Source organism: Armatimonadota bacterium, from assembly GCA_031460175.1.
Taxonomy (GTDB): Bacteria; Sysuimicrobiota; Sysuimicrobiia; order Sysuimicrobiales; family Sysuimicrobiaceae; genus Sysuimicrobium; species Sysuimicrobium tengchongense.
Genome location: JAVKGW010000006.1, coordinates 55273 through 110944, shown reverse-complemented (window position 1 = coordinate 110944; position 55672 = coordinate 55273). Strand labels below are relative to the sequence as shown.

58 protein-coding genes, 1 tRNA gene and 1 riboswitch (2 of these 60 running past the window's edge) are annotated in these 55672 nt (G+C 69.3%); of the genes, 23 read left to right on the top strand and 36 right to left on the bottom strand.

The features are described from left to right. The 3 genes in view from QN206_09400 to QN206_09390 are tightly spaced (each overlapping or abutting the next) and all read left to right on the top strand, a layout consistent with a single transcriptional unit that may run on beyond the window. Positions 1 to 496, top strand: the 3' end of a protein-coding gene (locus QN206_09400) for a hypothetical protein (protein MDR7615020.1). Its footprint begins 821 nt before the window's first position; only the last 496 of its 1317 coding nucleotides appear in the window; its start codon lies off the left edge, out of view; its stop codon occupies positions 494 to 496. Further along, positions 471 to 1622, top strand: a complete 1152-nt coding sequence (locus QN206_09395) for a glycosyltransferase family 4 protein (protein ID MDR7615019.1) — start codon at positions 471 to 473, stop codon at positions 1620 to 1622. Before QN206_09400 ends, QN206_09395 begins: the two co-directional genes overlap by 26 nt. Next, positions 1619 to 2782, top strand: a complete 1164-nt coding sequence (locus tag QN206_09390; protein ID MDR7615018.1) for a glycosyltransferase family 4 protein — start codon at positions 1619 to 1621, stop codon at positions 2780 to 2782. The genes QN206_09395 and QN206_09390 overlap by 4 nt, the downstream gene beginning before the upstream one ends. 18 nt (positions 2783 to 2800) lie before the next feature. Here QN206_09390 and QN206_09385 read toward each other — a convergent pair whose 3' ends face one another. The 6 genes from QN206_09385 to QN206_09360 form a co-directional block, all read right to left on the bottom strand. Beyond that, positions 2801 to 3793, bottom strand: a complete 993-nt coding sequence (locus QN206_09385) for a branched-chain amino acid ABC transporter permease (GenBank protein ID MDR7615017.1) — start codon at positions 3791 to 3793, stop codon at positions 2801 to 2803. Positions 3794 to 3795: 2 nt separating this feature from the next. Continuing rightward, positions 3796 to 4704, bottom strand: coding sequence for a branched-chain amino acid ABC transporter permease (locus QN206_09380; GenBank protein ID MDR7615016.1), 909 nt, complete (start codon positions 4702 to 4704; stop codon positions 3796 to 3798). 5 nt (positions 4705 to 4709) lie between these two features. Beyond that, positions 4710 to 5945, bottom strand: a complete 1236-nt coding sequence (locus QN206_09375) for an amino acid ABC transporter substrate-binding protein (GenBank protein MDR7615015.1) — start codon at positions 5943 to 5945, stop codon at positions 4710 to 4712. 51 nt (positions 5946 to 5996) lie between these two features. Beyond that, positions 5997 to 6725, bottom strand: a complete 729-nt coding sequence (locus tag QN206_09370) for an ABC transporter ATP-binding protein (protein MDR7615014.1) — start codon at positions 6723 to 6725, stop codon at positions 5997 to 5999. Beyond that, positions 6722 to 7447, bottom strand: a complete 726-nt coding sequence (locus QN206_09365) for an ABC transporter ATP-binding protein (GenBank protein ID MDR7615013.1) — start codon at positions 7445 to 7447, stop codon at positions 6722 to 6724. Before QN206_09365 ends, QN206_09370 begins: the two co-directional genes overlap by 4 nt. 71 nt (positions 7448 to 7518) lie before the next feature. Beyond that, complete coding sequence (locus QN206_09360) at positions 7519 to 7968, bottom strand: hypothetical protein (GenBank protein MDR7615012.1); 450 nt, start codon at positions 7966 to 7968, stop codon at positions 7519 to 7521. A 115-nt stretch (positions 7969 to 8083) separates the two neighbouring features. On the opposite strand from QN206_09360, the gene QN206_09355 reads away from it, so the two are divergent. From QN206_09355 to QN206_09340, 4 genes are all read left to right on the top strand, one after another. Continuing rightward, positions 8084 to 9091: a GDP-mannose 4,6-dehydratase gene (locus QN206_09355; protein MDR7615011.1), complete on the top strand. Its 1008-nt coding sequence runs from the start codon at positions 8084 to 8086 to the stop codon at positions 9089 to 9091. Continuing rightward, entirely contained in the window at positions 9088 to 9810 is a 723-nt protein-coding gene (locus tag QN206_09350; GenBank protein ID MDR7615010.1) for a WbqC family protein, read from the top strand. Before QN206_09355 ends, QN206_09350 begins: the two co-directional genes overlap by 4 nt. Positions 9811 to 9940: 130 nt before the next feature. Continuing rightward, positions 9941 to 10510, top strand: coding sequence for a hypothetical protein (locus QN206_09345; GenBank protein ID MDR7615009.1), 570 nt, complete (start codon positions 9941 to 9943; stop codon positions 10508 to 10510). Continuing rightward, on the top strand, positions 10511 to 10801 hold the full coding sequence (locus QN206_09340; protein MDR7615008.1) for a transcriptional regulator: 291 nt from the start codon (positions 10511 to 10513) through the stop codon (positions 10799 to 10801). A gap of 78 nt (positions 10802 to 10879) precedes the next feature. Here the strand turns inward: QN206_09340 and QN206_09335 are convergent, their stop codons facing one another. Then, a complete protein-coding gene (locus tag QN206_09335) occupies positions 10880 to 11641 on the bottom strand; it encodes a hypothetical protein (GenBank protein MDR7615007.1) in 762 nt (253 codons plus the stop codon). Positions 11642 to 11962: 321 nt separating this feature from the next. On the opposite strand from QN206_09335, the gene QN206_09330 reads away from it, so the two are divergent. Then, a complete protein-coding gene (locus QN206_09330) occupies positions 11963 to 12310 on the top strand; it encodes a hypothetical protein (GenBank protein MDR7615006.1) in 348 nt (115 codons plus the stop codon). A gap of 41 nt (positions 12311 to 12351) precedes the next feature. Here QN206_09330 and QN206_09325 read toward each other — a convergent pair whose 3' ends face one another. The 6 genes from QN206_09325 to QN206_09300 all read right to left on the bottom strand — a co-directional run bounded on the left by QN206_09325 (position 12352) and on the right by QN206_09300 (position 18541). Then, a complete protein-coding gene (locus QN206_09325) occupies positions 12352 to 14589 on the bottom strand; it encodes a tetratricopeptide repeat protein (GenBank protein MDR7615005.1) in 2238 nt (745 codons plus the stop codon). Between the two features lie 11 nt (positions 14590 to 14600). Further along, positions 14601 to 15215, bottom strand: a complete 615-nt coding sequence (locus tag QN206_09320; GenBank protein MDR7615004.1) for an EpsI family protein — start codon at positions 15213 to 15215, stop codon at positions 14601 to 14603. Further along, positions 15212 to 16024 carry an exosortase/archaeosortase family protein gene (locus tag QN206_09315; protein ID MDR7615003.1) on the bottom strand — a complete coding sequence of 271 codons (813 nt, stop codon included), beginning with the start codon at positions 16022 to 16024 and terminating at the stop codon, positions 15212 to 15214. Before QN206_09315 ends, QN206_09320 begins: the two co-directional genes overlap by 4 nt. Positions 16025 to 16199: 175 nt before the next feature. Continuing rightward, a complete protein-coding gene (locus QN206_09310) occupies positions 16200 to 17048 on the bottom strand; it encodes a hypothetical protein (GenBank protein MDR7615002.1) in 849 nt (282 codons plus the stop codon). A 146-nt stretch (positions 17049 to 17194) separates the two neighbouring features. Further along, entirely contained in the window at positions 17195 to 17380 is a 186-nt protein-coding gene (locus QN206_09305) for a PEP-CTERM sorting domain-containing protein (protein ID MDR7615001.1), read from the bottom strand. A 120-nt stretch (positions 17381 to 17500) separates the two neighbouring features. Then, positions 17501 to 18541 (bottom strand): DUF3782 domain-containing protein, encoded by a 1041-nt coding sequence (locus QN206_09300; protein MDR7615000.1) that lies wholly within the window; start codon positions 18539 to 18541, stop codon positions 17501 to 17503. A gap of 125 nt (positions 18542 to 18666) precedes the next feature. Between QN206_09300 and QN206_09295 the strand changes: the two genes are divergently transcribed. The 4 genes from QN206_09295 (at position 18667) to QN206_09280 (ending at position 22036) form a co-directional block, all read left to right on the top strand. Further along, a complete protein-coding gene (locus tag QN206_09295) occupies positions 18667 to 19374 on the top strand; it encodes a PIG-L deacetylase family protein (GenBank protein MDR7614999.1) in 708 nt (235 codons plus the stop codon). Next, a complete protein-coding gene (locus tag QN206_09290) occupies positions 19353 to 20459 on the top strand; it encodes a DegT/DnrJ/EryC1/StrS family aminotransferase (protein MDR7614998.1) in 1107 nt (368 codons plus the stop codon). The genes QN206_09295 and QN206_09290 overlap by 22 nt, the downstream gene beginning before the upstream one ends. Next, complete coding sequence (locus QN206_09285; GenBank protein MDR7614997.1) at positions 20423 to 21451, top strand: MraY family glycosyltransferase; 1029 nt, start codon at positions 20423 to 20425, stop codon at positions 21449 to 21451. The genes QN206_09290 and QN206_09285 overlap by 37 nt, the downstream gene beginning before the upstream one ends. Positions 21452 to 21517: 66 nt before the next feature. Further along, positions 21518 to 22036, top strand: a complete 519-nt coding sequence (locus QN206_09280; protein ID MDR7614996.1) for a hypothetical protein — start codon at positions 21518 to 21520, stop codon at positions 22034 to 22036. On the opposite strand, the gene QN206_09275 is transcribed toward QN206_09280, so the two are convergent. The 10 genes from QN206_09275 to QN206_09230 all read right to left on the bottom strand — a co-directional run bounded on the left by QN206_09275 (position 22037) and on the right by QN206_09230 (position 32703). Further along, on the bottom strand, positions 22037 to 23176 hold the full coding sequence (locus tag QN206_09275) for a Xaa-Pro peptidase family protein (GenBank protein MDR7614995.1): 1140 nt from the start codon (positions 23174 to 23176) through the stop codon (positions 22037 to 22039). Then, positions 23173 to 24453 (bottom strand): aminotransferase class III-fold pyridoxal phosphate-dependent enzyme, encoded by a 1281-nt coding sequence (locus tag QN206_09270; GenBank protein ID MDR7614994.1) that lies wholly within the window; start codon positions 24451 to 24453, stop codon positions 23173 to 23175. Before QN206_09270 ends, QN206_09275 begins: the two co-directional genes overlap by 4 nt. Continuing rightward, positions 24450 to 24935: an NUDIX domain-containing protein gene (locus tag QN206_09265; protein MDR7614993.1), complete on the bottom strand. Its 486-nt coding sequence runs from the start codon at positions 24933 to 24935 to the stop codon at positions 24450 to 24452. Before QN206_09265 ends, QN206_09270 begins: the two co-directional genes overlap by 4 nt. A 6-nt stretch (positions 24936 to 24941) precedes the next feature. Next, positions 24942 to 25394 (bottom strand): GatB/YqeY domain-containing protein, encoded by a 453-nt coding sequence (locus QN206_09260; GenBank protein ID MDR7614992.1) that lies wholly within the window; start codon positions 25392 to 25394, stop codon positions 24942 to 24944. A gap of 63 nt (positions 25395 to 25457) precedes the next feature. Further along, positions 25458 to 25643: a 30S ribosomal protein S21 gene (rpsU, locus tag QN206_09255; protein MDR7614991.1), complete on the bottom strand. Its 186-nt coding sequence runs from the start codon at positions 25641 to 25643 to the stop codon at positions 25458 to 25460. Positions 25644 to 25742: 99 nt separating this feature from the next. After that, on the bottom strand, positions 25743 to 27170 hold the full coding sequence (locus QN206_09250) for an aminomethyl transferase family protein (GenBank protein ID MDR7614990.1): 1428 nt from the start codon (positions 27168 to 27170) through the stop codon (positions 25743 to 25745). A 77-nt stretch (positions 27171 to 27247) separates the two neighbouring features. After that, positions 27248 to 28846 (bottom strand): CRTAC1 family protein, encoded by a 1599-nt coding sequence (locus QN206_09245; GenBank protein ID MDR7614989.1) that lies wholly within the window; start codon positions 28844 to 28846, stop codon positions 27248 to 27250. 240 nt (positions 28847 to 29086) lie between these two features. Beyond that, positions 29087 to 29165: riboswitch (cyclic di-GMP riboswitch) on the bottom strand. A 62-nt stretch (positions 29166 to 29227) separates the two neighbouring features. Continuing rightward, positions 29228 to 30541 carry an FAD-dependent oxidoreductase gene (locus tag QN206_09240; GenBank protein ID MDR7614988.1) on the bottom strand — a complete coding sequence of 438 codons (1314 nt, stop codon included), beginning with the start codon at positions 30539 to 30541 and terminating at the stop codon, positions 29228 to 29230. A gap of 32 nt (positions 30542 to 30573) precedes the next feature. Further along, entirely contained in the window at positions 30574 to 31620 is a 1047-nt protein-coding gene (locus tag QN206_09235; GenBank protein MDR7614987.1) for an extracellular solute-binding protein, read from the bottom strand. 15 nt (positions 31621 to 31635) lie between these two features. Next, complete coding sequence (locus tag QN206_09230) at positions 31636 to 32703, bottom strand: extracellular solute-binding protein (protein ID MDR7614986.1); 1068 nt, start codon at positions 32701 to 32703, stop codon at positions 31636 to 31638. Positions 32704 to 32967: 264 nt separating this feature from the next. Here QN206_09230 and QN206_09225 point away from each other — a divergent pair, with 264 nt between their 5' ends. Next, positions 32968 to 34119: an MFS transporter gene (locus QN206_09225; protein MDR7614985.1), complete on the top strand. Its 1152-nt coding sequence runs from the start codon at positions 32968 to 32970 to the stop codon at positions 34117 to 34119. A 12-nt stretch (positions 34120 to 34131) separates the two neighbouring features. Here the strand turns inward: QN206_09225 and QN206_09220 are convergent, their stop codons facing one another. Further along, positions 34132 to 34341, bottom strand: a complete 210-nt coding sequence (locus QN206_09220; protein MDR7614984.1) for a CDGSH iron-sulfur domain-containing protein — start codon at positions 34339 to 34341, stop codon at positions 34132 to 34134. A gap of 712 nt (positions 34342 to 35053) precedes the next feature. Next, complete coding sequence (locus QN206_09215) at positions 35054 to 35752, bottom strand: hypothetical protein (protein MDR7614983.1); 699 nt, start codon at positions 35750 to 35752, stop codon at positions 35054 to 35056. Positions 35753 to 35842: 90 nt separating this feature from the next. On the opposite strand from QN206_09215, the gene QN206_09210 reads away from it, so the two are divergent. Genes QN206_09210 through QN206_09185 form a run of 6 tightly spaced genes read left to right on the top strand, consistent with a single transcriptional unit; the run spans position 35843 to position 39342 of the window. Continuing rightward, positions 35843 to 37672: an AAA family ATPase gene (locus QN206_09210; protein ID MDR7614982.1), complete on the top strand. Its 1830-nt coding sequence runs from the start codon at positions 35843 to 35845 to the stop codon at positions 37670 to 37672. After that, positions 37669 to 37962, top strand: a complete 294-nt coding sequence (locus QN206_09205; protein ID MDR7614981.1) for a hypothetical protein — start codon at positions 37669 to 37671, stop codon at positions 37960 to 37962. Before QN206_09210 ends, QN206_09205 begins: the two co-directional genes overlap by 4 nt. Beyond that, entirely contained in the window at positions 37959 to 38351 is a 393-nt protein-coding gene (locus QN206_09200; protein ID MDR7614980.1) for a hypothetical protein, read from the top strand. Before QN206_09205 ends, QN206_09200 begins: the two co-directional genes overlap by 4 nt. A gap of 3 nt (positions 38352 to 38354) precedes the next feature. Beyond that, positions 38355 to 38879, top strand: a complete 525-nt coding sequence (locus tag QN206_09195) for a hypothetical protein (GenBank protein ID MDR7614979.1) — start codon at positions 38355 to 38357, stop codon at positions 38877 to 38879. Further along, positions 38876 to 39058: a hypothetical protein gene (locus QN206_09190; GenBank protein ID MDR7614978.1), complete on the top strand. Its 183-nt coding sequence runs from the start codon at positions 38876 to 38878 to the stop codon at positions 39056 to 39058. The genes QN206_09195 and QN206_09190 overlap by 4 nt, the downstream gene beginning before the upstream one ends. Beyond that, positions 39055 to 39342 carry a hypothetical protein gene (locus QN206_09185; protein MDR7614977.1) on the top strand — a complete coding sequence of 96 codons (288 nt, stop codon included), beginning with the start codon at positions 39055 to 39057 and terminating at the stop codon, positions 39340 to 39342. The genes QN206_09190 and QN206_09185 overlap by 4 nt, the downstream gene beginning before the upstream one ends. Before the next feature lie 31 nt (positions 39343 to 39373). Here the strand turns inward: QN206_09185 and QN206_09180 are convergent, their stop codons facing one another. The 4 genes from QN206_09180 to QN206_09165 all read right to left on the bottom strand — a co-directional run bounded on the left by QN206_09180 (position 39374) and on the right by QN206_09165 (position 41378). Continuing rightward, a complete protein-coding gene (locus QN206_09180) occupies positions 39374 to 39544 on the bottom strand; it encodes a hypothetical protein (GenBank protein ID MDR7614976.1) in 171 nt (56 codons plus the stop codon). Positions 39545 to 39659: 115 nt separating this feature from the next. Then, the gene (locus tag QN206_09175) at positions 39660 to 39869 is read right to left on the bottom strand and encodes a hypothetical protein (GenBank protein ID MDR7614975.1); all 210 of its coding nucleotides are present in this window, start codon (positions 39867 to 39869) and stop codon (positions 39660 to 39662) included. Between the two features lie 503 nt (positions 39870 to 40372). Next, positions 40373 to 41230 (bottom strand): tyrosine-type recombinase/integrase, encoded by an 858-nt coding sequence (locus QN206_09170; GenBank protein MDR7614974.1) that lies wholly within the window; start codon positions 41228 to 41230, stop codon positions 40373 to 40375. A 72-nt stretch (positions 41231 to 41302) separates the two neighbouring features. Next, a tRNA-Arg gene (locus tag QN206_09165) sits at positions 41303 to 41378 on the bottom strand. A gap of 109 nt (positions 41379 to 41487) precedes the next feature. On the opposite strand from QN206_09165, the gene QN206_09160 reads away from it, so the two are divergent. The 3 genes from QN206_09160 to QN206_09150 are packed head-to-tail and all read left to right on the top strand — an operon-like array spanning position 41488 to position 45604. Then, on the top strand, positions 41488 to 43260 hold the full coding sequence (locus QN206_09160; protein MDR7614973.1) for a PAS domain S-box protein: 1773 nt from the start codon (positions 41488 to 41490) through the stop codon (positions 43258 to 43260). Next, positions 43226 to 43666, top strand: coding sequence for a response regulator (locus QN206_09155; protein ID MDR7614972.1), 441 nt, complete (start codon positions 43226 to 43228; stop codon positions 43664 to 43666). Before QN206_09160 ends, QN206_09155 begins: the two co-directional genes overlap by 35 nt. Positions 43667 to 43669: 3 nt before the next feature. Continuing rightward, positions 43670 to 45604 carry an HD domain-containing phosphohydrolase gene (locus QN206_09150; GenBank protein ID MDR7614971.1) on the top strand — a complete coding sequence of 645 codons (1935 nt, stop codon included), beginning with the start codon at positions 43670 to 43672 and terminating at the stop codon, positions 45602 to 45604. Here the strand turns inward: QN206_09150 and QN206_09145 are convergent. The 3 genes from QN206_09145 to metG are packed head-to-tail and all read right to left on the bottom strand — an operon-like array spanning position 45567 to position 49341. Beyond that, a complete protein-coding gene (locus QN206_09145; GenBank protein ID MDR7614970.1) occupies positions 45567 to 46637 on the bottom strand; it encodes a M48 family metalloprotease in 1071 nt (356 codons plus the stop codon). The two genes, QN206_09150 and QN206_09145, sit on opposite strands and share 38 nt — an antisense overlap. Continuing rightward, on the bottom strand, positions 46622 to 47377 hold the full coding sequence (locus QN206_09140; protein ID MDR7614969.1) for a TatD family hydrolase: 756 nt from the start codon (positions 47375 to 47377) through the stop codon (positions 46622 to 46624). The genes QN206_09145 and QN206_09140 overlap by 16 nt, the downstream gene beginning before the upstream one ends. Then, a complete protein-coding gene (metG, locus tag QN206_09135; GenBank protein MDR7614968.1) occupies positions 47374 to 49341 on the bottom strand; it encodes a methionine--tRNA ligase in 1968 nt (655 codons plus the stop codon). Before metG ends, QN206_09140 begins: the two co-directional genes overlap by 4 nt. Before the next feature lie 390 nt (positions 49342 to 49731). Between metG and QN206_09130 the strand changes: the two genes are divergently transcribed. After that, on the top strand, positions 49732 to 50145 hold the full coding sequence (locus QN206_09130; GenBank protein MDR7614967.1) for a hypothetical protein: 414 nt from the start codon (positions 49732 to 49734) through the stop codon (positions 50143 to 50145). 1 nt (position 50146) lies between these two features. Here the strand turns inward: QN206_09130 and QN206_09125 are convergent, their stop codons facing one another. The 4 genes from QN206_09125 to QN206_09110 all read right to left on the bottom strand — a co-directional run. Further along, positions 50147 to 51007 (bottom strand): thiamine pyrophosphate-dependent enzyme, encoded by an 861-nt coding sequence (locus QN206_09125; GenBank protein MDR7614966.1) that lies wholly within the window; start codon positions 51005 to 51007, stop codon positions 50147 to 50149. Further along, a complete protein-coding gene (locus QN206_09120; GenBank protein ID MDR7614965.1) occupies positions 50988 to 52877 on the bottom strand; it encodes a 2-oxoacid:acceptor oxidoreductase subunit alpha in 1890 nt (629 codons plus the stop codon). The genes QN206_09125 and QN206_09120 overlap by 20 nt, the downstream gene beginning before the upstream one ends. Before the next feature lie 148 nt (positions 52878 to 53025). Then, positions 53026 to 54207 carry a 2-oxoglutarate dehydrogenase complex dihydrolipoyllysine-residue succinyltransferase gene (odhB, locus tag QN206_09115; GenBank protein ID MDR7614964.1) on the bottom strand — a complete coding sequence of 394 codons (1182 nt, stop codon included), beginning with the start codon at positions 54205 to 54207 and terminating at the stop codon, positions 53026 to 53028. Between the two features lie 3 nt (positions 54208 to 54210). Further along, positions 54211 to 55672, bottom strand: partial view of a 2-oxoglutarate dehydrogenase E1 component gene (locus tag QN206_09110; GenBank protein ID MDR7614963.1) — the 3' portion only. Its footprint extends 1268 nt past the window's final position; 1462 of the gene's 2730 nt are visible here — the last part of the coding sequence; its start codon lies off the right edge, out of view; the stop codon is at positions 54211 to 54213.

The window sequence follows — 55672 nt, the reverse complement described above, 5'->3', positions numbered from 1 at the left end:
CACCGCGGAGAGCGTGTACCTCGAGACGCTCGGGGATCCGGCGCTTCCCCAGGGCGGCCGCATCCTCGTCACCTCCCTCCACAACCGCGGATTTCCCCTCCTGCGGTACGAGATCGGAGACGTGGGGCACATCGAGGACACCGCCTGCCCCTGCGGCCGGGCCCTTCCGGCCGTACGGGCCTTGGGCCGCGTGCAGGACCTGCTCATAGCCGACGGGGAAGTCCGGTTCGCCCACGAGGTCCTCGACCGGCTCTTCGAGCTCCTGCCGCCCCATCTCGGCGGCCGGGTTCGGATCCGGCAGCGGACGTCGGCTCGGTTGACCGTGGAGGCATCGGGAGGCTCGGGCCTAGACCTCCTCCGGGCGCGGGATCTGCTCAAAGACCTCCTGGGGCCCGGATGGCAGGTGGAGGTGGACCGGGCGAGGATCGACCGGCTGCCCTCCGGGAAGGTCGCGTACTTCGCGCGGGACCATGCGGGGCCTTTTCCTCACCAATGACTTCCCGCCCATGGTGGGCGGGGAGGCGCGGCTGTATGCCCACATCTGCCGGGCCGTGCCGCCCGACCGGGTGATGGTCCTGGCCCCCCATCTCCCGGACGACGTCCTCTTCGACCTCCACGAGCACTACCCCATCGTGCGGGTCCGGGTGCCGACCTCCCCGCATCCCGCGGCCCGGATGGTGCAGATCGGCCGCATGCTCCTCGCCGCCCGCCAGCTCGTGCGCTCCGACGACATCCGGGTGCTCCACATCGGGCACCTGTACCTCGGGATCGTGGGCCTCCTCCTCCGGCGGTGGCACCGCATCCCCTACGTCCTCTACCTGCACGGCGGGGAGATGGCGCCGTACATGCGAAGCCGGGCGGTGCGGAGACTGGCACGGGGGGTGGTGGAGGGGGCGATCCTCGTGGTGGCCAACAGTCGCTTCACCCTGGATCACTACGGGGCCCTGGGAATGCGACCCAGAAGGACGGAGGTCCTCCCGCCCGTTGCCGACACCCGCCGGTTCCGGCCCGACCTGGATCCCCGGAGCGTGCGGGAGCGATACGGACTGCGGGATTGCCGGGTGGTGCTCACCGTAGGAAGGCTCGTGCCACGCAAGGGGCACGATCTCGTCATCCGGGCCCTCGCGGCCCTGGGGGAGGAGTTGGGGCCCGTCCGGTACGTGATCGCGGGCACGGGGCCCGAGGAAGACCGGCTGCGCCGGCTCGCGGAGGAACTGGGGGTCGGAGGCCGGGTCATCTTCGCGGGGTACGTCCCGGAGGAGGACCTGCCCGGGTTATATGCCGCCTGCGAGGTGTTCGTGATGCCGAGCCGGACGCTTAAAGCGAGGGACGGGATCGAGGGGTTCGGGACGGTGTTCTTAGAGGCGGGGGCCTGTGGGAAGCCCGTGATCGGCGGGAAGAGCGGCGGGGTGGCGGAGGCGGTAGAGGACGGGGTCACGGGATGGCTCGTGGACCCCGAAGACCCCGGTGAGCTCGTCCGGGCCCTCGGAAGGCTCCTCCGGGATCCCGAGCTCCGCCGTCGGATGGGGGAGGCGGGAAGGGCCCGGGCGGAGCGGATGGAGGCCGCGTGGGCGGAGGCGGTGCGCCGGGTGTGGAGCGAGGCGCTGGAGGCGGCGCCGTGAGCCGGAGGATCCGGGTGCTGCACGTGATCACGCGCCTCGTGGTGGGCGGGGCCCAGGAGAACACCCTCCTCACCGTCCGCTCCCTCGACCGCAACCGTTACGAGCTCACCCTCGCGAGCGGTCCGAGCCTCGGACCGGAGGGAAGTCTGGAGTCCGAAGTCCCCGAGGACGTGGTGTTCGTGCGGATCCCGGAACTCACGCGGTCACCCCACCCCCTCAAGGACCCCGTGGCCCTAGGGAAGCTCTACCGGCTGATGCGACAGGGCCGATACCACCTCGTGCACACCCACACCACGAAAGCGGGGATCCTGGGCCGGATCGCGGCCCGGTGGGCGGGTGCGCCTGTGGTGGTCCACACGCCCCACGGCCACGCCTTCCACGGGTACCTGGGACCCCTGGGGTCGAAGGCCCTGCGGAGGGTGGAGGCGGCCCTGGCTCGGTGGACGGACGCCATCGTCTGCCTCACGGAGGCGGAGCGGGCAGACCACTTGCGGCTCGGAGTGGGTCGTCCGGAGCAGTTGGAGGTGATCCACAGTGGGGTAGATCTCTCCCGGTTCTGCCCCCCCGCGGTCAACCCGGGAGCAAAGCGACAGGAGTTGGGGCTTCCGGACCGGGCCCGGATCATCGGGTGCGTGGCGCGCCTCGTGCCCGTAAAGGGGGTGCAGGTGCTCCTGGAGGCCGTCCCCCGCATCCGGGAGCGCGTGCCCGAGGCGGTGGTGGTGTTCGTGGGCGACGGGGAGCTGCGGCCGCAGCTGGAGCGGCGGGCCCGGGAGCTCGGGGTGGACGGCGCCGTCCGGTTTTTGGGGCTGCGGCGGGACGTGGCGGAGATCGTGCCGCTCTTCGAGGTGGCGGTCCAGCCCTCCCTCAACGAGGGGATGGGGAAGGCCGCGGTGGAGGCCATGGCGGCGGGGAAGCCCGTGGTCGCGAGCGCGGTGAGCGGGCTTGTGGACGTGGTGCGGCCGGACCGCAACGGCGTGCTGGTCCCTCCCGGAGACCCCGAGGCCCTGGCCCGGGCCGTCACGGACCTGTTCCTGCACCCGGAGCGGATGCGGGAGTTTGGCAGAGCCGCCAGGCAGGACGCGGAAGTTTACGGGGTGGAGGCCATGGTGGACCGGCTCGAAGCCCTGTACGAACGGCTCCTGCGGGCGAAAGGCTTCTGAGCGAGGTTCCCGTGCCTGCTACGGATCCGACTCCGCGCCCCACCCGGGTTGGAGTTCGGTCCGCCTCTCCTTTCCCAGTAGGAGCCTCCGGCTCCTCCAGCGCCGGACCTGCTCTTCCACCTCCACGAGCCCCCGAGGCCAGAACCGGACCAGGGCGATCAGCAACAGACCCAGCAGGATGAGGTACAGGTAGCGGAACCGGATGGACAGGAACTCGCTGACCAGACCCAGGGCCAGGGCTCCCAGCGGCGGTCCCCACCACCGCGTCACCCCTCCCAGCAGGGCCATGAGGACCGTCTGGAAGGAGATGAGCGGGCTGAAGGCGATGTGGGGATCGATGTAGGTCCACCGGGGCGCCAGGGCGCCCCCCACCGCCGCGGAGAGGGCTCCGCTCACCGCGAACATGAGCACCTTCAGACCCGTGGTGCGGAAGCCCAGGGATTCCAGGCGCTCCTCATCCGCCCCGATGGCCGCCAGCAGACGACCGTACCGGTTGCCGTACAGCCACCTGCTGAGCCCCACCGCCACCACGGCCACGGCCAACACCGCGAGGTACACCCCTCCCACGTCCACGGGGAGGATGAGCACCCGCCCCACGGTCTTCGAAAACCGCATCTCGTAGCCCAAGGCCAGATAGCGCACGAGCTCGCTGAGGCCGAAGGTCAGGATGGCGAAGTACGGTCCCCGGAGCCGGAGGGAAACCCCTCCCACCGCCAGGGCCACCAGTCCTCCCACGGCCGCTCCCAGGAAGATGGAGGGGATCCAGCCCACCGCGGCCGCCAGCAGGAAGGTGGCGTACGTCCCCACCCCGAAGAAGGCCGCGCTCCCCAGGGAGAAGTACCCGCTGAGGCCGCTGAACAGCGCCCAGGCACTCGCGAGGGCCACGTAGGCGAAGAGCGCCTGGAGGAGCCCCACCACGTAGGAGGAGGCCCACAGGGGAAGGGACACCAAGGCTCCCAGGCCGCCGAGCGCCACCAGCCAGGCCGGACGGACCGATCCGCGCGCTGTCAAAGCTACCCTCCCGCAGCCTGCCCCGGGGAGCGGGTCTTCGCCTGGAACAACCCGTACGGCCGGAACAGGAGTACTGCCACCAGGAGGGCGTAGGTGAGGGCCGTGCGCAGGTCCGCGCCCACCACATAGGCGCCCAGGGCTTCCAGTACGCCCAGGAGGAGGCCCCCGAGCAGGCTTCCGGCCACGCTCCCCAAGCCCCCCAGGATGATCACCACCAGGGCCGTGATGGTGTACGGCATCCCGATGCTCGGCGTCAGGGTGAACAGCATGCTCACGAGCGCCCCCGTGAGACCTGCGAGGGCACAGCCCAGGCCGAAGCTGAAGCCATGGAGGCGCACGAGGGGCAATCCCACCGCCTCCGCCCCTTCCGGATCCTGCATCAGGGCCCGCAGGGCCGTCCCCAGAGCGGTCCGGTGCAGGAATCCGAGGAGCAAAACGGTCAGCAGCAACGCCACCCCCAGGGCCACCAGGCGGTTCACAGGGAAGAGGGTCCCGAAGACGGAGACGGGACGGTGCAGGTACTGATACCCCCGGAGGGACGGACCCCACACCACCAGGGCCAGGTTCTCCAGGATGAAAAGGAGCCCGAAGGACAGGAGCAGGGAGTTGGCCTCCAGCTGCGCGGGGCCTCCTCCCTGCTCCAGCACCCCTCGATACACCACGCCGTAGATGCCCCAGCCCAGGAGGAAGAACAGCGGGAGCTGCAGGACCAATCCCAGGAGGGGACTCAGGCCCAGGGAGGTGTACAGGGTGTACGTCACGTACGCGCCCAGCATCACGAACTCGCCGTGGGCCACGTTGAGCACCCGCATGAGACCGTACTGCAGGTTCAGGCCCGCGGCGATCAGGGCATACAGCCCCCCCAGGAGCACCCCCCCGGCCCCGATCTCGAGGAACAGCCGCAGGTCCATCCCCGTCACTTCCAGGCGGGTTTCGGGATGATGGGCCGCGCGGTGGCGTACTCCGAGGGCCAGATGACCTCGTACCCGCTTGGCTGCCACTGGCCCAGCCGGTTCGGCCTCCCCACGTAGTTCCCCGCCCGGTTGATCCCGCGTTCGAACTTCACGGGACCCCACGGGCCGTTGAACTCATGCCGCTCCAGGTACTCCTTGATGCGCCGCTGGTCCAGACCCACCTCCGCGATGGCCTGCTCCAGCATCTTCAGGCTCTGGTAGACGAGCGAGCTTCCCGCGTGGTCGGGGTTCCGCCCGAACTTCCTCCGAAAGGCCTCGTAGTACTCCCGGGCTCCGGGGATCTTGAGCTTCGGGCTCCAGGCCGCCTGGTGACAGATGATCCCCTCCACGTTCCTCCCGAACTGCTGGGCGAATTCCTGGAAGAAAGCCCCTACACCCAAAATCATGACGGGAGGGTTAAAGCGCAGGGCGATGGACTGCTGCACGATCAGATTGCCATCCGCAGGGTAGTTGAAGGCCACCAAAATCTCCGGCCGGCGGGCCTGGATCGTCCGCAGGACATCCGAGAGGTCCGTGACCGTGAGGGGATAGCTCCGGTCTTCCACGATCTCGAACCGCTCCCGCCTCAGCAGGGGCACGATGGCGGTCTGGTGCTCCACGCCGTGGAGGTCCGCCACGTGCAGGAGGGCCACCCGGTTGTACCCGTGGCGCTCCCGCACCTCCCGCAGGAACTGGACGATGCTGATGGTGACGGAATCCGGTTGAGGGAGGAGGGCAAAGAAGTTCTCCGCCCCCAACTCCCGGATCCGCAGGGAGCCTACCGTGATCCCCAGGAGCACGTACCCCAGCCGGCTCACCACGGGCGCCACCGCGAAGTGCATGGCCGTCCCCCAGGGGGGAAGAACCAGGTCCACGCGGTCCTCCCGGATGAGCTTCTCGAACAGCCGCACCGCGGTTCCGATGTCGCTGCGGTCGTCGTAGTTCACGAACTCGATGGGACGGCGCCCTTCCCCGCGAACCAGCAGCCCTCCCCGGGCGTTGACCTCGTCCCGCCACAGGTAGTAGTTGGGGATCTGCGTGAGCCGTGCTCCGATGGCGTACGGCCCCGTCTCCGAGATGGCGAACCCCACCCGCACGGGCCTCGCCTGCGCCCTCGCCCAGGAGTGGGGCAGCAGGGCCGTGGCCGTGGCCCCCGCCGCCACCCTCAGGAACTGCCTCCGATCCATGCGGTGCGCCATGTTGTTTCTCCCCCCTTTATTTGGAGTTTCCGGTGCCGGAAGCCCGATCCCTCACACGCCCAGAAACGCCCTGCGCAGGGTCTCGTCCTCCATCAACGCCTCGCTTGGCCCTTCCCGCACCACCCGCCCGTGCTCCAGGACGTAGGCCCGACTGGCCAGGCGGAGGGCCTCGCGGACGTTCTGCTCCGCCATGAGCAGGGTCACCCCCCGCTCCCGCAGGCGGGAGAGAAACTCGTACAGGGCCAGCACCACCTTCGGGGCGAGCCCCTGGCTGGGCTCATCCAGGATCAGCAGGGCGGGCCGCTGCATGAGGGCCCGCCCGATGGCCAGCATCTGCTGCTCTCCGCCGGAGAGGGTGCCCGCCAGCTGCCGTCGCCGCTCCCCGAGGACCGGCAGGAGACGGAACACTTCCTCCATGGCCCGCGGCCGCTCCCGCCGATCCAGGCAGACCGCGCCCGCGAGCTCCAGGTTCTCCTGCACCGTGAGCCCCGGGAACACGTGCCGCCCCTCGGGGACGTACGCGATGCCCGCCCGCGCCCGGTGGTATCCATCCAGGGGCACCAGGGGCCGATCCCGGACCATCACTTTCCCGGCACTGACCCGGAGACCGTTCGACCGCACCCCGGCCAGGGCCCGGAAGAGGGTGGTCTTGCCCGCGCCGTTGGGGCCCAGGACCACCACCCACTCCCCGGGATGCACCACCAGGCTGACGTCCCAGACCACGGAGAGGGCCCCGTAGCCCGCATGCAGGTGCTCCACCCGCAGGAGGGGCTCGGTCATGCGCCCGTCCCCTCTCCCAGGTAGACGTCCACCACCCTGGAGTCCCGCATGACCTGTTCGGGAGGCCCTTCCGCGATCACCTCGCCCTGATGCAGGACGACCATCCGATCCGCGACCCTGGTGACCGCGTGCATGAGGTGCTCCACCCACACCACGGTGATCCCCCGTTCCTCCCGCAGCCGCCGGATCAGGCCCATGGTGTTCTGAACCTCCACGGGCGTCATCCCCGCCATGGGCTCGTCCAGCAGGACCAGGGAGGGTCCCGTGGCCAGCACGGTGGCGAGTTCCAGGAGCTTCCGGTGCGTGGGGTTGAGGAGTGCCGCGGGGACGTGCTCCAGGCCGTTCAGCCCCACGAAGGAGAGAAGATCCCGGGGATCCGGGTTTCTGGTTTGCGCCGGGGATCCTGCTCCGTTCCGGGCATCCGCGGCCAGGAGGATGTGATCGAGGCAGGTGAGAGGGCCGAAGACCCGCGGCACCTGGAAGGTCCGGCCCATGCCCAGCCGGGCCCGCAGCCAGGGGGGGCCGGTGAGATCCTGGCCCCGGAAGCGGATCCGTCCCTCGTCCGGGAGCAGCATGCCCGTGAGGAGGTTGAAGAGGGTGGTCTTCCCCGCGCCGTTCGGTCCCACGAGCCCCACGATCTCCCCCTCGCGGACCTCCAGGCTCACCCCCCGGATCGCCGCCACACCCCCGAACCGCTTATGCAGCCCCTCCGCGATCAGCACGGCTCCCCTGTAGGCCAGCTCAGGCCAAACCTGAACTCAGCCTATTAATCTCATAGCTCCGAAAGCGGGTGTCAAGTCGGAACGGAGCGCTTCGAGTTCCGCCACACGAGCCACAGCGCCACCCCCACCGCCGCGGCCTGCGTCAGGAGTCCCCACGGCGGCGGGATCTCGTTCTGGTGAAGGCCAAAGGGCGGCCGCCGGAGGAAGTCCTTCGCATGCCCCGTCAGAACCCGTTCCACGTCCGGGAAGGCACCGCCCGCGGCACCCGCCAGGGCCCCGAGGGGCGAGGGAGCGAGGCGCGCGATGAGGAGGCTCAGACCTGTGGCCACCGCCACGTCCAGTACCATGGCCGGGGAGAGGGGTCGCCACCCCGTGTAGTTGGCGTGGGGGATGAGATCCAAGACCGCATGGCTCGCGACCCCTGCCGCGAAGGCGAGGAAGGGGTTGCGCATCCGCATGCCCAGGGCCGCGCCGAACAAAAGGTGCGGGGTGGCGTCCATGGCCCGCCCAGAATACCCCATCCGACGGGAGTACGCATCCCCCGTCTGATCCGGCTTCTTCCTGCATCCGGGGGATGAGCCTCCCCGGGAGGCCGCCGTATCCTGGGTTTTGAAACCCTACACCCGAGGAGGTCGGATGCGCGCGCTGGTGACCGGTGGTGCCGGGTTCATCGGGTCGCACTTGGTGGACCGGCTGCTGGAGCGGGGGGATGAGGTGGTGGTGCTGGACAACCTCTCCACGGGCCGGATCCAGAACGTCCGCCACCACCTGGAGAACCCCCGGTTCCGGTTCGTGAACGACTCCATCCTGAACCCGGCGGTGGTGGACGAGCTCGTGGAGTCCTGCGACCTCGTGTTCCACCTGGCGGCCGCGGTGGGCGTTTGGTACATCGTGCAGAACCCCCTGCAGGCCATCCAGGTGAACGTGGAGGGGACGGAGACGGTGCTGCGGGCCGCCTTCCGGCACTGGAAGAAGGTGGTCCTCGCGAGCTCCAGCGAGGTGTACGGGAAGGCGACGAAGGCGCCCCTGCGGGAGGACGACGACCGGGTCCTGGGGCCCACCACGGTGAGCCGGTGGTCGTACAGCAGCGCCAAGGCCATCGACGAGCACTTCGCCTGGGCCTACGCGGCCCAGGGCCTTCCCGTGGTGATCCTGCGCTTTTTCAACGTGTACGGCCCCCGCATCCACGAGAACGGCTACGGGACGGTGGTGGCCCGGTTCATCCGGCAGGCCCTGCTTGGCGAGGACCTCACCGTGCACGGGGACGGCAAACAATCCCGCTGCTTCTGCTACGTGGACGACCTGGTGGCCGGGGTGCTGCTGGCCTCGGAGGCTCCGGAGGCGGAAGGACAGGTCTTCAACCTCGGCAACGACCGGGAGATCCGCATCCGCGAGCTCGCGGAGCTGATCCGGGACCTCGCGGGCAGTGCGTCCCGCATCGTGTTCGTGCCCTACGAGGACCAATACGGCCAGCGGTTCGAGGACACGCCCCGGCGGGTGCCGGACCTCACCCGGGCCCGCCTGGTCCTGGGCTACCGACCCCAGGTGGACCTGGAGGAGGGGTTGCGCCGGACCATCGGGTGGTGTCGGGAGAACGGCTTTTTGCGGCACGCCCCCCCTGCGCCCGCGGGACTCCGGGGATGATCGTCGCCGCCCACCAGCCCCACTACCTCCCCTGGTTGCGGTACGTGGACAAGGTCGTGCGCAGCGAGGTGTTCGTGCTCCTGGACGACGCCCAGTACACGAAGAACGGGTGGCAGAACCGCAACAGGATCAAGACCGCGCAGGGCTGGACCTACCTCACCGTGCCCGTGGAGGATCCCTTCGGCAAACCCATCGTCGAGGTGCGCATCTGCAACCGGGAAAGTTGGCGCAGGAAGCACTGGAACGCCCTGCGCACGAACTACGGCCGGGCCCCCTACTTCCGCCGGTACGCGGAGGTCTTCGAGGCGGTCTACGCCCGGGAGTGGGAGTCCCTGTGGGAGCTGAATTTGCACCTGTTGGCGGAGATCCTCCGGGCGCTGGGCGCGGGCACCCAGCTCGTGCGCAGCTCCGAGCTCGGGGTGCCGGGCCGGGCCACGGAGCGGCTCGTGGCCATCTGCCGGGCCCTGGGAGCCGACGTCTACCTCACGGGCGACTACGCGGCCACGAACCACCTGGACGTAGGCCTCTTCGAGGAGGCGGGGATCGAAGTGCGGCTGCAGAACTGGAGCTGCCCTACGTACCGCCAGCTGTTCCCCCAGGCGGGCTTCTTGCCGGACCTCTCCGTGGTGGACCTCCTCTTCAACGAGGGAGACCGCGCCCTGGAGATCCTGATGGGCCGGCCGGACCGGCCCGTGCCCCCTGCGACCCGGATCCCCTAGAGACCCATCCCGGTAGCCGTCCTGAGCCCTTCGTAAGCCCAAGAACCCCGCTTGAGGCAGCCCCTTGACAAGTCTACGCGGATTTTGCAAATGTGTTTGTAGTACAGAGTACTCTGGGAGGTGGGAGAACATGGGAGCTGAGGAAGGGCTGGTGCGGGAAGTCCGGGAGGTGCGGGCCGTGGTGGATCGGGCCCGGCGCTGGGCCACCGCCGGCCTATTCGCCCCGTACTCCATCCTGTGGGGGCTTGTGCTCCTCGGGGGAGGGGTCGCAGAGCTGACGGGTTCCCAGGAGGTGAGAAGGGTCGCTTGGCCGATCCTGGTTGGACTGGGAGCCGTGGCGAGCATCGTCGTGGGCTGGGTGCTGGGACCTCAGGTCCGGGTCCGGGATCCCCTGTGGTGGCGGCACCCGCTCCACTGGGCCCTGGTGACGCTGGTGGCCCTCGGGCTCCCGCATCTTGCGGGGCTGGATTGGTCAGGGGAGGGTAGCCTTCTACCGCACCTTGTCTTCGCCCTGGGGTACGTGCTCTACGGGCTGTGGTGGTTCCCGGTGGCGGCCCTGGCCGGAACCGCGGCGGGGGTTGCCGTGCTGCTGGGCCACTTCCTGGCCCCCGCGCACCTGAGGCCCATCGGCGCCCTCGCCTGGGCGGTTGCCCTGCTGGCGAGCGGGCTCCTCACGGGAACCCGGTGGGGGTGGCGGTAGATGGCCCGGGATGCCCTCGCGCAGGGCACGCGGCTACGCATCATGGCCGCTTTATCGGCCCTGCCGGAGGAAAGCGCCCTGGAATTCGAGGCGCTCCGGGAGCTCCTGGGCCTCACGCCCGGGAACCTCTCCGCCCACCTTCGGGTCCTGGAAGAAGCGGGATATGTGGCGGTGGACAAAGGGTACGTGGGCCGTAGGCCCCGCACCTGGGTCCGGGCCACCCCCGAGGGCCGGGAGGCGTTCCGGGAGGAGCTGGAGACGCTGCTGGCCTTGAGCGGAGGGAAGGGATAGCGGGCCACAAACAGCTGGAGCAGGCTCTTCAGGCAGAGCCTGCTCCAGCTCTCCCCGACCAGTTCCCAGACCCAGAAACTAGGCCGCCGCGCAGGCGGGCGTGCCCTTACGCCTGAGCGAGCCCAGGGAAACGGCCCCGAGAGCCGAGGCGAGCGCGGACGCGAAGAGCAGACCCGCGGACGGCTCCGGAACTCTGGGCGTGTTCAACAGGTCCCCACTCAGGACCCGAGTGCTTGAGAACGCGTTGGGTGGACTTCCCGTAGCACTAAAGCTCAAGTTGATGTTCCCCAGGTAGAGCGTGACCCCGTCTGGGAGTCCGAAGTAGTCGGTAAGGGCCTTGAGCTTCGTGTCCACGAACGTGCCTCCCACGATCCGGAACGTATCGCCGATCTTGAACACGCTGGCGCTCGTCCAGGTCCCGCTCAGCAGCGTGGTGAGGGTATTGATGCCAAGATCCGGAATCTTTCCGACAAGGGTGATAGAACCTCCGCCCCCAAACAGCCAGGACGTCGAAGTAGACCCGATAAGGTTCCCCGTGGTGAAGTTGAGGATTCCTCCCACGATGGTTAGCGTGATGCCGCTGTTCAAAGGCGTACCCAGCCCTGTTACGTTATCCACGCTGATGTTTATGCCCACCAGCGGATTCGTTCCCCCCGCGTACGAGATGCTCGCACCCGCGGGGTGTGTCGCGTCCATATTGAAGTCGAGAACCGGCACAGCGCCAGCTACCGCTGCCCCGCCCAACACGAGAAACAGGGTGGCGAGGGCCGGCAAGGCAACCCACCGCAATCCCCGGACCACCCACGGCCCCGACTGCCGCATTTCCTTCGAGTCCCCCATGCAGACCTCCCCATCTGGAGTCGCTCGGACCGGTTTCATCCTCGCCCGAAAGCCCACCCCGGTCTCTCCTCCAAAAGGAGGATTCTCCGGGATCAATTTACGGGGGCCCCACCACCCTCGGAGAGGGCCTCAGCCTTTTAGCCCTTACAACCCCCGGGCCACTCCGGACTTCTCCCCCTGGCACCCGCACCATCGCACCGTGCTCCAGCGCCTGCTAAGAAGCCGGGACGACAGAGTTCCTCGCCCTCCCCTGCACCGGCCCCTGACCCCGCAAGACGGCCCCGGAAGGCGACCCGTGGCCTGAGGTACAATGCCTGTGAGATGCCGTTCACGGTGAAGGACTTCCAGGACCTCGTGAGGCTGCTCAGGGAGCGCCCGGAGTGGCGGGACGAGCTGCGCCGGGTGCTGCTCACCGTGGACGGCGAGGAGGTGGAGGTAGACTTCTTCGGGGAGGGGATGCGGGACGGAGAGCGGGTCGTGGTGGTGGGCGAGGTCCGCAGCCGCATCTACGGCCGGGACGTGGAGACCCTGGTGCGGCGCTTCCGAAGCCTCGCCCCGCAACTCGCGGGCCCTCCGGTCCCGGCCCTGTTCGGGTTCGTGATCCACCCCTCGGCCCGGGAAGCCGCAGACCGCACCGGGGTGCTCCTCATCGCCGCGGTGGGGAAGTGAGGACGGCGGTCCACCCTGGACTTGCGCCCGGGAGTGCAGGCTCACCTCACGGGGGCCCTCAGTTCCTCCAGTACCCGCTTTGCCTCCCCGGACTCCGGGAAGTCTCGTTTGAGGCCCAGGGCGGCCTCGAGCGCCCGCCTGGCTTCCGCGCGGTTCCCGAGCCGGTGGTGGGTCATGCCCAGGTGGTAGCGGACCGTGGGGTTGTCCGGTAGACCCCGCGCCGCCTCCTCCAGGAGCGGGAGGGCCTCTCGGAGTTGCCCCCGCCGGTAGTACACCCATCCCAGGGTGTCCGCCACATGAGGGTCTTTGGGCATCCGCTCCCTGGCCATCTTCGCCAGTTCCAGGGCCCGGTCGAGGTTCACCCCTCGGTCCGCGAGGGTGTAGGCCAGGTTGTTGGCGGCCAGGGCGTGGTTGGGGTCCACCCGCAACGCCCGCTCGTAGTAGCTCTGGGCCAGGTCCACGTTGCCCTGCTGCTCGTGGAGGTTGCCGATGAGGGTGTACAGGTGCGGGTTGCGGGGGTCCAGCCGCAGCGCCTCCTCGTACTTCCGGGCCGCGAGCTCGAACTTCCCCTTGCGGGTGTACAGCCGGCCCAGCATGAGGTAGGCTCTGGGGAGTTTAGGGTTCGCGACGGTTCCCCGGATGTAGGCCTGTTCCGCCCGCACCAGATCCCCCATCTCCTCGTAGATCATCCCCAGCACCACGTACGCGTTCGCGTGCTCGGGGGACTTCCGGATCTCCCGCTGCACTCGGGCAATGGCGAGATCCGGCCGCCCGCGGAGGATGTAGACCCGGGCGATCTCCGCGAGGGCGTCGGCGGCGTCGGGCCGGATCGCAAGCGCGACCTCGAACTCCCGCAGCGCGGCCTCGTAGTCCCTGAGCATCCGGTACACGATCCCCGCACGGATCCGGGCCGCCACGTCCTTGGGCTCCACCTCCACGGCCTTCCGGTAGGCGTCTAGAGCAGGCTGGAGCCGCTGCCGGCGCGCGTAGAAGTCTCCCAGGGCCAGGTATGCCGCCGCACTCCTCGGGAAGAGGGTCACGAGCTCCCGGAGCTCCCGCTCCCCTCGATCCGGCATCCCCAGGGCCGCGTAGACGTCCGCGAGGGCTACTCGGGCTAGGGCGAACCGGGGCGCGCGCCGAGCGGCCTCCTCCAGCTGCTCCCGGGCCCGCTCGGGCTTCCCCTGCACCAGGAAGGCCTGGGCCAGCAGGAACCGCGCCTGCACGAGATCTGGGGCCAGGAGCACCGTGGCCCGCAGGGCCTCGATCCCCTTCTCGAGCTTCCCTTCTCCCAGCCGCACCCGGCCCAGGAGGTAGTGGCCGAGGGGATCGTTGGCGTTCGCGAGGAGGAGCCTGCGGGCCACCTCCGCGGCCTCCTCCCACCGCTCCTGTAGCAAGAGCAGCTCTCCCAGCTTGATCCCGGCCGCGTTGGCGTGCGGGGCGAGGTCCCACGCCCGCCGGTAGTGGTCCATGGCCTCGGGGAGCTTGCGCCGGGATGTGTAGAAGTCCCCCAGGGCCAGAAGCGGCTCGGGCCGCCGCGGGAGGGCTTCTGCAGCCTCCGTGAGGACCCGCTCCGCCTCCTCCTGCCGGTCCGTCCGGGCGAGCAGCGCCGCGAGGGAGACCCTGGGCTCGGGAGCCTGAGGGGCACGCCGTACCCCCTCCCGCAGGATCCGCTCCGCGTCTTCCACCCGCTTTTGGGCCAAAAGCAGCGTGGCCTTCCAGACGTACGCCCGGCCGAGCTTCGGATCCAACCGCAACGCGGCGTCCACGAGCCCGAGAGCCGGCCCGGGATCCCCGCGGGCTCCCACGGCCTGGCTCAGCAGCAGGTGGCCCTTCGCGTCTCTGGGCCTGCGGGAGAGGGCGCGCCGGGCCTCTTCCTCCGCCCGGGCGGGTTGCCGGGCCGACAGGTACAGCTCCGCGAGGTCCAGCCGCGCGTCGAGGAGGTCCGGATCGAGTTCCAGGCTCTTCCGGAGGAAGGCGTGGGCCCGGGGGAGGTCTCCGATGCGGAGGTAGGAGACGCCCAGCCGGTAGTGGGCGCGGGCGTCCTGGGGCCGGACCTGCAGGATGTTCCGGTAGGCGATGATGGCCTCCCGGTACCGCTCCGCGGCGAAGAAGGTCTCCCCCTGCCTCCAGCTGCGGGCCAGCCGCGCTTGAGGGCTCCGCCACACCGCTAGCCCGGCGGTGGCCAAGCCCAGCACGCCGAGGAACACCACTCCCAGGATCCAGACCCGCCTGGGCCGGCTCGACCGGGCCTTGGATACGGGCAACGCGTCCACCGTCATCTTTCGCCTCCTCACTCGGGAAGGTGCCGCAGAAGCCCGGGAAGGACCGCCCGCAGGAACGCCTCCGCCCGGCTCAGGGCTTCTTCGGGATCTGAACGCACCGGACTCGAGATCCGCACGAGGGCCCCGTCCGACCGCCGCCCCAGAAGCGCCCGCCGCACCTGGCTCAGCCTGAGCTGATCGGGATCCTGCAGGATGCGCTGTCCCAGCTGGAACCAGTACAGGATCACCGCGGGCTCCCCCTCCTGCACCACCAGGGCCCGGTTCACCGCGAGCGTGCGACCGCCGATCTCCACGCGGTGTGTGGCCGTCTGGCGCACCTGGCAATCTCCCCAGCACGCGGCCTGGATCCGGGCCCGAGAGGAATCCCGGGCGAAGTACGCGACGTACAGGAGCACGGATGGTCCCCGGGGATCGGTGTAGCGGCGGCTCAGGTAGGCATCTGGACGCGCGCGCGAGAGGGCCTCGGGGTCGAGGGGTTCGTCCGAGCCCACCCACGGACCGATCGAGCGGGGAAACTCCGTGAGGCTCACCCGGAGGGGGACCGCGTGTCCCAGGGTGGCCTGCACCGTCACCGCGGCCAGGAAGAGACTCGCGAGGGCCGCGAAGAGCTTCGGACCGCTCACGCGGCCCTCCCCCCTCTCCCCAGGGCGGAGGAGACCCCGACCAGCATGGCCGTGGCCGCCACGAACACCATCCACCCGGAGACCGTGTGGTACGTGCCCTCGTAGATCCCCAGGGCGATGTTGCTGGTCACCCGCACCGCGTTCGCCAGGACCGCGATGGGCACCACGGAGGCCACGAGCACCACCCGCTCCCGCCACCGCTCCTGGGTGAGGTGCGCCAGCAGGATCCCCGTGGCCCCGAGGGCCACGAGGGACCGGAAGCCGCTGCAGGCCTCCGCCACCTCCAGCCGCACGTTGGGGAGGTCGATGTAGATTCCCTCCACGTACACGGGGTAACCCATCAGGCGCAGCACTTCGGTGCTGAACTGGGCCGTGAAGATCTGCAGGGGCCAGGTGAGCCGCTGCAGGAGGCCCTGCGGGAGGGGGATCATGAGGCTCAGGAACAGGATCGGGAAGGCCACCAGGCGCGCCGTCCGCCACCCCCCGAGGAGCAGGACGAGGCCGAAGAGCACCGGGATCAGGGAGGTACGGGACAGGAGCGCGATCCCGCCGGCCCGGCCGACCACCAGGGCCCCGAGCCCCAACAGCAGGACGGCCAGCCCGAGCCAAGTTCCCTCCGCCCGGGCGGCCGCGAGGGCCCTGCGCCGCTCCCACACGAGGTAGGCGGCCACCGGCGGGATGTAGTACCCGTACCCGTAGGTGGTGTCCACCGCCCACTGGGAGGCCATCTCCCGGAGGACCGGGGCATAGAGCCAACCCAGGAGGCCGACGATTCCCCCGATTCCCGCCGCAGCGCCGTAACCGCGCACTCCTCCTCCCATGACGGTCCGCCTTCCGAATAATGGCACCCCGAGCCGCCGTTCGCCTTCGTCCGAGGGGAGGATCAGGCCGGATCGTTCGGAGGAGCCTGTCCGCGGAACGCGGAGCCTGGAGGAGGCGGCAGGATCCCCGCGACCGCCGCCGGGATTCCTGCGGTCCGGCGGATCAGGCCCGGTGCTTGCGGCGTAGCCCCCCTACCGCCAGCACACCCGCGAGCGCCGTACCCATCAGGGCAAGGGAGCCGGGTTCGGAGGCACGGAGTGGAGGCGGGCAGCGCGGATCCGGCCCGACACACAGGAAGTAGCCGCTGCTCCCGAACTCCACCCACCAGGTCGCGTTCTGGAGGGCTAAGAGGTCCGCAGCCGTCAGGTTGGCGCTGTAGTTCACGAGGAACTCCAGGGTGTCCTGCACGAACCCGAGTCCACCCGCGCCGGTGAACGCTCTACTCAGCAGCCCGCCCTGCGGCCCGTCAAGCCCTGCCGGCCCGTCCCGGTTGGGACTGGTTGCGAACCGGGTCATGTGTGATGCGTTCGTCGACAGGAAGTCGAGATTACCCGTGCCGTCCATCGGCGCGTTGTTCCCAAACCCCCACTCCGCGCTCCAGTCGTCCCCGGCGGAATAGTTGAAGGGCGACTTGTCCCCCTTCCCCGTGGACCCGGTGGCGATCTTCGCCGACCCACCGGTGATGTTCTGAGAGATCGCATTGGGCGTATACCCGAAGCTCGTGAGCAGCCGGCAGGCTGCGTCGATACCCGACGTGACATTCTGGGGGCAACCTCCTGACACCCCGGTAGGCAGAGGAACGGACATCCCAAGGGTGGTCAGGTTCGTGACGACGATCTTGAGCTGGCTGAGCCCCACCTGGGTGACTTCGATCCGAGCCCTGTAACCCGCGGGCCCGCCCAGGTTGATGACGAAGGCATGGGCGGCCAGCGCGGAGGCACCGACGAGCCCGGCGATCACCCCCGCGGTCAGGGGCACCCGCCCAGCCAACCTGCGTTTGCAACGTCGCATGTCCTCCTCCTTCACCCCAAACCCTTACCTCCAGGCCGTCGGGACGTCCATCCTCCGTTTGGAGGAATGGGCCCGCTCGTCCGGTCGACCAAGCCGTGGGCTTCCGCCTCCGGAGGCTGCTTTACAGCCTGCAACGACGGAGGCCCTCACGCCCGCCGCCTCAACAGCCTCCACGCCGCGAGGGCCCCGAACAGGGCGGTGCCCATGAGGGCGAACCCGCCCGGCTCAGGGACCTCCACGGGTCGGACCTGCGCCCAGGCCGGCAGAGCGTCCGCGAGGGAGAGCAGCACCGCCGTCACCACAACCGCCGCGTATCCCGCCTGCCGCCCCATTCCAGGCCTCCTCGGGTGTTCTCGCCCCCCATTCTCCGACCTCGCCAAACCCCGGCAATCCTCCATGGGAAGGAAAACCCGGGATCAAACGGTTAAACCGCTTGGAATTCCGGGACGGGGCTAGTTTCCCTCGTCGGGGGCTTCCTCCTCGGGCTCCATCAGGAGCCGCACCCCCAGCTCCCGGGCCAGTTCCACGGCCCGCTTCGTGGCGTACGGCGCGAGGAGCACCGCCTCGAAGGGCTCGGCAAGGTGGCGGCGGGCGAACTCCACCTTCCGGACGAAGTTCAGGACGTCCTCCGGCTCCGCGAAACCCTTCACCTCCACCAGGAACCGCCGCCCGTCGTGCACGAAGGCGTCGAACTCCACCTCCTGGTTGGGTACCCCGTACAGCTCGCCGTTCACGTCCCGGATCACGAGGCGCTCCGCTGTGAGGGGGCCGACGCCCGCGAACTCCTCGATGGTGGCCCGCACGGCCTCCTCGAATCCCTTCCCGAACCGGCGGCCGAGACTCCCTAGCCCTACCTCCATCCGGCGCAGGGTTCTGCTGTGCTCGGCCAGGATCCTCGCCTGCAGCTCGAACCGGCGGTCCATCTCCCGCTGCAGGGCCTCGAACCGCCGGTCCACCGCCTCGAACCGCCGGTCCACCGCCTCGAACCGCCGGTCCACCGCCTCGAACCGGCGGTCCATCTCCCGCTCCAAGGCCTCAAACCGGCGGTCCATGGCCTCGAACCGCTCCGTGTGGAGCTGCAAGGTCCGCTCGATGGCCTCAAACCGGCGGTCCATGGCCTCGAACCGCTCCGTGTGGAGCTGCAAGGTCCGCTCGATGACCTCAAACCGGCGGTCCATGGCCTCGAACCGCTCCGTGTGGAGCTGCAAGGTCCGCTCGATGACCTCAAACCGGCGGCCGAAGTCCTCCCGGAGGGCCCGGATCTCCTCCAGCACCCGTACGAACTCCGACCGGGGACTCAGGGTCTGCTGGAGGACTCCGATCACCTCTGCCCCGAACCGGGGGTCCTCCTGCAGCAACCTGGGAAGCCTCTCCCGAAGCCAAGAGGCGAACTCCGCCTCGCTCCAGAGGGCGGCCCGCACCGCTTCCTTCCACTGGGGCTGCTGCTCCAGCAGCCGGAGCAGATCCTGCAGGTCCTCCACCGTGAACGGCATCCCGAACCATTGTACCCTGCCTCTCCCAACCCGGCCCTTCCCCGCAATCCTCCTCTTGATAGATCCAAACCCTCCGTTTGGGTAGAAGTCACTGAGCAAGGGGGCACCTACAATGGGCCGAGACGATGGAGGCTTTCTTTTCGGGCCAGAGGGTCCTCGTGATCGCCCCCCACCCCGACGACGAGGCCTACGGGTGCGGGGGCACCATCGCCAGGGTGAAGGCCGAGGGAGGGGAGGTGTTCGTGATCGTGGGGTCGGTGGGCGACCTCCGGCACTACAACGCCGAGCACCTCCTCGTCACGGCCGGCCAGCGGGTGGAGGAGCTGCGCAGGGCCATGGAGGTCCTGGGGGTGGACGGGTACGAAGTCCTCTTCGAGGACAGCCGCCACCACATGCGCCTGGACGCCGTTCCCCGCCGGGATCTCGTGACGTTGATCGAGCGAGAAGCCCGGTACAGCATCGACCGGGTGCGGCCGACCGTGGTGATCCTCCCCCACCCCAGCTACAACCAGGATCACGAGGCCCTGTTTCGGGCGGGGTTTGCGGCCTGCCGGCCGCACCTGCCGGAGGACAAACCCTTCGTGCGGCTCGTGCTCTCGTGTGACGCCCCGCAGCTGTGCTGGAGCCCCACCCCCTTCCACCCCAACTTCTACGTGGACATCTCGGAGTTCCTGGAGGTGAAGCTGCGGGCGCTCCGCTGCCATGCCTCGCAGCTCCGGCCTGCGCCCCACCACGGGAGCTTGATGAACGTGGAGCGGCTTGCGCGGCTGCGGGGCGCGGAGGTGTCCGTGGAGGCCGCGGAGGCGTTCGTATGTCACCGCATGGTGCTGTAGTCCAGCACTCCCGTCCCACCCTGGACGAGGCGGACGTCCGGGCCGTGGCCGAGGTCCTCCGCTCGGGCCAGATCGCCCAAGGGGAGGTAACCCGGCGGTTCGAGGAGGCGGTGGCCCGGTTCGTGGGCGTGCGGGGCGGGGTGGCCACGAGCTCCGGGACCGCGGCTTTACATCTCGCGCTGGTGGCCCTGGGGGTGGGGCCCGGGGACGAGGTGATCCTGCCCAGCTACACCTGCGTGGCGTTGCTGCAGGCGGCCCGGTACGTGGGCGCAACCCCGAAACTCGTGGATCTGGAGCCCGACGGCTACAACCTCTCCGTGGAGGAAGTCCGGCGGGTCATCACCCGGCGCACCCGGGCCCTCCTGATCCCCCACATGTTCGGGTTCGCCGCGGACATCGAGGCCCTCCGCGGCCTCGAAATTCCCGTGATCGAGGACATCGCCCAGGCCCTGGGCACCACGGTGAGGGGCCGTCCCGTGGGGTCCTTCGGGGACGTGGCGGTCTGCTCCTTCTACGCCACGAAGGTGATCACCACGGGCGAGGGCGGGATGGTGCTCTCGAACTCCGACCTGCTGCTGCGGCGGGTGCGGGAGATGCGGGACTACGACGGCCGGCGGCGCCTGGGGGTCCGGTTTAACTACAAGATCACGGACTTCCAGGCTGCTCTCGGGCTGTCGCAGGTCCACAAGCTCCCGGCCCTCTTGGACCGCCGGCGGCGGCTCGCGGTCCGTTACGCAGAGCGGGTTCGGGCCCTGGGGCTGCGGCCTCCGACCGTGCGGCCCGGAACAAACCCCATTTTTTATCGGTACGTGGTCGCGGTCCCAGATGCGGCCAAGGCCCGGGAGGCGCTGCGGGCCCATGGCGTGGAGACGAGTCCCCCGGTGTTCTGGCCCCTCCACCGGTACCTGGGCCTACCGGGATTCCCGCGCACGGAGCAGGCGTACCGCACCGCCCTCTCGATCCCCCTCTATCCGTCGCTGCGGGAGGAGGAGGTGAACCGGATCCTTGTGGCCCTGGAAGCCACGTTCACCGCACGGGAGAGGCACAGGTGGCGGGCGTACTCCTTGCCTTCTTCTGCGCGCTAGGGCTGGCACTCCTGGTCACGCCCGCGGCCGCGTGGGCGGCCCGAAGGCTCGGGATCCTGGACCTCCCTGCGCCCCGCAAGCTCCACCGCACGCCGACGCCGCTCCTGGGCGGGGCGGCGGTCTACCTGGCCTTCAGCTCGGCCACCCTGATGTGGGCGCGGCCCGTGAACGACCTGCACGTGATCCTGCTGCTGGCGGGAGCCGCGGCCTTTGCCCTGATCGGAATCGTGGACGACGTGCGGGGCGTGGGGGCCGCGAAGCTCGCGGCGGAAGCCGCGGTGGTGGTGCTCATCGTGGGGCTGGGTGATTTCCGGATCGGGCTTCCCTGGCCGTATGCGGGCCACCTCCTGGCCGCGGGCTGGATCGTGGGCTTGGCGAACGCCCTCAACTGCCTGGACTGCGCGGACGGGACGGCCTCCGGGGCCGCGGCGGTGAGCGCGGTGGCGCTGGCCCTCCTCGCCATCTTCCTCCACCGGTGGGCGGTCGCCACCACGGCCGCGGCCCTGGCCGGGGCGTCGTTGGGGTTTCTGCGCTACAACTTCCCGCCCGCCCGCATCTTCCTCGGGGACTCCGGAAGCCTCATGCTGGGGTTCCTCCTGGCAGCCCTGAGCGCGGCGCTGGCCACCAGCCTGGACTCCGCCTGGGAGATCCTCGCCCTGGGCGTGATCCTGGCGCTCCCGGCCTGGGACTTCCTGCTGGTGCACTGGCGGCGCTACCGGAAGGGGCTGCGGAACCCCATCCAAATCATGGTCTCCACCGGCAAGGACCACCTGCCTCACCGGCTGTTGCATTCAGGGCTGCGGCCGCACGAGGTGGTGCTGCGCATCTGCGGACTCAGCGCGGTGCTGGGAGCCGGAGGGTTGGGGATGGCCCTGTGGGGATCGGTGGGTGCCGCGGTCTCAGCGGCCATCGTGGGCGGGACGACCCTCGTCCTGAACTTCGGGCGGCCGGAGCGCGTAGGGCTGAACGGGGCCAGAACACGGAAGACCTGAGCCGGGTTTTTCTCCAAAAACCTGAAGGACGGAGAGGGCCCGAGTGGGAGTGCGGGAGGGGCGTCCATGAATGCGCCAAGACGCGTGACCAAGCTCCAGCATCCTCCGAATCCCGGCCTCGCCCGCACCCTCGCGGACCTCGCACACGGCCTGCGGCTGATGGAGGGGCGGCTGCTCCGGGCGGTGCGACAGGCGGCCAAAGGTGATACGACTCCGGAAGTCCTCATCCAGGATCTCCGGGATCTCCTCCTTGACCTATCTCGATCTTACCGCCGGGCCCTGGAGCTCGTGGACCGCCGGGACCTCCTCTTCAGCCACGAGCAGAAACTCCGGCAGATCCTCCAGCACCACGTGTGGCTTTACCGGCGCATCCACCTGGAGCAGTTTTTCCTGAGCAAGTTGCGCCTGGAAGCCCAGCTGCGGGCCATGATCTCGGAGGAAGCCTTCGAGGTCTACCAGGACCTCCAGGGCATCGATGAGATGGAGCGGGTGTTCCTGCTGAAGACGGACCAAGAGGTACAGCTCGCCCTCCGGGAAGGCTCCCAGGACGACCTCTGGGGCCCTCCCCTCCTGACCTCCCGGTAGTCACGCCCACAGGAGGCGTGGGATGTCGCCCGTGAGCACCTCGCACCCCTCCCGGGTCACCACCACCTCCTCCTCGATGCACGCCCCGCCCCGGCCCGGCAGGCAGACGGAGGGCTCCACGCACAGCACCATCCCCTCCTCCAGCCGCACCGCGCTCCCGGGCCGGAGGTAGGGAGCTTCCACGGTTTCCAGCCCGATCCCGTGGCCGAGGAACGTCGAGGCATGCCCGCCCAAGCCCGCCTCCTCGTAGGCCCCCAGAGCCGCGGCCACCACCTCATGCACCTGAACCCCCGGGCGAATGCTCTCAAGAGCCCGGGCCAGGGCCCGCTGGGTGGCCTCCAGGAGCACGCGCTGCCAGGGCAGCGCATCGAAGCCCACCAGGGTTGTGCGCAGGACGTCGAAGTGATAGCCCTCCCGGGCACCCACGAGGTCCAGGAGCACGAGATCGCTCTTGATGAGCCTGCGGTCCGTGGCGGGCGGCCAGCGGGTGGTCCACGCGCTCCACGGACCGGAGTGCACCCGGAGGTACCGCACGAAATCCGCGCCGGCCCGGAGGGCCGCGGCAACCCCTGTCGCGCAGACCTCCTGTTCGGATGTTCCCGGGAGGCACGCCGTACAGGCGGCCACGAGCCCCTCCCGGGCGCACGCCACGGCCCGCCGCAGCAGATCCACCTCCGCAGCACTCTTGCGCCGGCGCAGGGACCGGAGGAGGCCGTCCGCGGGGATCGTCTGGAACCCGGCTTCCTCCAGTCGACGGGCCATCTCCAGGGGAGCCACGTCCGTGCCCACGACTCCGACCTCCCCCGCAGCTCGCTCCCGGAGAACCTCCACCAGCGCCCCCCACAGGTCCGGACCCACCCGCACCTCATCCGCCACCACCTCCTCGGCCCGGTAGCGGGGCGTGTCCACGAGGAGCACCGTCTCCCGGTGGTCCAGGACCACGGCCGCGTATCCCATCCCGGCGATGGGGGGCTCGGCCTCGGAGGTGGGGAAGGGAGGGAAGTGGCCGCTGAGATAGGCCACATCTCCGGGCCGCTCGTAAAACGGCCCGGAGACCACCACCAGGGCCCGCAGTCCCGAGCTCCGCATGCCCGCCCGGACGCGTTCCTGTCGTTCCCGGTACTCCTCCCGCGGGATCATCCGGCAGATCGGAGGCTCTCCAGCATCTCCCGCGTGGCTCCCAGGGCCGCGTCCACGCACGCCAGGGCGGTTCCGATCTGCTCCCGGGTGATGACCAGGGGTGGGGCGATGCGGATCACCTCGGGCCGGTTGAGGGCGAAGTAAAAGATCACTCCCCGCCGCAGGGCCTCCGCGGCACACAGCAACGCCACGTCCGGGTCCACGAATTCCACTCCCAGGAGCAGGCCCTTCCCGCGCACCTCCCGCACGAGGTCCGGATAGCGGTCGGCAAGGGAACGCAGGCCTTCCAGCAGGAACGCGCCGAGATCCGCGGCCCGCTCCGGCAGACGCTCCTCAAGCAGAACCCGGATGGTGGCGATGGCTGCCGCGCAGGCCGCGGGATTCCCCCCAAAGGTGGAGGAGTGCAGGTAGGGATCGGTGGCGAAGGCCTCCCAGAGGTGGGGGCGGGCCACGAACGCCCCGATGGGCATCACCCCGCCCCCGAGTCCCTTCGCCAGGGTGAGGATGTCGGGAGTGATGCCCGCGTGCTCGCACGCGAACATCCGGCCCGTGCGGCCCATCCCGGTCTGCACCTCGTCCACGATGAGGAGGATCCCTCTGCGGTCGCAGATCTCCCGCACCCGGCCGAGGTAGTCGTCCGGCGGGATCCGCACTCCGCCCTCCGCCTGGATGGGCTCCACCAGGAAGGCCGCGGTATCCCCGTCAATGGCCTCCTCCAGGGCCTCGGGATCTCCGAAGGGGATGTGCCGGAACCCGGGCACGAGGGGCTCAAAAGGCTTTCGGTACTTCTCCCGGCCCGTGGCGGAAAGGGCCCCCAGGGTCTTTCCGTGGAAGGCTCCCTCCGTGGCGATGATGCCGGGCTTCCCGGTGGCCAGGCGGGCCAGCTTGATGGCTCCTTCCACCGCTTCCGCGCCGCTGTTGCAGAAGAAGGCGTAGCGGAGGTCTCCGGGCGTGATCTCGGCCAAGAGCGCCGCGAGCTCCGCCTCCGACCGCCGGGGCAGGGCCCGCACGGACATGGGCATGCGCTGGATCTGCTCCACGACCGCCTGGACCACCCGCGGGTGCCGGTGGCCCAGGACGAAGACCGCGGGGCCGCCGGAGAAGTCCAGGTACTCCCGGCCGTGGACGTCCCGGACCACCGCGCCCTCGGCCTCCCACTCCAGGGTCTCGATCCCCGCGAACCGCCACAGTTTCACGAGCCCCGGGTTCACGTGCTCCGCGTATTTCCGGAAGGTATCCTCCACCAGGTCCGCGGTTCCGATCGCAGGCTCCCTCACGTCTCCGCCTCCTGGGCCTTCAGGATCTCCCGGGCTCGAAGCAGGATCTCGCGCGTCTCCCTGTACCTTACCCGCTCCACCGCCTCGTCCAGGGGAACCCAACGGGCTTCCACGAACCCCTCCTCCGCCTGCGGCCTGGGCTCCTCTCCGCCCAGCCACTCCAGGAGGTAGTAGCGCACGGTCTTGTCGTAGAAGGTCTTCTCCGGGGGCCAGTAGAACCGATAACGTTCCTCGCCGAGGTCTGCCACCAGCCGGAGGTTGTGTACTCCGGCCTCCTCCCCCACCTCCCGGCGGGCAACCTCCTCCTCCGTCTCCCCTGCCTCCACGGTCCCCTTGGGGAGCATCCACCGGCCGTTGCGGTGGAGGAGCAGCAGGACCTCCGGGCCGGAGGGACCGGGACGGAACACCACCCCGCCCGCGCTCACCGCCCGCTTCCAGCTCCGCGATTTGGGGACCGACCGCCGCAAGCGCTTCCTGGTCATCCCCGGCTATGGTCCGGACCCGAGGGCCTCCCGCACCAGACGTTCCACGTCCCGGCCCTCGGCCCTGCCCCGAACCTCCCGCATCACCGCTCCGATTACCCGGCCCGCGTCCCGTTCCGTGCGGGCTCCGAGCTTCTGGATCGCCTCCTGCACGATCCTCCGGAGTTCCTCCCTGGAGAGCGGGGCAGGGAGGTACTCCAGGAGCACCGCAAGCTCCAGCTCCTCCCGGTGGGCCATCTCCTCCCGCCCGGCCCGGCGGAAGGCCTCGATGGCCTCCTTCCGGCGCCGGGCTTCGAGCCGCAGGACCTCCTGGGCCTCCTCGTCCGTGAGGGGACGGCCCCGCTGGATCTCCGCGTTGTGCAGGGCGGCCCGGGCGAGCCTCAGGGTGGAGACCCGAATCGTATCCCTCGCCTTGAGGGCCTGTTTGAGATCCTCTCCCAGCCGTTCCAGAAGGGTCATGGTCAAAAAAACCGGGCCCCGAACGAGTTCGGAGCCCGGAAGCTGTGCGATCGGGGCGGCGAGCTACCTGGACTTCGCCTTCTGCTTGCGGGCCCGCTTGGCCAGCTTGCGGCGCCGCCGGTCACTGGGCTTCTCGTAGTGCTCATGCCGCTTGGCCTCCACGAGGATCCCCGACCGTTGGACCTCCCGGCGGAACCGCTTGAGGGCGCTGTCCAGGGACTCGTCCTTCCCCACGCGAACCGTGGCCAACCTCACACCTCCTTCCGGGAACCGAACTCCTGGGGCGCTCTCGCCGACGGCTCATTTTAGCACCGCGCGGGAGGAGCCGTAAAGGGGCCCGGGGACCTGCTAGCGTCCGGACCGCATGGCGGCCCGGTACTGCCGGGCCGCCTGGCTGATGGGGACCGGAGCCACCGTGGCCCGGATCTCCACGGGGACGTGCGGTTCCACCCACGCCGCGCTGCGAGCACCTCCGCCGTCCTCGCCCCACACGAGGACCACTTCCGTCCCGGGCTGGCTGTAATCCGCGTCGACCACCGCCAGAGCCACCACCGCGCGCTCGTTTGAGGTGTAGCCAGCATACAGGGAGAGACCCACCGGCTCCCCCCGCGGGCTCAGGACCCTGTCGTATTGCCAGGTGGCGTAGTGAAGCCAGGGGAGATCCAGGTACTTCGCCATCGGCCCCGGGCGCAGGAGAGAACCGAAGACCTGGGCGGTGTCCTCCGGGTGCCAGACGAGGGTCACCTTCCTCCGATGCCGCTCCCGGGCCCGCTCCTCCAGGGCGAGCCGCCCCACGAAGTCGTGATCGAACCGGAGAATGTGCTCGAATCCCAACTCCCAGGGGGTCAGGTAGTAGTCCTCGATGCGGGGCGAGTAGAAACTCCCCCCCAGAGATCCCCTGGCCTCCTGACCGGTGGCCGGAAGCCACTCCCGGTAGGCGCGCAGGTCAGGGCTGGTGTAGATGGCGGGAAGTGGATTGGGGACCCACCCGGACTCCAGCCCGCCGCTGGAGAGGTACGCGAGGGAGCCCACCTCCCGGAGGCCGAACTCCCTGCCAGCCTCCACGAGGGCAGTCCGCACCACCTCTCGGTCCTCCCACGGGCCCGAGAGCTCCATGCCCGGGACTCCTGCCATACTGTGCCGCAACGCCCGTACCCTCCGCCCCGCGATGACAAGCCACGTCCAGTGGAAGAACTTCACCTCCGGCAGCGGCCCTCCCGTGGCCTTCTCCAGCAGGGCCAGGGCCTTCGGACCCTCCACCTGGAACCGGTACTCCGTCCGCCGTCCGGTGGGGTTCACGGACCATGCGGGGTCCCGCTCCACCCGAACCCGGTACCCGCCGGTCTCCGCGTGGTAGGTCACCCAGTTCTGGACGACCTCGGAGCCGACCAGCACCGCCGAATCCTCTTCCAGCCCGTAGAGGATGTTGTCCCCGATCACGTATCCTTCCGGGGAGCACGCCACGAACTGCTTTGCCCGGTTCGGGCCGAAGTTCCGGAAACTGTTGATGGCCAGACTTTCCAGCAGCCGCAGGGCATCCGGCCCCCTCAGGGACAGGTTGCTCATGTGAAACGATTGGTCCAGGAGGGCCACGGACTCCCGCCGGGCCCGCTGTTCGTCCCGCCAGTTGGTGAATTCCGGCGGCAGGACCGCGGGCGGAAACAGCTGAAAGATGGCCCGCAGCGCCCCCTTGGGATTCCGGTACAGGTGATCGACCAGACTCGGCACCCGGTCCAGGAGCGTCTGCAGACTCTCCACAGGTGCTGTCGCCCCCATTTTCTCCCTCCTCCGGCCCGCATGCCCGAACGATGGAGGATTTTTGACCCCTCGACCGGAATTCCCTGCCGCCCCCCTCACCGCCTCACCAGGTGGTACCGGTTCCGGCTAAGGTAGGTCCGGGTCACAGCCCCGTCCGACCACTGGATGACCACATAAGGTCGGTTCGTGCACCCTCCCAACCCCACGTGGATCGCCCGCGTGTTCTGGGCCAGATGATGCGTGTCGTTCACCACTTGCCGGACGTGGGTTTTCCCGCACGCCTCAACCGTAACACGACTCCCCAAAGATCTCCTGCCCTGTACGATCACCCCGATCCAGTTCCCGGGATTCTGGGTCACGTTGCGGTACACCCGCACCCGCTCCACACCCCCGGCAGGCTTGAACCAGGGCGTGTAGGAAACCACAAGATCCAGCCGGCCATCCCGGTCGTAGTCGACGACCGCAGCCCCGCCACCTCCCGCGCAGTGATCCGCGGGCCGAGAATCCGCCCGCTTACCCACGCAAATTCCGCCGTCTAGTCCGACCTGCCTGGCCATTTCCACGAATGTCATATTGTCGTTGCGGAAGAACAGATCCGGAGCCTTGGTCGTCCATCCATCCGGCGTCTGCGGACCCGAACCTTCGACCGTGACGAAGAGATCCGCATCCCCATCGTTGTCGGCATCCAAGGCAGCAGTGCTGCGCAGGCGCACCCGATTCGAAGCCGCTGCCTTAGTGGAATCGGCCATCCCATCATTGTGGACCGTGGACCCGTTGTTGACGAAGATCCGCACGATCTGTGTCAATCCGGCATCCGAATGGTCAATGAGCCCGTCCCCGTTGTAGTCGGCCCAGGCGAGGTCGTTGCTGTAGGCGTTGAGGTCCGCAATAGGCCGGTATACTCCCGTGTGGACATCGAAGAACCCGCCGCCTTTATTGAGGATCCAGCGGCCCAGATTCCCCCCTGCAGAACGGCAGTCCATGCCTCGGACCCCGTTGAAGTCATAGCAACCCAAGCCCCAGGGATCAATGTTGCTTGTGGGGTATTCCGTGTCCTTGAAGCCCCGTTCCGCCGCGGCCTCCCGATAACGAAAGCCCCCCAGATTCAGGTACAAACGGAAGACGGGAGTCCCCCCGCTCCCGTACACCTCCGGGGCCTTTTTGTTCTGGAGGAGAATGTCGGGCCACCCGTTCCCGTCTACATCCGCACAGGTGTACCCGTGGAACACCTTGCTGTGCCGGGTGTCGTACCCTTCCACGGTCACCTGCCGGCTCACGTCGGTGAAGTGGGTGCCGTCGTTCCGGAGCCACACGTCCAGATTTCCGGTCATGCGCTCCGGATGTCCCAAGGGGAATTCGTCGTCCATCCCGGTGCCCAAAAGCAAATCCTCATCCCCGTCGTTGTCGAAATCGCACCACACCGCCGCATGCCGGTGCTCCGTGTCCTCATCAATAACCGGCAATTTGTAGGTTTCGTCCACGAATCGGCCTCCCGTATTCCGCAGGAGATATCCGGATTGAGGCCGCCCGTGAATGTTCTGGTGCTCTACGGTGTGGACCATGCTCATCTCATTGATGTAGAGGTCGTCCCAGCCGTCCCCGTCGTAGTCCCCCACCGCAATGAAGCCCCAGGATTGCCCGTGGCTCTCACCGTAAAGAGGTCGGACCGGATAGGGGAAAACCTGATCCGTCACGTCCTGAAATTGAATACTCCCGACATTCTGAGAGAAAACAGGGGGAATCCCCTGTACCCCCAGAAATGCAGCCAGAACCGCAGCACAGATTACCCGTACTGGTCGCATGGCCTCACCTCGTCCCGAGATGTTTTTCGCTGCGGGGAACCGTTCTGGTCGGACGGTAGGGTCCACAGGAGGGCACAACAAAACAGGCCGGGGATCCTTGCACCGGAGTCTCCCCAGCCTCCTCGCGCCTCCTTCGGCAGCCCAGCCAACCGCGTCCGCGGTCCCGTCAGCTTTGCGCCCCCGCATTGCTGCGGGTTTGCCCTTTCGGGAGGCTCGTTTACTTTTTTCAGAGCTTAGAGGGACTCCGAATTCTCTGTCAAGTCGGTCGCGGGGTTAGGAAGCGGAATCCTCCAGGTTCGGTCGAAGTCGTTCGGCAAGGGCCTCCAGGTCCACCCCCTGCGCGGGGGTGGAGCGCCCGAGGCAGAGGTCTGCTACGTGTGCGGCCGCGGCCCCCATGGCGATGCAGGGTCCCATCACCCGTACGCTGGAGAGGGCCAGAGGGTCCGCGTCGATGCAACGCCCCACCGCCAGGAGATTCTCCGTCCCCTCTGGGATCAGGCTCCGGAGGGGCACGTAGTGTACGTGGCCCTCTTCAAAGGGCTCCCAGTAATACCCTTCCGCCCGGTCGTGGAGCTCGATGGGCCACGCGGTGCGGGCAACCGCGTCCTCGAACCTCCTGCCCGTCCGGACGTCCTCCACGGACAGTTGGTACCTTCCCACGATCCACCGGGTCTGCCGGATCCCCAGCTGCCCGTACACCCGAACCCGTGCCCTCCCGAACGCCTCCGGGAACTCTTCCCGCAGCAGCTGGATCGCCCGATCTACCTGATCCTTGCCTTCCAGGCTCCGGCGGGTGAAGGCGGCCGGTTCGAGAGGAGTCTGCACGTGGGTCATGTTTACGATGGCCATGCCCCGCCCGGGGAACAGGAACACGAGCCCGTCCTTCCGTCCCAACCCGTAGCGGTCCCCCTTCTCTTGCAGGACGGACTGGAGCCGGGCGAAGAAAGCCGATTCCGGCAGGAGCAACTCATCCCGCACGCCCTCCAGGACCGCCATCTGCGACCCGTAAATGGGACGATCCGGTTCCCGGCAGGGGAGTCCCGCAAACCAGGCCACCGCGGCGTCCCCCGTGGCGTCGATGTACATGGAGGCCTTTACCTCCAGATCCCCAAACCGCGTGAGGAAGGAGAGGGAGTGGATCCTCGCCCCCTCCCGCCGCACCTCCCGCAGGACGGCCCCCGTCACCGCTCGAATCCCCCGCCGGTGTACCTCCCGCTCCATCCAGCGCCCCAGCGCCACCTCGTCGTAGACCAGGACGATGGTGCGGGCCTTCTCCGAGTAGCGACGGTACACCGCGCCCTCCCGTTCCAGGGCGGCCAGGAGCTCGTCCGCCACGAGATGGGTCAGCTGGTGAGGGTTCTGGCCGCAGGAAAAGAGCCCCGCGATGGTGCCGATGGGAGCCCCCACCGCCTGGCCCCCGATGAAGGGAGCCCCCTCCACGAGCACCACCTCCCGGCCGAGTCGGGCGGCTTCCAGGGCGGCGGAGATCCCCGCGATCCCGGACCCCACCACGCAGACCTCCCCCTCCAGCCGCCACCGCGCTCCGGACTCCCGGCGAGCCGTGCGGGTTCGCACCTGAGGCGCCATGACCCGAACCGCCCTCTCCCACGGGCCGAGCCTCAGCGATAGATCTCCGAGGCGAGTCGGAGGAGCTCCTCTCCCCTCGGGGGATCCGAGGTCTCCCACAGGGGAACCCCCAGGAGGGTTCGCTGTTCGGACGGCGCCTGACGGATGAAACCCGCCACGGCGGGCAGGACGAAATTCTCGTAGAGATTCCGCTGGACGGCATCCGAGAGGAGCAGCTCCGCGAAGAGCCGGGCGGCATTGGGGTGCGGTACCTCCCGCGGGATCGAAACCCCCTGCAGCACGTAGGGCGCGCCCTCCCGGGGGATGATCACCTTCACGTTGGGGAGGTCCCGGACCCGCGGATACAACCCCAGGGCAAACGGGTACATCAAGGCGAACTCTCCCCGCGCCACCCGGTTCGCGGCCTCCGCGATGGCCCTCGTGAAGAAGGGACGCTGCCCCGCCAGTTGCTCGTGGTACCCCCGCCCGAGTCGCTTGTAGGTGGCGGCGAAGAACACGGATCCCCCGCCGAAGGCCCGGGGGTCGTCCGCGATCATCCTGCCCCGCCACCGGGGATCCAGAAGGTCCATCCAGCTTCGGGGTTCCTCTCCGGGAGGGACCAGCCGGGTGTTGATCAGGATGCCGTAGAGCTGCACGGCTTCCACGAGCATGACGTCTTCGATCTCCCACTCCTGCAGCTTCAGCCGGATCTGCGCGGCCACCCTCTTCCTGCTGGGAAGGTCTCCGAGGGGCTGCACGGTTTGCTGCAGCTTCTTCATCTGCCAGGCCTGGCTCGGACCCACGGTGACGAGGTCCGCGAGCGGTCGGCCCGCCCGCTGCTCGATCCGCACCCGCTCCTGGGCCTCGCTGGCCCGCATCACGCTCATCTCCACCCGGATGCCGTACGTTTTCTGGAACAGGTCCGCGGCGAACTGGATGGTGGGAAGCGCCCCTCCGTGCCCGTCGTAGAGGACCAGGGTTCCCTCCCTCCGGGCCGCGGCCACCACCTGGGCCCAGAGGCCCCCGGGGCTTCCCGCCACCTCATGGCTCCACCCGGCCAACGCGAGGACGAGGATGACTGCTTGGAGGATCCGACGCATGCTTAGGTCCCTCCGCTACCGGTAGATTTCGCTTGCCCGCCGGAGATACTCGGGCTCTACCCGGGGATCCACCACGGTGTCCCACAGCCGGGCCCGCAGGAACGGCCGGACCTCTTCCGGCGCCTGCTGATCATACCCGCGCACCACCGGCAGGATGAAATCGTGCATCAGTCGGACCTGAACCTCCCGGGAGAGGAGGAACTCGCTGAAGGCCACCGCCGCGTTCGGGTGATCGCTGCGCCGCGGCAGGGAGACGCCCAGGGGGACATAGGGGGCCCCCTCCCGGGGGATAATGAGCTTCACGGGCCCTCCGCGAACACGCGGGTAGAGCCCCAGGGCAAAGGGGGCCATCACCGCGAACTCTCCCCGGGCGACCCGGCTGGCCGCGTCCGCGATTCCCCGGGTGAGGAACGGCCGCTGGGCCGCGAGATCTTCCTGGAACCTCCGCCCCAGCGCCCGGTAGGTCACCTGGAAGAGGACCTGACCCCCTCCCGGCGCCCTGGGATCGTCCATGATGAGCCGGCCACGCCATCGGGGATCCGCGAGATCGCTCCAGCTCTTCGGCTCCTCCTCGGGCCGCACCAGGCTCGTGTTGACCAGGATCCCGTACAGCTGGATCAGGAAGGGCAGAAGGTACTGCTGCAGCTCCCACTCCTGAACCTTTAACCGGACCTGCGGCGCGATCCGTGGAGCGCTGGGAAGTCCCTCGAAGGGACGCAGAACGCCCTCGTCCAGCATGGGGCGGGTGGTCCCGGAGCCCGCGGTCACCAGGTCCGCGATGGCCCGACCGGCCCGTTGCTCCACCCGGATGCGCTCGATGGACTCGCTGGCCCGCATCACGGCGATCTCGACCTTCACCCGATGCATGGCCTCGAACCGCTCCGCGGCGTACTGCACCGTGGGGACCGCCCCTCCAAAGGCGTCGTAGACCACCAAACGGCCCTCTCGCCGCGCGGCCTGGATGACCTGATCCCACTCCCGGGACGGCGCGGCTCCGCCCGCGGGAGCCAGCAGCCAGCCGATCAGGGCCAACCCCACGATCACCCACGGGCCCGCTCGAACCAGCCTCCCGCCTCCTCCCATCTTCACCACCTCGTCAGGCTGTGTCTGAGAAAAGCGAGATTCGCCCCTCGCACCGGGTTTCCTCCGCTCCACCCACCTGCATGCTTGGGTATTTGCCGCTAGCCCTGAAAGAACACCAGGTAGAGGAGCAGGGCGATGAGCACCCACAGCAGGACGTCCACCGGGCACCTCCGCAAGGCGTTCTGGGAAGGGCATTCGCCCCCCTTCGGGAATTCTCCTACCCGACCCTGCGCTATACTACGGTCTGTGCGCTGGGTCCCTCCCTTGCGCCCAAGGGCCCGTCTGGCATTCCTGTGGGACCTCACCGGGGCTTTGCTGTTCGGCATCTTCAGCGGGATGGTGATCCCCTTCCTCGGGGTCACCGCCCGCCGGATGGGCGCCAGCCCGTTCCTGGTCTCCCTGGTGGTCGCCGGTCCCGCGGTGGGGCTGCTGCTTGCCGCTTACTGGAGCGTGGTGGTGGCAGGTCGGAATCCTGTCCCGTACCTTGTGTGGCCGGGTGTGCTGGCCCGCAGCCTCTTCTTGCTCACCCCGGCGATCACACATCCGGATGCCTTCGCGGTCCTGGTGCTTGCCTACCACGCCGTAAACGGCATCACCACCCCCGCCTACGCGGCCACGGTGCAGCTCCTCTACCCGCAGGAATCCCGGGGCACCCTGCTGGGCCTGGTACGCACCGGGCTCAGCTGTGCCTCCATCCTGGGTTCCCTCCTGGCAGGCCCTCTCCTGGAACGGTTCGGTCCCCAGGTGGTCCTTCCCGCCGCGGCCCTGTTCGGCGTGGCGGGTGCCCTGGCTTACAGCCGCATCCGGCCTCCCCGTCTCCCCGCATCTCCTCCCCGACCCTCCCTGCGGGAGGTGTGGCACGCCGCGTGGGCGGACGGACGGTTCCGGTGGGTACTCGTGGCCACCTTCGCGTTCGGGTTCGGCGGGTGGACCATGGCGCCGGCACTCCCCCTTCTGCTGGTGGACGTCCTCCAGGCCCGGCACACCCAGGTCGGGATCCTGGCCGCCATCTCCAACGCAGCCTCCGTGGTAGGCTTCTTCCTATGGGGGAGAACCATTGACCAGTCGAGCGGGCTTACTACCCTGCGCAGAGCGCTCGTGCTCTCTCCCCTCACCCCCCTGCTCTACGCCCTTGCTCCCTCCGCGTGGGTGGCCCTCATGCCCGCAGCCGCGGATGGATTCCTCATCGCCGCGGTGGAGCTCGCGTGGATGACCACGACGATGGAGCTCGCACCCCCGCACCTGGTGGTGCATTACGCGGGAGCCTACACCTCCCTCATTGGCGTGCGCGGAATTCTGGCCCCCCTCCTTGCCGGCGTGCTCCTCGAGAGCCTGGGTCCGCGGCCAGTGCTCCTCCTCTCCGCCGCCTGGATGGCCGCGGCCGGGGCCACCGCCTGGCTGCGCCTGCGCCCTTGATCAGGTAAGCCTTTAGGGAGCGGAGGCCCGGACCTGAGACTGGAAGCCGATGCGGGCATGGGTACCATCGCAGAAGGGCTTGTTGGCGCTCCCCCCGCACCGGCACAGGGCGATGACCTCGCGGTCGAGGTTCCACGCGCGTCCCTCCGCGTCCACCAAGCGCACCGGCCCCCGCACCAGGTACGGGCCGTTGTCCCGGGGCGTGATGGTCACCTCCGCCATTTCCGACCTCCCCACGGTTTGGTTCCGGCCCATCAGGGTACCAGAGAAGGGTGACATCTGTCAGCTCATTCTTTGGGCTCGTCCCGAACCGGCTACCGGGTTGGCATACAGCGGAAACCCCGCGCCTCCCGGGGATTCCCGCCCTCGTACCGGGCGAAGGTGGGATGGGGGCAGAGGGGTCTCTCGAACGCCACCAGACCACCTTCCCGCTTGACGGCCACGACCGCCCGCTCCGGGGGTGAACCTTGGCTTTCCGGGCCGGTCTAGAGAGGATGAGGGTGACTGGAATCCTTGTGGTACAAGTGCTGGCGCGCCCGGCAGGATTCGAACCTGCGACCTTTGGCTCCGGAGGCCAACGCTCACCTCAGGGCCCGAAGGCCGCACCACTCCTGCATCCTGGAAGGGTGAACCTTGGCTTCGCACCGCCCGCCTCCTGCTTGGCCGAGGTGCGGATCTGATTCGACAGGCTCGGACCAAAGTCCTGCCAGGGTGAATCACCCGGGTGGCCAAGTAGAAGGCCGCGGCCCGGGTGGTGGTCCAGGCCGCGGCACAGGAGGCTGGGTGCGGCGTGCGAGGGCGGTGGCTACCGCACCAGGACCATCTTACCACGGCGAGCAGGCAGAAGGGCAGCCCGGTGCTCCTCGAGCTGCCCTTCGTGTGGGCGGCGGTGGCTCTGGGCGAGGTGCGGTGCGGGCCGCCGCCCAAGCCTATCTTACCGCGCCCGCCGCCCTTTATGGAGCGCGTACCACCTGCGGAACCTGCGACGGGCGGCCTCTCGCCGACACTCCGGGCGCCCACAGGTGCGGGCAGCACCGCGGCGCTCAAAGGACGTGCCACAGACCATGCACCGACTCGCCAGGGCAACCTTCCTCCGAGTAACCTCACGCCGCCCCAGGCCTCGGGCTTCGTAGGCCCGCAGGAGCGAGGCGTACAGTACCGCCTCCGGCCTCGCGCTCAGGGCCCGGCGTTCCACCGCTTTCCACCAGCCCGCGGTGGCCCGCACCTCGCCCGTTACCACCCGCTCCACGAACTCGCGGAACCTCTGTGCCTCTCGCTCGCCGATAGGCCGCCCCGTCAGCTGCCGCACCGCGCTTAGATCACCGCTGAACGCGTGTAGCCAGACCGTGCGCTCCAGGCGCTCTGCTTCCTCCGGACGCACCTGCATAGGCTCCACCACCTCCACCTCGCGACCTTTCTGGTCCACCACCACCCGCCCACCCATGGCCGCGAGCAGGTCGTAGCATGCCCGCTCATAGGCATCAGCCGCACCGGAGGGCGCCAGCACCACGGCACCCTCCGGCAGGCCCAGCCCCTCCGCGATCAGCTGCAGCACCCGCCAGGACCCCGTCCTCAGCCCGCGAACAGCGGCCTGGACCTGGTCCTTAGATGCCTGGAGCCACCGTACCCGCACCTCAAACGCCTCGCCTAACGCTTATTTTGCAGCCCGGCCCGGCCGGACTGCAACCTGGGTGCAAAGGACCATCTATGGGCGAGGTGCCGTATGTCCGGATCGGTTGAGGCAGTCCTCGAGGTTGAGCGCCAGTTGCTGGGTAGCCTCCTGCTCCTGGAGGACTCGGCCAGGCAGCGGGCCTTGGCCGAGCACCTGGACCCGGGTGACTTCCGGGCGCCGCAGCACCAGGAGATCGCCCGGGTGATCAGGGTCCTAGTCGAGCAGGGCGTACCCGCGGACATCGGCACGGTTGCGGCTCACCTGGTCGAGGAAGGTAAGTCGCTCGATGAAGTCGGCGGGTCCGCCTACCTCATCGCCCTCCAGAACTCGGTGGCCACCTCCGCGGGCGCCGAGGTCCTCCTCGAGAAGGTGCGGGCCCAGGCTCGAAAGCGCCGGTTGGCCCTGGCGGCCAGGGCGGTGGCCCACTACCTGGAGACGGGCGACCGGAGGGCCCAGGAGGCCCTGGAGGACCTCAGGCGGGCCCTGGAGGAGCGCGACCACGAGGCTGCCGGCCCGTGGCCTGCGACGACCTCCGCCGCCGATCTGATGGCCTGCCCGCCCTCGGAGCCCAGGTGGGTCGTTTCGTCGGTCCTGCCCGAGGGCGTTGCGGTCTTTGCCGGCAAGCCAAAAGCCGGAAAGTCTTACGCCTCGCTCGGTGTCGCGGTTGCCGTAGCAACCGGCGGAATGGCCTTGAGCCGGTGGAGGTGCGAACCGGGCGAGGTACTGTACATCGCCCTGGAGGACACGCCAAGGCGCATCCGGAGCCGCCTGGAACAGTTAGGCGCCACCGGTGCGGACCTGAGCCGGCTGCACCTGGCCTTCGAGTGGCCCACGTTGAGTGATGGCGGCCTGCGGGCCCTTGAGGCCTGGCTGCGAGCCCACCCGGAAGCCAGACTGGTGGTCGTTGACACCCTCCAGCGGCTGCGCGGCCGGCAGGATGCGCGCACGAACGCCTACGCCCTAGACTACGAGACCCTCGGCCCGTTGGCAGACCTCGCCCGCCGGCACGGCGTGGCCATACTGGTGGTCCACCACACCCGGAAGGCACCCGCCGATGACCCAATGGACCTGGTCAGCGGGTCCGCGGGCATCACGGGTGCCGCGGACACGGTGTGGGTCCTCCGGCGGACTCGTGGCGCGCAGGAGGCGACCCTCTCGATCACGGGGCGAGACGTGGAGGACCAGGAGCTGGCCCTCCGCTTCGAGGGCGGGCTGTGGGTGGTGGAGGGTCCGGCCCAGGAGGTCATGGCCACCCGAGAGCAACAAGAGGTCCTGGAAACCCTCCGGGTGGGCGGGCCGATGCGGCCCTCCGAGATCGCGGCCGCCCTGGGCATCCGGGCCGAGGCGGTCCGCATGCGCCTCTCCAGGATGGCCCGAGCCGGGTACCTTCAGAGGTGCCCGGATGGGCGGTACGCCATCACCCAAGGGCCCTCCGGCGAGGAACAAGGAGCTCGGGTACCTGTTATGCCTGTTACGCCTGTTACACCTGTTACGCCTGTTACGCCTGTTACGGTGTTACGGCCTGGGCGTGACCGTAACACCGTAACAGGCGTAACACGTAACACCGTACCCTCCGAGGAGGCTGCCCACCCACCGGCGGCCACCCGGCCCTCGCCGCCCGACCCGACCCTGGGCGACCCGGCACCGGGTGGGCCACCCTCGCCCGGCCCAGACCCGGGCTCTGCTCAAGACCCTGCCCGGCCCTCACCACCCGGCCCGGTCCTGGACCTGCCACCGCAGACGTGCGGTGGCAGGTGGCATCCGGACCCTGAGTGGCCCGGCTGGGTCAGGTGCTCCGGGTGCCTCGCCTACGCCCGGATCGAGGACCTGCGGCCCGGGCGCCGGCTGAACGGCCCGGCGAGGCAGGAGGGCCTCCTATGAGGCCCGCCCTGGTTTGCGAGGTCTGTCGCCGCCCAGTCTGCCCGGAGGAGGCGACCCTGGCGGTGGACCCGGCCCGGGCCCTCCGCCGGCCGCCCGCCAGGTGGCTGGTCGGGCACCCTGGGTGCCTGGAGCGAGCTGGTGCCTTCTACCAGGTTGCCGCCCAGGACCTGCTGGACCCGGGCCGCAGGAGGTGGTGGCAGGAGCACCTTGAGGGCAAGCGGTGGTGGCCGGGTACTACCGGCTGGGCCCAGGCCCTGGAGGCGGTGGCCCGGGCGGAGGTCCGCCGGTGAGTGCGCGGCGCTGGCAAGGCCGCGACACCGGGTTGCGGCGGCGGTTCCTCGCCTGGCACCGACGCGCCCTGCCGCCCTGGGCCCTCGCCGCGGACGTGGACCTGGTGGAGTTCCGGCGGGTCGAGCCCGAGCCCGGGCTGGTCCTGTACGAGCCGGTGGCCCTGGTGGAGGTTCTGCCTTACGGTGCGCCCTTACCCGGCCCTCGCGGACCGCAATTGGAGGTTCTATGGCGCCTGAGCCAGGCGCCCGGCGCAGAGGCGGTGGTGGTGGAACTTGGGGCCGACCTGAAGAGGGTCCGGATCCGCCGGCTTCCGGGCTTCGAGGTGGTGGCGGAGGGTGGGCTGGAGGCGTATGGAGATTGGCTTGCAAAACAGCACGACCGGAGGTGAACCATGACCTTCGAGCAACATGCTGACTATCGAGGAGCTCTGCTCGAAATCGAGCGACTTCGCCGGCAACTCGCGGCCCTGCCCGGCCTCGAACGACATGCCCGCGAGGAGGCCACCCGCCTTGCCTCCGAGGCCTTCGAGCAGGCCCTTTCGAACGCGAGGGGCACCGATCGGGCCTTGCTCGCCGCGCAAGCCGCCGAGGGCCGGGTTGCCCTGATCGAGCGCCACCGACCGGCCCTGGAGGCCCGTCTCGCCGAGCTGGAGGCCGCGGTCCAGGGCCGGTTGAAGCGCGCGAACGTGGCCCACGTGGCCGCCCAGGCGGAACCGCGCCGGCTGGCGGTCCTGCGGCGGTTCGTGGAGGAGGTCCGCCCGGCCGTGGAGGCGCTACTTGCCGAAGCCGCGGAGATCGAGCGCGCCGTGGCGGCCGCGGGTGGGCGGCCGGACCCGTTCTGGACCAGGCCGATCGAGGACGCCCTCTCTGCGGTCAAGTCGGCCGAGGAGCGGCTGGAGCGGAGCGGCGGGCTATGACGGGCCGGCGTCTGGACGAGGACGACCTCGACCTGATTCGGACCTTGACGGAGGCCTGGCGCGCCGTCTCCGACTGGTTGCTGCGGGCAGGCTACGAAGACGCCTCGGTCCGGGCCCGGGCCGCGGCGTCGGAGGGGCGCAAGGTCCTGCAACTCCTCGAAGGCCGAGGCGAGTGGTGACCACCGAGGAGTGCAACCTGCGCGAGGCCTTGGCGGAGGGCTGGACGGCCCTCGCTCTCCGCCTCGTCCGCGCGGGTGACTGGTCACGTGCCGCCCTGTGCGCCCAGATCGCCGAGCTCTTGAGCGAGGCCGCAGAGGCGCGGGCGCAGGAGGAAGCCCACCCGGCTCGGACGGAGGCAGACCCGGAGGACCTGGCGCGCCTCGCCGCAGCACCGCCCGGGTCGCCCATGGTCCGCACGGCCCGAGGCGGGTTGCGGCCGCGCACCGCCCGCCGGCTCGGGTAGCGGGCGAAAAAAATGCCGAGACTATCCGAGCCTATCCGGGCTGATGCGATTCGCCCACCCGCCCGAACCACTCGCCGCACCGGAGGCAGCGCCAGGCCGGAGCGTCCGGGTGGACGATGCAGCCACCGAGGACCACGGGCTCGGGCGGTTCGTAGTCGGGCGCAGGCAGCCCGTACACCACCCGCGCCACCCGGTCGGCCAAGCCGCATTCCTGGCACGGAGGGCGGGTGGAGCCGGATCGGCTCACGGTCCACCTCGACGCGCCGCCCGGAGCATCGCCTCCGCCGCCTCCAGGGCCAAGACGGAGTCCGAGGAGGTCATGTCCTGCTCCTCCTGCTCTGGCCGAAACGCTCGAACAGGTCGCGCGCGACCGATGCGTGGAAGATCACCGCGCCCCGCCGGCCCAGCCGCCAGTCCCGCACCCGCGGTTCAGGTTCGCCGGTGTCTGCCCACACCCACGTGCCGGAGCTCCGGCGGACCAGCACGCCACCGAAAACGGGGTCCGTGCCCTTCCTCTTCGCGCCCATCGCCTGCCACCTCCCCTCCCGTTCCTGCGGAGCGCCCCTAGTTTGCAGGCGTGAGCAGGGGCCTGGCAACCGCATGCTAGCCTTGCTAGCGCCGCGGTAGAGCGACACTAGCATGAGAGGTGACGACGACGGGGTGACGACCCCGTCGTGTCTTCCGTTCAGAAAGCCCGTAGTGCGCCGCTATGCGCCGGCAAGGCAGGCCATCCACCAGGGCCTGGTCGGCCTCCTGGGGTCCGGGGCCTGCTCCTGCTCGTGGCCCCGTAGTGTTGCGCAACGTTTCGGTATGGTGCCCCTCTCCACCTCGCCTCCACCACCTCGAGCCACCGGGCCCGGGGCCGGAATGGCTCGGGCCGGGGCCAGGGCCGCTCGCAGGCCGCAGGCGGTGCACCGCAGCTCCAGCATGCCGTCCACCCTCCGGGTGGCCAGGTACTGGAGCGGCCGTGGCACCAGCTTCAGCCGCAGCCCTGGGCCCGGTGGAGCGAGCCTGTACCGCACGCCGCACCTCACCGTAGGTCCAGCCGCTCCAGGTGGGCGGCCCTCCGGTGGGCCTGCTGCACGTCGCGCCCGACCAGGTGGGCGTACCTCAGCACCATGTTCAAGGTGGAGTGGCCCAACAGCCGCCGCACCGCCTCGAGGTCGGCTCCGTGACGCAGCAGGCCCGTGGCGCAGTAGTGCCGCAGCGCGTGCGGGTGGAGCCACCGTTCACGTGGTAGCCCTGCCCGCTGCGAGAGGCGGTGGAGGATCTGCACCAGGTGGCGGGCCTTGATCGGCCGCCCTCTCCTGTCGCAGAACAGGTGCTCTTCCGGTGCCGGCCGCGGGTGGGTAGCCAGCCACGCCCGCAGCGAGCGGGCGGTGGTCGGGCCCACAAAGACCACCCGATCCTTCTGCCCTTTGCCGGCCCTCACGAACAGGCTCCTCTCCGCCGGGTTCCAGTCCTGGACCAGCAGGCGCAGGAGTTCTTGGGCCCGCAGGCCGGAGTCGGCGAGGACCAGGATAATGGTCCGGTTCCGGAGGCCCTCGAAGGTGTCCGGGCAGCACCGCAAGACCTGCCGCAGCTCGTCGTCCGTGGGCACCCGCGGCAGGGTCTTGGGTGTCCGGAGCCTGAAGCCGGCGAGCGGGTCCTGGACGATCTCGCCGATCGAGACCGCCCACCTGAAGAAGGTCCGGAGCGTCCGATACGCCTGGTGCCGGTGACTGCTCGACTTGCCCTCCAGGGTCGAGAAGAACTCCACCACCCGGGCCGGACTAGGCTCTTCCGGACCCAGGAAGGCGCACAGCCGCTCCAGCCACCACCGGTAGGTGACCAGAGTGGCCTCCGTACACCCGCTCAGCCGCTTGGTGAGCAGGAAGGCCTCGCTCAACCCGGTGAACCTTGGCTTTCCGGGCCGGTCTAGAGAGGATGAGGGTGACTGGAATCCTTGTGGTACAAGTGCTGGCGCGCCCGGCAGGATTCGAACCTGCGACCTTTGGCTCCGGAGGCCAACGCTCTGTCCTCTGAGCTACGGGCGCGTCCGAACTCCATCATACGCAGGAGGGGCTTCATCCGCAACGGGGTCCTCCCCGGAGTGGAACGGATCTTGCTATTACGCTACCCTGGAGCAAAGAGCCGGGGGTACGGATGCGGGCTGGACCGAGGCGATGGGTCAGGGCGGCCCCCCTCGCGGGACCTGCCCTCGCCGTGCTCCTCCTCCTCGGCCTGGAACTCGCGAGCCGCCTCGGAGTCCGCCTCCCCAACCCCGCGGCCGTCTACCTCCTCGCGGTGCTGGCCCTCGCGGTACTGGTGGGAGTTCTCCGGAGACGGATGGTGGTCCAGACGGCCCGGGCCACGGAGCTCGCGGTGCGCCTTGAGGAGGCGGAGGCGCGGCGACAGCTGGAGGAGGCCCTGGCCGTGCTCTTCCGCAGGAATCCGCAACCCATGTGGGTGTATGACCTCGAGACCCTGCGATTCCTGGAGGTGAACGAGGCCGCGGTCCAGCGGTACGGGTACAGCCGGGAGGAGTTTCTGCGGATGCGCATCCTCGACATCCGGCCTCCGGAGGACGTGCCCCGGCTGCTGGAGGACGTGCAAAGGCCCCGACCCGCCCTCCAGGCCTCCGGAACGTGGCGGCACCGCACCAAGGACGGCCGCATCCTCCACGTGGAGGTCACTTCCCATACCCTCCCCTACGGGGGCCGGCCCGCAGTTCTGGTGGTGGCCCATGACGTCACGGAGCGCTACCGCACAGAGCAGGCCTTGCAGGAGTCGGAGGGGCTGTTTCGGAGCCTCGTGGAGCAGTCCCTGGTGGGCGTGTACCTCATCCAGGACGGTGTGTTCCGGTACGTGAACCCCGCCCTCGCGGACATCTTCGGATACCCACGGGAGGAGCTCATTGAGCGGCGCGGGCCCAAGGACCTCGTGCACCCGGAGGACTGGCCTCTCGTGGACGCAAACCTCCGCCGCCGCCTCGAAGGAGAGGTGCAGGCGCTGCGGTACGGGTTCCGGGGCATGCGCAAGGACGGCCAGGTGATCCACGTGGAGGTGTACGGCGCCCGTACGGTCTACCAGGGCCGACCCGCGGTGATCGGTACCTTGGTGGACGTCACGGAGCAGAAGGAAGCGGAGGAGGCCCTGCGGGCCCTCACGCGGGAGCTGGAGGAGCGGGTGCGTCTGAGAACCGCGGAGCTGGAGGCCGCGAACCGGGAGCTGGAGGCCTTCAGCTACTCCGTGGCCCACGACCTCCGCTCGCCCCTGCGCAGCATCGACGGGTTCAGCCAGGCCCTGCTGGAGGACTACGCGGACCGGCTGGACGAGGCGGGTCAGGACTACCTGCGGCGGGTCCGGGCCGCAAGCCAGCGCATGGCGGAGCTCATCGACGACCTCCTGCAGCTCTCCCGCGTCACCCGGGCACCGCTGGAGGCGCAGGAGGTGGACCTCAGCGCGCTCGTGCAGGCCATCGTGGAGGAGTTGCGCCAGCGAGAGCCGGACCGGGCGGTCGAGGTGCACATCACGCCCGGGATTCGGGCCCGAGCAGATCCGCGGTTGATGCGCGTGGCCCTGGAAAACCTCCTGCACAACGCATGGAAGTTCACCCGTCCCCGGCCCCACGCCCGGATCGCGTTCGGCGCAGCTCCGACCCCGCACGGCCTCGCGTGCTTCATCCAGGACAACGGGGTGGGCTTCGAGATGCGGTACGCGGACAAGCTCTTTGCCCCCTTCCAGCGCCTGCACAAGCCCTCGGAATTCCCCGGATCCGGCATCGGGCTCGCAACGGTGCAGCGGATCGTGGCACGACACGGCGGGCGGGTGTGGGCAGAAGCCGAGGCGGATCGGGGCGCCACCTTCTACTTCATCCTGCCGGGACTGCGGGAGGAAACCGATGCGGCCCAAGACCATCTTGCTGGTGGAGGATAACCCGGACGACGTGGCCCTCACCCTCCGAGCCCTGAGGGCGCATCACCTCGTCAACGAGGTCGTGGTGGCGGAGGACGGTGCGGAAGCCCTGGAGTACCTGTTCGGGACCGGGAAGTACACGGGCCGGGACCCACGGGAGCTGCCGGCCCTGGTGCTGCTGGACCTGAAGCTCCCGAAGCTCGACGGGCTGGAGGTCCTGCAGCGCATCCGGGCCGACGAGCGCACGCGGCTTGTCCCTGTGGTGGTGCTTACCTCCTCCCGGGAGGAGCAGGACCTCGTGGCGAGCTACCGCCTGGGCTGTAACAGCTATGTGCGCAAGCCCGTAGACTTCCAGCAGTTCACGGAGGCGGTGCGCCAGCTGGGCCTCTATTGGCTGCTGCTCAACGAGCCACCGCCCGTGCGGTGAACCATGTCGGAGGCGCAATCCTCGCAGCTCCTGCGGGTCCTCTGCGTGGAGGACGTGGAGGACGATGCGGTGCTGCTCGCGCGGCTCCTCCAGCGCAGCGGATGGACGGTACGGTGGCACCGGGTGGACTCCGCGGCAAGCCTCGCCGAGGCCTTACGCGCAGAGGCCTGGGACGTGGTGCTGTGCGACTACCGGATGCCCGGTTTCAACGCCCACGAGGCCCTGCGGATCGTGCGGGCGCACGATCCGGATCTTCCCTTCCTCGTGGTGAGCGGGACCGTGGGCGAGGAGCTGGCGGTGGAGATGATGCGGGCCGGGGCCAACGACTACGTGATGAAAGACAACCTCACCCGGCTCCCCGCGGCCATAGCCCGGGAGCTGCGGGAGGCGGAGGTCCGGCGGGCCCGGCGGCAGGCGGAAGCGCAGGCCCGGCTCCTGTGGCAGGCGGTGGAGCAGGGATCGAGTCTGGTCCTGGTGATGGATCCCGAACGGCGCGTGACCTACGTGAACCGGCGATGGACAGAGGTCACAGGGATTCCGGCGGAAGAGGTCCTGGGAAGGCCCGTAGAGGAGATCGGACTCCTCATCTCCCTCCCGGACGAGCTGCGTCGGGAGATCCGGAAGGCGGTGGAATCCGGCAAGGGCTGGCGGGGAGAGGTGCAGGTGCGGAGGAAGGATGGGAGTCCCGCGTGGGTCATGCTGGCCATCTCCGCCCTTTGGGACGAGACGGGCCAAACCTTCCGATTCGTCTGCGTGGCGGAGGACGTCACCCCGCTCGTCGAGGCGGAGGAACGGGAGCGCCGGCTGCGGGAGCGGCTGGAGCGACAGGTGCACCGACTCCAAGCCCTACGCCTGGTGGACACCGCCATCACCGGCAGCTTTGATCTGCGGATCACCCTCAACGTGATCCTGGATCAGCTCACCATCCACCTCGGCGTGGAGGCCGCCGCGGTGCTGCTGCTGGACCCCGGTACCGCTTCCTTCCGGGCCGTGGTCGCCCGGGGGCTGCGGCGGGACCTGGTGACCCAGGGGGTGCGGATCGGCGAGGGGCTGGTGGGCCGGGTGGTCCTGGGCCGAGAGCGCTTGCACGTCCCCAACCTCTCGGAAGTGCCCGGGAGCCGGGAAGCCCGGCTCGTGGCGGAAGGGTTCCGGGCCTACTGCGCGCTGCCGCTTACGATCAAAGGCCAGGTCCTGGGCGTGCTGGAAACCCTCTCGCGCAAAGACTTCCCGGACGATCCCGAGTGGTGGGAGTTCCTGGAAGCCCTGGCAGGCCAGGCCGCGGTGGCCATCGACAACGGCACCCTGCTCGAGAACCTGCAACGGGCCAACCTGGAGCTGCAGAGGGCCTACGATGCCACCCTGGAAGGATGGTCCCGGGCCATGGACCTGCGGGATCGGGAGACGGAGGGGCACACCCAGCGGGTGGCGGAGCTCACGGTGGCCCTGGCCCGGGCCATGGGGGTTGCGGAATCCGAGATCGTGCACATCCGGCGCGGGGCCCTGCTGCACGACATCGGCAAGATCGGGGTCCCGGACGAGATCCTGCGCAAGCCCGGCCCCCTCACGGAAGAGGAGTGGGCGATCATGCGTCTGCATCCCGTGTACGCCTATCGGTGGCTCGCGGGCATCGAATTCCTCCGCCCCGCCCTCGACATCCCGTACGCTCACCACGAGCGGTGGGATGGCACCGGATACCCGCGGGGGCTGCGGGGAGAGGAGATCCCGCTTTCGGCCCGCATCTTCGCGGTGGTGGACGTCTACGACGCCCTCACCTCCGAGCGTCCCTACCGGCCCGCCTGGTCCAGAGAGAAGGCCCTGCAGTACATCCGGGAGCAGGCGGGGAAGCAGTTCGATCCGGCCGTGGTGGAGGCGTTCCTGCGCTTGATGGAGGAAGAGCCCTTCACCCTCCCAGAGCCCGGCGCCGCCGGTCCTCCGTGATCACCCGCCGGAGGGCCGCGGCGTAATCCTGGGCGATCTCCCGTCGGGGCCGGTCCAAAAGCCGTGCGTCCTGGTCCGTGATCACCACGATGGGAACGCCTCCGATCCGCACCGACCACTCGTCCAGGATCCCGACCGCCTCCACCTCCAGGGGAGAAGGATCCTCGTTGAAGGCCCGATCCAGCCGGGCTGCCACCTCCTCCGCCCGCGCCTTCCCGCCCGCAAGACGCATGACCACCTCCCCGTTCACCATCACCTCGCCCACGGACCCATCCCCCCCGATGGTGACCCGCAGGAATCCCGCGGAGACCCGGCGATGCAGGGGAATTCCCCGGCGGGCCAGCTCCTCCTGCACCGCCCGGATGCGTTCCTCCCAGGTCGGGTGCGTGCGGAAGGCCCCGGGATCGGGGTTCGCGGATAGACTCTCCTCCCGAGCAAGCCGCTCCAGCAGGGTAAGCACGCCCACGGGATGCCAGGGGGTGCGCTGCACATACCCGACCGCGGCCACATCCGCCTCCCGCTCCAGGTCCCGCGAGAAGGCGCTCAGGATCCCCCCGCCCAACAGCTGCGCGCCCGTAGCCAATCTGGGATCCCGCACCAGCACCGCCACCAGCATCACGAGGAGGTTGGTGCGCAGCGCCTCCTGGGCCATGCGACGGTGATGCCGCCGCGCCACATGCGCCGCCTCATGGGCCAGCAGGCCCGCGAGCTCGTGGTCCGTGCGCACGAGCTGCAGCATGGCGCTCGTGACGTACACGAATCCGCCCGGCAGGGCCACCGCATTGGGGAACCGATGCTCCACCACCCGGAAGGTCCAGGGAAGCTGCGGCCGCTCTGTTTGAGCCGACACCGCCTTCCCGATCCGCTCCACCCGACCCGCCACCGCGGGATCCGTCACCACCCGCAGGGCCCGCTCCACCTGCTGGGCGGCCCGGCGGCCCTGCTCCACCTCCGATCGGTCCTCCGCGGTCTGCGAGATCCCGGGGACCGCGAGGAGCAGCACGCTCAGAAGGACGGCTACAGACCGAAGCATCTCCGTGCGTTGCGCTCTACGAGGGATGCCACCGTTTCGGTTCCCTGCGCCCGGGCCGCGGCCAAGGCTTCCACGATGCGGGGGAGAAACGCGGGCTCGTTGCGCTTGCTCCGATCCGGGTGCGGGGCGAGGTACGGCGCATCGGTCTCCACCAAAAGCAGCCCATCCGGGATCCAACGCACCGCCTCCCGGACTCCCTGCGCGTTCGGGTACGTGACCACCCCACCCACCCCCATCCAGTATCCCCTCCGGGCGCACGTCAGGGCGTGTTCAGGAGGCCCCGTGAACATATGCATCACCACCCGCCAAGCGCCTTCCTCCTCGAGGATGCGCAGGATGTCCGCGTGGGCCTCGCGGTTGTGGATCACGAGGGGCTTTCGGAGCGCATTCGCCAGGTGTGCGTGGCGGCGCAGGTTCTCCTGCTGGACCTCCCGCGGACACCGATCCCGCCCGTAGTCGAGGCCGCACTCGCCGATGGCCACCACTTTCGGGTGTTGTGCCAGCTCCGCGATGGCCGCGAAGTCCCCGGGACGGGCCTGGTGGGCGTGGTTGGGATGAATCCCCACCGCCGCGTACACCGCAGGATAGCGCTCCGCGAGCGCCACGGCCCGGCGACTGCTCGCAAGATCCACCCCCATGGTGATCAGGATCCGGACCCCGGCCCGGAGCGAGCGCTCCACCACCGCATCCCGGTCCGCGTCGAACCGCGGATCGTCCAGGTGGAGGTGGGTATCGATCACGTCACCCGGGCTCCCGGCGGAAGGTCCCGATCCAGGGTCACGAGGACGATCCGCCCCTCCCACTCCGCGGCGAGCAGCATGCCCTGCGACTCCACGCCCCGCACCCGGCGCGGCTCGAGGTTCGCGACCACCACGATGGTCTTTCCCACCAGCTCTTCCGGTGTGTAGTGGGGCAATAGACCCGTGACGATGGTGCGCACCTCACCGCCCAGATCCACCTTCGCCCGAATGAGCTTGTCCGTACCGGGCACCCGCTCGGCCTCCAGCACCTTGGCCACCCGCAGATCCAGCTTCCGGAACTCCTCGATGGAGACGGTCTCCGGCATCTTCTCCTCCTCCGCTGCCGGGATCTGGAGGCGGGTCTCGATGCGGGGAAAGATGGGAGGACCGGGCCGAACTCTGGTCCCGGGCCGAAGCCACCGCCAGGTGCGGGCGTCCTCCACCCGTAGCCCCGTTCCCCGGTAGGGGCCTCCCCGTGCCCGGATCTCCCTCGCCCGCTGCTCGAACTGGGGGTATCCCAACTGCGACCAGACCTTCAGGGTGGCGGAGGGCATCACGGGCTCCAGGAGCACCGTGGCCACCCGCAGGGCTTCCAGGGCGTTGCGGAGGACCGTGGCCGCCCGTTCCCTTCGCCCTGCCCGGTACAGGCTCCAGGGCGCCTCCTGGTCCAGGTAGCGATTCGCGGCGGCCAGGAGCTGCCAGACGGCTCCCAGGGCCCGCGGGAAATCGTACCGGTGTACGTGCTCCAGCACTGCATTCACTAGATCCTGTGCACTCTGTCGCAGGGCCGCGTCCGCCCCCTCCTCCGCGCCCGCTTCCGGGATCACCCCTTCGCAGCAGCGCTCCACGAGGGGCAGGGTTCGGTTGAGGAGATTCCCGTAGTCGTTGGCGAGGTCCGCGTTGAACCGGTGCGCCAGCTGCGCGCGGCTGAAGTCTCCGTCCTCCCCGAAGGGGATCTCCCGAAGGAGGAAGTAGCGCAGGGCATCCACGCACACCTCCACTTCCGCCCCGCTCTGCGCCGCCAGTTCCCGGGCCACCGCCACGGGGTCGATGACGTTGCCCAGGGTTTTGCTGATCTTCTGGCCCTCGACGGTGAGGAACCCGTGCACCAGTACCTGCCGCGGGACCTCCACCCCGGCGCTCAGCAGCATGGCCGGCCAGAGGAGAGAGTGGAACCGGTTGATGTCCTTCCCGATGAGGTGGTGGGCGGGCCACCAGGTCCGGAAGCGCGCTTCATCCTGGGCAAACCCGATGGCGCTGAGATAGTTGGTGAGGGCATCGAACCACACATAGATCACGTGGGAAGGATCGTCCGGCACGGGGATCCCCCACCGGAGCTTCTCCACCGGCCGGGAGACGGAGATGTCCTCGAGGGTCTCGATGAGGTTCTGCATCTCCGCGGCCCGGGAAGGCGGCACCACGAAATCGGGCCGCTCCTCGAACAGGCGGCGCAGCTCGGTGCGGTAGCGGGAGAGCCGGAAGAAGTAGTTCTCCTCCTCGATCACCTGGGGCTCGATGAGGTGGCGGGGACAGCGGCCGTCCTCGAGCTCGCTCAGGGTCACGAAGGCCTCGCACTGCACGCAGTACAGGGCCCGGTAGTGCTTCTTGTAGAGGTCCCCCCGGGCGGCCACCCGACGCCAGAGCTCGTGCACCGCGGGCCAGTGGCGGACGCGATCCGTGGTGCGGATGAAGTCGTCGTTGGAGAGGTTCAGGGCCGCGCACAGGGCCCGGAACTGAGCCGCATTCTCGTCCACGAACGCCTGGACCTCCCGGCCTGCCTCCGCGGCCGCGGAGGCGATCTTCTGGCCATGCTCGTCCGTCCCCGTGAGAAAGTAGACCTCCTCGCCCATCAGCCGGTGGTAACGGGCGAGCACGTCTGCCAGAATTTTCTCGTACGCGTGCCCGATGTGGGGGCTCGCGTTCACGTAGTCGATGGCGGTGGTGATGTAGAACCGACCCGACACGTCCCTCACCTCCTCAAAAGCGAGCGGCCCTTCCGTCCGGGACGGAAGGGCCCTTCCGCGGTACCACCCCGCTTCCGCCGGTTGTCTCGACCGGCGGCGCTCTCCTGGCGATCACGGGCCAGCCCGGCGCAGACTACTGGCGGCCTTTGCCGCGTTCGTCCCGCGGCTCCGGAGCCATGTTCCGCACGGCCCGGGCACCGGCTTGCACCGCCCCGGCTCGCTCAAACCCTCCGGCCGCGCCTACTCCCGCTCCCTCCTCGCCCCGTGGCGCCCAGCATAGGCATCCGCGGCTTTCCTGTCAAGCCAGCTTCCCTCACAGGAGATGGGACTTGTGCTCGTGGGATTTCTGGGGAACGCTAGTAGAGAAACACGGAGCCGGAGGTGGGGACCATGGCCGACGTCGTCCAGCGGGTGGAGTACCAGTACGTGGTGATCCCCGACCGGCCCGGGGAGGGGGTGCGGGTGCTGGGAGCCCTCCAGCAGGCGGGGGTGAACCTGCGGGCCGTCCTCGGCTTCCCCCTGGGGGACGGGAATTCCCAGCTCGACCTCGTGGCGGAGGATCCGGAGGCTCTCCGCCGGGCCGCGGCCGCGGCAGGGTTCCAGCTGAGTGCCCCGAAGCACGCCTTCCTCATCCAGGGTGACGACCGGGTGGGGGCCGCCGCGGAGCACATGCGGAAGCTGGCGGAGGCGGGGGTAAACGTCACCGCCATGGCCGCGGTCTCCGGGGGCCAGGGTCGCTACGGCCTCATCCTCTGGGTGAAGCCCGAGGACTACGACCGGGCCGCGCGGGCGCTGGGCGCTTGATCTACCGGAAAGTCGCCAGGATCGGCTCCACGTCCACGTCCGCCAACTCCCCCTCCCAGACGGGGAGGCGCCGGGCCTCCGCGCGCGGGCGCGGGTTCCGGTAGATCACCCCGAGGGGGATCTTGCCGCGGCGGGCGAAGTCCCGCACGAGCCGCCAGGCCGCGTCCCGGTCCGAGGGATCGTGGTCTGGGGGAACGGGCTCCACGTGCTCCCGGAACCACTCGTACGTGTTGAACTTGTTGTATGTAACGCAGGGGGAGAAGTCGTTGATGAAGGCGAACCCCGGATGCTGGAAGGCCTCCACGATCATCCGGGCCGTGTGCTTCACATCCCCGCTGAAGGACTGGGCCACGAAGGTGGCCTCGCTCGCCAGGGCCAGGAGCACGGGGTCCACCATGGGGGGATGTTCCTCGCTCCAGACCTCCACGCTCTTCCCGAGCCCTGCGGTAGGAGAATCCTGCCCTTTCGTGAGGCCGTACACCCCGTTGTTCATCACGAGCAACACCATGTCCGGATCCCGCCGGCAGGTGTGCACGAAGTTCTCCACCCCGATGGCGAAGGTGTCCCCGTCTCCTGCGAGGCAGATCACCTGGAGGTGCGGGTTCGCCATCTTGATGCCGAGGGCGTAGGCCAAGGGCCCTCCGTGGGTTCCGTGGAAGGCGTTGCCGTTCAGGTAGTTGCGGATGTTCCCGCTGCAGCCGATCCCCCCCACGAGCACGAGCTCATGCGGCGTGATCTCCAGCTCCACCAGGGCCTGCTTGAGGGCGGCCAGCACGCCGAAGTCCCCGCATCCCGGGCACCACTGGATGCGATGCTTGGGGACCGCGTTCTCCTCCCAGACCTTAATGGCCTTCGGCTCCATCTCCGCCTACCTCCACCTTCACCGGCTCCGGGCTCCCGATCCGCACCACCGCCCCCTCTTGGCGGAGCGCCCTCTGCACCGCATCCGCCACTTCCGTGGGATAGAGGGGAATCCCGTTGTACTTCAGCACCCGCCGGGTCCGGATCAGGAGCTCCCGCTGCAACAGATCCGCGAACTGCCCGCTGTAGTTCTGCTCCACCACCACCACGGGCCCCGCGTCCGCAAAGAGGGGCTCCACCAGGTGTTTGGGCAGGGGGTAGATGTGGGTGAAGTGCACCAGGGCCACGGGGATCCCCCGCCGGAGGAGGATCTCCCGGGCCTCCTGGAGCACGGGGCGCGTGTTCCCCCAGCCCACCATCACGGGATTCCCGCGGGTCTCCCCGAAGACATAGGGGGGCTTTGCGTCCTCCCGGAGGTAGGTCTCCAGCTTCCGCATGCGCTTGTCCATCTGGGCGGCGCGCTTGCGCGGGTCAATGGTGACGAACCCGAACTCGTCGTGCTCCACCCCCGAGGACTTGAAGACGACGCCCGGGGTGCCGGGCAGGACTCGGGGCGAGATCCCGGAGGGCGTCACCTCGTACCGACGGTAGGGACGTCCTCGCACCTCCTCCTCCCGCAGGATCCCGTGCCGCCGGATGGGCGGACGCTGGGCGAACAGGTCCTCGGGCACCGTCTTCCGTCCCTCCGAGAGGTTCAGGTCCGTGAGGAAGAAGACCGGGCACTGGTACTTGTCCGCCAGTTCGCAGGCTTCCAGCATCAGAGTGTAGCACTCCTCCACCGTGGAGGGGGCCAGCACGATCCGGGGGATGTCCCCGTGGGCACCCCCGGTGACCAGGTTCAGGTCTCCCTGCTCGGGCCGGGTGGGCATGCCCGTGGACGGCCCTGCCCTCTGCGCGTCCACGATGATCACGGGCGTCTCCGTGGCCCCGATCACCCCGAACTCCTCCACCTTCAGGGAGATGCCGGGTCCCGAACTCCCCACCATCGCCCGGACTCCCGCCAGGGAGGCGCCGATGGCGGCCCGGATGGACTCCCGCTCGTTCTGTCCCTGCAGGACGCGTCCTCCATACCGGGGGAGCCACCGCTCCATGAACTCCAGGATGCCGCTTGCGGGTGTGATGGGATAGCCCGCGTAGAACCGCACGCCTCCCTGGATGGCCCCGATCCCCAGGCAGTCGTTGCCGGAGATGTACACCGCCCGGCGCCCGCGCGGCCTCGGCTCCAGCCGCACCTCCAGGGTATAGCCCTGCTCCGCCAGCACCCGCTCCACCGCCTCGCGGCCCCGCTGGGCCGCCCGCAGGTTGAGCTCCACCACATCCCGCCCCTTCCGTCCGAACCGTTCCTCGAGGAGCTGGCGCAGGTGGGTGAAGTCCCCATCGAAGCCCAGCAGCCGGAACAGGGCGCCCGTCATGATGATGTTCTTCACGATCTCTCGCTTGAGCTCCGTCAGGGCGATCTTGCGGGCGGGGACGGGGAAGACCTTCACCCCCCGCGCCCTGAGGGACTCCGTGGGGATCTCCCCCGTGGAAGAGTCGTACAGGAGGATCCCCCCGTCCCGCAGGTTCGGGCCGTGTCGCAACACCGTGTCCCGGTTCGGCTGCTCGGGGGCGTCCGGGTTGCTGTCGTATTCCAGGGCCACCAGAACGTCGTAGACGGGGTCTCCGTACGAGAGAGGAGGTTGGTCCGCGACCAGGATGGGATCGTACTGGTGGGCGCCGTAGATGGTGGAAGCGTACCCCCGTTCCATGGCGACGGCGAACAGGCCTGCACGGGTGAAGATGCGGCCGAGGATCTCCGTGACCGTGGACACACCGTCCCGCAGCTGGACCCCCCCCACGAGGACCTTCACCCGGTTCGCCCGCCCACTCATGGTCCCTCCGCACCTCGTTTGTGCTTTCGCCGCGGACGCCGAACGCGCACCGCACCCGCGCTGAACCAAGCGTAGCACGGGTTTGCGGCCTCGAAAAATCAAATGCCGCTATTCCACGAATCGAACGGATCTATCCGGGAGGATCCTCTCAGAGGGACGCGAGGAGCAAGTCCGGATCCTCCACGAGTTCCTTGATCCGGACCAGGAACTGCACGGCCTCCCGGCCGTCCACGAGGCGATGGTCGTAGGTGAGGGCCACGTACATCATGGGACGCACCACCACCTGTCCTGCCCGGACCACGGCTCGCTCCTCGATCCGGTGCAGGCCCAGGATCCCCACCTGGGGGGGGTTGAGGATGGGGGTGCTGAGGAGGGATCCGAATACCCCGCCGTTGGTGATGGTGAAGGTCCCGCCCCGGAGGTCTTCGGGGGTGAGCCGTCCCTGCGCGGCCTTCTCCGCATAGGCCTGGATCTCCCGCTCCACGTCCAGGAGGCTCTTGCGATCCGCGTCTCGTACCACCGGAACCACCAGTCCCTCGGGATCTCCCACCGCTACCCCGATGTCGTAGTAGTACTTCAGAACCATCTCCTCACCCTGGACCTCCGCGTTGAGGCGGGGGAACTCCCGCAATGCCGGAATCACCGCCTTCACGAAGAAAGCGGTGATCCCAAGCCGCAGTCCCCGGGGGGCGAGCCGCTCGTTGAGCCGCCCGCGGAGGGCCAGAAGCTCCGTCATGTCCACCTCGTTGAAGGTGGTGAGCATGGCGGCCTCCCGCTGGGCCTCCACCAGGCGGCGGGCGATGGTACGTCGGCGCGCGGACATCCGGACCCGTTCCTCGCGGCGCTCCGGCGCCCGCGGCCGCTCCACGACGGGAGCCGGCTGTTGGGCGGCGACGGCGGCCTCCACGTCCTCGCGGGTGATGCGGCCTCCCGGACCCGTACCGGAGACCCCGGAGAGATCCAGGCCGTGTTCTGTGGCCAGCTGACGGGCGAGGGGCGTGGCCCGCGGCGTCGGAGCCTCCGGTTCGGGCGGGGACGGAGGAGACTCGGCCACCCGCGGCTGCGGGATCTCCCCCCGGGGAGGCTCGGGAGCGGAGACCGGCTCGATTACCCCGAGCACCTCTCCGGGTCGGACGGTCTCCCCCTCCCGACGCACGATCCGGGCGAGCACCCCTGCCATCTCCGCGCCCACCTCCACGTTCACCTTCTCGGTCTCCAGCTCCACCACCGCCTCGCCCACCTCCACCCGCTCGCCCTCCCGCTTGAGCCATCGGGCCACGGTGGCCTCGAGGACGGACTCCCCCATCTGCGGGACCACAAGCTCCGCCACCCATCACCTCCTTGCCCCGGGGGCATCGTGGACTCCCAGGGCCGCCGCGAGGATCCCCTCCTGCACCACCGCGTGAAGGGCCCTAGACCCCTCCGCAGGACTCGGGCTGGGCGGTCGACCCACGTATCGGAGGGGGCGGCCGCCCAATAGGGACTCCAGGATCGGCCGCAGGAAGCCCCAAGCCCCCATGTTCTGCGGTTCCTCCTGCACCCAATAGATCTCCTCCGCCCCCCTGTACCGCTCCAGGACGGCCGCGAGCTCCTCCTCCGGAGGGGGATAGAGCTGTTCCAGCCGCACGATGGCGACCTCCTGGCCTTTGCGGCCGCTCGTCGCAAGGTCCACGAAGATCTTGCCCGTGCACAGGAGGAGGCGCCGCACCCGTTGGGGATCCGCGCCGTCGTCCATCACCGGTTGCCAGCCGCCCTCGCTGAGGTCCCGGGGGCGGGAGAAGGTGGCGGGGTGACGCAGCAGGCCCTTCGGGGTGAGCACGATGAGGGGAAGGGGATCGGTCTGCAGGAGCAGGGCCTGCCGGCGCAGGAGGTGGAAGTACTGGGCTGCGGTGGTAGGGTAGGCAAGCCGCAGGTTGAGATCCGCGCTCAACGCCAAGAACCGCTCCGGCCGGGCACTGCTGTGGTCGGGCCCCTGCCCCTCGTATCCGTGCGGGAGGAGGAGGACCAGGGAAGACCGCTGTCCCCACTTGGCGCGGGCGGAGACGAGGAATTCGTCTACCACCACCTGGGCGTTGTTCAGGAAGTCCCCGTACTGTGCCTCCCAGAGGACCAGGTGGCCCGGGGCCTGGAGGCTGTACCCGTACTCGAAGGCCAGCACCGCGTTCTCGGAGAGGGGCGTGTTGTGCACCTCGAAGGCCGCCCGTGCCTGCGGCAGCGCCTGCAGGGGGACGTACTCGGCACCGGTCTCGAAATCGTGGAAGACCGCGTGCCGCTGGCCGAAGGTCCCCCGCTCCGTGTCCTGCCCCACGAGGCGGATCGGGATCCCCTCTTCGAGGAGGGAGGCGAACGCCAGCTGCTCCGCACCCGCCCAGTCCACGGTGGGCGCATCCGGGTCCGCCAGTAAGGTCTGTCGGCGCTCCAGGGCCCGCGCCAGTTTGGGGTGCAGGGAGAACCCCTCCGGCACCCGCAGCAACGCCTCGTGCAGCCGCCGGAGACGCTCCAACGGCACCGCGGTCCGCACCCCCCGGGCCGCGCCCGGGGGAGGGGGAGCAGGGATCTCTTCCACGAGGTCCCGCTCGGGCTCCAGGGCGCTCAGCTCTGCCTGCAGGCGCTGCAGGTGCTCCCGGACGAGCTGATCCGGGACGTGCGGTTCCACGACGCCTTGCCCGACCAGCCGGGAAGCCCACTGGACCCGGACGGTGGGATGGCGCTCGATGCGGCGGTACATCGTGGGCTGGGTGAAGCTGGGCTCGTCTCCCTCGTTATGCCCCCACCGGCGGTAACCCACGAGATCG

Bases quoted from the DNA above. Each gene is read 5' to 3' on its own strand.
- QN206_09395 (MDR7615019.1), top strand. From the start codon at position 471: ATGCGGGGCCTTTTCCTCACCAATGACTTCCCGCCCATGGTGGGCGGG.
- QN206_09380 (MDR7615016.1), bottom strand. From the start codon at position 4,704: ATGGACCTGCGGCTGTTCCTCGAGATCGGGGCCGGGGGGGTGCTCCTG.
- QN206_09375 (MDR7615015.1), bottom strand. From the start codon at position 5,945: ATGGCGCACCGCATGGATCGGAGGCAGTTCCTGAGGGTGGCGGCGGGG.
- QN206_09370 (MDR7615014.1), bottom strand. From the start codon at position 6,725: ATGACCGAGCCCCTCCTGCGGGTGGAGCACCTGCATGCGGGCTACGGG.
- QN206_09360 (MDR7615012.1), bottom strand. From the start codon at position 7,968: ATGGGGTATTCTGGGCGGGCCATGGACGCCACCCCGCACCTTTTGTTC.
- QN206_09355 (MDR7615011.1), top strand. From the start codon at position 8,084: ATGCGCGCGCTGGTGACCGGTGGTGCCGGGTTCATCGGGTCGCACTTG.
- QN206_09350 (MDR7615010.1), top strand. From the start codon at position 9,088: ATGATCGTCGCCGCCCACCAGCCCCACTACCTCCCCTGGTTGCGGTAC.
- QN206_09345 (MDR7615009.1), top strand. From the start codon at position 9,941: ATGGGAGCTGAGGAAGGGCTGGTGCGGGAAGTCCGGGAGGTGCGGGCC.
- QN206_09340 (MDR7615008.1), top strand. From the start codon at position 10,511: ATGGCCCGGGATGCCCTCGCGCAGGGCACGCGGCTACGCATCATGGCC.
- QN206_09335 (MDR7615007.1), bottom strand. From the start codon at position 11,641: ATGGGGGACTCGAAGGAAATGCGGCAGTCGGGGCCGTGGGTGGTCCGG.
- QN206_09330 (MDR7615006.1), top strand. From the start codon at position 11,963: ATGCCGTTCACGGTGAAGGACTTCCAGGACCTCGTGAGGCTGCTCAGG.
- QN206_09325 (MDR7615005.1), bottom strand. From the start codon at position 14,589: ATGACGGTGGACGCGTTGCCCGTATCCAAGGCCCGGTCGAGCCGGCCC.
- QN206_09310 (MDR7615002.1), bottom strand. From the start codon at position 17,048: ATGCGACGTTGCAAACGCAGGTTGGCTGGGCGGGTGCCCCTGACCGCG.
- QN206_09305 (MDR7615001.1), bottom strand. From the start codon at position 17,380: ATGGGGCGGCAGGCGGGATACGCGGCGGTTGTGGTGACGGCGGTGCTG.
- QN206_09300 (MDR7615000.1), bottom strand. From the start codon at position 18,541: ATGCCGTTCACGGTGGAGGACCTGCAGGATCTGCTCCGGCTGCTGGAG.
- QN206_09295 (MDR7614999.1), top strand. From the start codon at position 18,667: ATGGAGGCTTTCTTTTCGGGCCAGAGGGTCCTCGTGATCGCCCCCCAC.
- QN206_09290 (MDR7614998.1), top strand. From the start codon at position 19,353: ATGTCACCGCATGGTGCTGTAGTCCAGCACTCCCGTCCCACCCTGGAC.
- QN206_09280 (MDR7614996.1), top strand. From the start codon at position 21,518: ATGAATGCGCCAAGACGCGTGACCAAGCTCCAGCATCCTCCGAATCCC.
- QN206_09275 (MDR7614995.1), bottom strand. From the start codon at position 23,176: ATGATCCCGCGGGAGGAGTACCGGGAACGACAGGAACGCGTCCGGGCG.
- QN206_09265 (MDR7614993.1), bottom strand. From the start codon at position 24,935: ATGACCAGGAAGCGCTTGCGGCGGTCGGTCCCCAAATCGCGGAGCTGG.
- QN206_09260 (MDR7614992.1), bottom strand. From the start codon at position 25,394: ATGACCCTTCTGGAACGGCTGGGAGAGGATCTCAAACAGGCCCTCAAG.
- QN206_09250 (MDR7614990.1), bottom strand. From the start codon at position 27,170: ATGGGGGCGACAGCACCTGTGGAGAGTCTGCAGACGCTCCTGGACCGG.
- QN206_09240 (MDR7614988.1), bottom strand. From the start codon at position 30,541: ATGGCGCCTCAGGTGCGAACCCGCACGGCTCGCCGGGAGTCCGGAGCG.
- QN206_09235 (MDR7614987.1), bottom strand. From the start codon at position 31,620: ATGCGTCGGATCCTCCAAGCAGTCATCCTCGTCCTCGCGTTGGCCGGG.
- QN206_09230 (MDR7614986.1), bottom strand. From the start codon at position 32,703: ATGGGAGGAGGCGGGAGGCTGGTTCGAGCGGGCCCGTGGGTGATCGTG.
- QN206_09220 (MDR7614984.1), bottom strand. From the start codon at position 34,341: ATGGCGGAGGTGACCATCACGCCCCGGGACAACGGCCCGTACCTGGTG.
- QN206_09210 (MDR7614982.1), top strand. From the start codon at position 35,843: ATGTCCGGATCGGTTGAGGCAGTCCTCGAGGTTGAGCGCCAGTTGCTG.
- QN206_09205 (MDR7614981.1), top strand. From the start codon at position 37,669: ATGAGGCCCGCCCTGGTTTGCGAGGTCTGTCGCCGCCCAGTCTGCCCG.
- QN206_09195 (MDR7614979.1), top strand. From the start codon at position 38,355: ATGACCTTCGAGCAACATGCTGACTATCGAGGAGCTCTGCTCGAAATC.
- QN206_09190 (MDR7614978.1), top strand. From the start codon at position 38,876: ATGACGGGCCGGCGTCTGGACGAGGACGACCTCGACCTGATTCGGACC.
- QN206_09175 (MDR7614975.1), bottom strand. From the start codon at position 39,869: ATGGGCGCGAAGAGGAAGGGCACGGACCCCGTTTTCGGTGGCGTGCTG.
- QN206_09160 (MDR7614973.1), top strand. From the start codon at position 41,488: ATGCGGGCTGGACCGAGGCGATGGGTCAGGGCGGCCCCCCTCGCGGGA.
- QN206_09155 (MDR7614972.1), top strand. From the start codon at position 43,226: ATGCGGCCCAAGACCATCTTGCTGGTGGAGGATAACCCGGACGACGTG.
- QN206_09150 (MDR7614971.1), top strand. From the start codon at position 43,670: ATGTCGGAGGCGCAATCCTCGCAGCTCCTGCGGGTCCTCTGCGTGGAG.
- QN206_09145 (MDR7614970.1), bottom strand. From the start codon at position 46,637: ATGCTTCGGTCTGTAGCCGTCCTTCTGAGCGTGCTGCTCCTCGCGGTC.
- QN206_09130 (MDR7614967.1), top strand. From the start codon at position 49,732: ATGGCCGACGTCGTCCAGCGGGTGGAGTACCAGTACGTGGTGATCCCC.
- QN206_09125 (MDR7614966.1), bottom strand. From the start codon at position 51,007: ATGGAGCCGAAGGCCATTAAGGTCTGGGAGGAGAACGCGGTCCCCAAG.
- QN206_09120 (MDR7614965.1), bottom strand. From the start codon at position 52,877: ATGAGTGGGCGGGCGAACCGGGTGAAGGTCCTCGTGGGGGGGGTCCAG.